The sequence below is a fragment of the Chryseobacterium sp. POE27 genome, from assembly GCF_039727685.1.
Lineage (GTDB): Bacteria > Bacteroidota > Bacteroidia > Flavobacteriales > Weeksellaceae > Chryseobacterium.
In genome coordinates this window covers 2,487,672-2,545,342 of sequence record NZ_CP152475.1, presented here as the reverse complement: position 1 = coordinate 2,545,342, position 57,671 = coordinate 2,487,672, and the positions used below count along the sequence as shown (strand labels likewise).

49 protein-coding genes, 6 pseudogenes and 2 riboswitches (2 of these 57 cut by a window edge) are annotated in these 57,671 nt (G+C 37.8%); of the genes and pseudogenes, 34 read left to right on the top strand and 21 right to left on the bottom strand.

Features of this window, described 5'->3' with window-relative positions:
- The 3 genes from ccoN to AAHI02_RS12020 form a co-directional block, all read right to left on the bottom strand.
- Nucleotides 1-1,390, bottom strand: the 5' portion of a protein-coding gene (gene ccoN, locus AAHI02_RS12030) for a cytochrome-c oxidase, cbb3-type subunit I (RefSeq protein ID WP_346983450.1). 869 nt of this gene lie to the left of the window's left edge; the window shows 1,390 of its 2,259 coding nt (coding positions 1-1,390); its start codon is at nucleotides 1,388-1,390; the stop codon falls past the left edge of the window.
- A 5-nt stretch (nucleotides 1,391-1,395) separates the two neighbouring features.
- A complete protein-coding gene (ccoS, locus tag AAHI02_RS12025; RefSeq protein WP_346983449.1) occupies nucleotides 1,396-1,617 on the bottom strand; it encodes a cbb3-type cytochrome oxidase assembly protein CcoS in 222 nt (73 codons plus the stop codon).
- Nucleotides 1,618-1,726: 109 nt separating this feature from the next.
- A complete protein-coding gene (locus AAHI02_RS12020) occupies nucleotides 1,727-4,102 on the bottom strand; it encodes a heavy metal translocating P-type ATPase metal-binding domain-containing protein (protein WP_346983448.1) in 2,376 nt (791 codons plus the stop codon).
- 89 nt (nucleotides 4,103-4,191) lie between these two features.
- On the opposite strand from AAHI02_RS12020, the gene AAHI02_RS12015 reads away from it, so the two are divergent.
- The 15 genes and pseudogenes from AAHI02_RS12015 to AAHI02_RS11945 all read left to right on the top strand — a co-directional run bounded on the left by AAHI02_RS12015 (nucleotide 4,192) and on the right by AAHI02_RS11945 (nucleotide 17,981).
- Complete coding sequence (locus AAHI02_RS12015) at nucleotides 4,192-4,905, top strand: Crp/Fnr family transcriptional regulator (protein WP_042720418.1); 714 nt, start codon at nucleotides 4,192-4,194, stop codon at nucleotides 4,903-4,905.
- Between the two features lie 61 nt (nucleotides 4,906-4,966).
- Nucleotides 4,967-5,783 (top strand): annotated as a pseudogene (gene panB, locus AAHI02_RS12010) (3-methyl-2-oxobutanoate hydroxymethyltransferase).
- Nucleotides 5,784-5,800: 17 nt separating this feature from the next.
- Nucleotides 5,801-6,124, top strand: a complete 324-nt coding sequence (locus AAHI02_RS12005; RefSeq protein ID WP_346983447.1) for a hypothetical protein — start codon at nucleotides 5,801-5,803, stop codon at nucleotides 6,122-6,124.
- Nucleotides 6,125-6,805 carry an RNA pseudouridine synthase gene (locus AAHI02_RS12000; RefSeq protein WP_346986615.1) on the top strand — a complete coding sequence of 227 codons (681 nt, stop codon included), beginning with the start codon at nucleotides 6,125-6,127 and terminating at the stop codon, nucleotides 6,803-6,805.
- Nucleotides 6,806-6,816: 11 nt separating this feature from the next.
- Entirely contained in the window at nucleotides 6,817-7,656 is an 840-nt protein-coding gene (locus tag AAHI02_RS11995; protein WP_346983446.1) for a hypothetical protein, read from the top strand.
- 79 nt (nucleotides 7,657-7,735) lie between these two features.
- Nucleotides 7,736-7,837, top strand: a riboswitch (TPP riboswitch).
- Between the two features lie 57 nt (nucleotides 7,838-7,894).
- Nucleotides 7,895-8,101: a sulfur carrier protein ThiS gene (thiS, locus tag AAHI02_RS11990; RefSeq protein WP_346983445.1), complete on the top strand. Its 207-nt coding sequence runs from the start codon at nucleotides 7,895-7,897 to the stop codon at nucleotides 8,099-8,101.
- A 23-nt stretch (nucleotides 8,102-8,124) separates the two neighbouring features.
- Nucleotides 8,125-9,936 (top strand): phosphomethylpyrimidine synthase ThiC, encoded by a 1,812-nt coding sequence (thiC, locus tag AAHI02_RS11985; RefSeq protein WP_346983444.1) that lies wholly within the window; start codon nucleotides 8,125-8,127, stop codon nucleotides 9,934-9,936.
- On the top strand, nucleotides 9,933-10,517 hold the full coding sequence (locus AAHI02_RS11980) for a thiamine phosphate synthase (RefSeq protein WP_346983443.1): 585 nt from the start codon (nucleotides 9,933-9,935) through the stop codon (nucleotides 10,515-10,517). Before thiC ends, AAHI02_RS11980 begins: the two co-directional genes overlap by 4 nt.
- A complete protein-coding gene (locus AAHI02_RS11975) occupies nucleotides 10,493-11,236 on the top strand; it encodes a hydroxymethylpyrimidine/phosphomethylpyrimidine kinase (RefSeq protein ID WP_346983442.1) in 744 nt (247 codons plus the stop codon). Before AAHI02_RS11980 ends, AAHI02_RS11975 begins: the two co-directional genes overlap by 25 nt.
- A gap of 37 nt (nucleotides 11,237-11,273) precedes the next feature.
- A complete protein-coding gene (gene thiE / locus AAHI02_RS11970) occupies nucleotides 11,274-11,888 on the top strand; it encodes a thiamine phosphate synthase (protein ID WP_346983441.1) in 615 nt (204 codons plus the stop codon).
- A complete protein-coding gene (locus AAHI02_RS11965; protein ID WP_346983440.1) occupies nucleotides 11,885-12,661 on the top strand; it encodes a thiazole synthase in 777 nt (258 codons plus the stop codon). Before thiE ends, AAHI02_RS11965 begins: the two co-directional genes overlap by 4 nt.
- A 96-nt stretch (nucleotides 12,662-12,757) precedes the next feature.
- Nucleotides 12,758-13,876 (top strand): 2-iminoacetate synthase ThiH, encoded by a 1,119-nt coding sequence (gene thiH / locus AAHI02_RS11960; protein WP_346983439.1) that lies wholly within the window; start codon nucleotides 12,758-12,760, stop codon nucleotides 13,874-13,876.
- 144 nt (nucleotides 13,877-14,020) lie between these two features.
- Nucleotides 14,021-14,731: a HesA/MoeB/ThiF family protein gene (locus AAHI02_RS11955; RefSeq protein WP_346983438.1), complete on the top strand. Its 711-nt coding sequence runs from the start codon at nucleotides 14,021-14,023 to the stop codon at nucleotides 14,729-14,731.
- Nucleotides 14,732-15,220: 489 nt separating this feature from the next.
- A complete protein-coding gene (locus AAHI02_RS11950; RefSeq protein WP_346983437.1) occupies nucleotides 15,221-17,119 on the top strand; it encodes a hypothetical protein in 1,899 nt (632 codons plus the stop codon).
- Between the two features lie 157 nt (nucleotides 17,120-17,276).
- Nucleotides 17,277-17,981, top strand: coding sequence for a DNA-binding domain-containing protein (locus AAHI02_RS11945; protein ID WP_346986614.1), 705 nt, complete (start codon nucleotides 17,277-17,279; stop codon nucleotides 17,979-17,981).
- Nucleotides 17,982-18,569: 588 nt separating this feature from the next.
- Here the strand turns inward: AAHI02_RS11945 and AAHI02_RS11940 are convergent.
- The 3 genes and pseudogenes from AAHI02_RS11940 to AAHI02_RS11930 all read right to left on the bottom strand — a co-directional run bounded on the left by AAHI02_RS11940 (nucleotide 18,570) and on the right by AAHI02_RS11930 (nucleotide 22,572).
- A pseudogene (locus AAHI02_RS11940) lies at nucleotides 18,570-20,805 on the bottom strand (outer membrane beta-barrel protein).
- Between the two features lie 57 nt (nucleotides 20,806-20,862).
- Nucleotides 20,863-21,678, bottom strand: coding sequence for a DUF5694 domain-containing protein (locus AAHI02_RS11935; RefSeq protein WP_346983436.1), 816 nt, complete (start codon nucleotides 21,676-21,678; stop codon nucleotides 20,863-20,865).
- A 54-nt stretch (nucleotides 21,679-21,732) separates the two neighbouring features.
- Nucleotides 21,733-22,572, bottom strand: a complete 840-nt coding sequence (locus AAHI02_RS11930) for a DUF5694 domain-containing protein (RefSeq protein WP_346983435.1) — start codon at nucleotides 22,570-22,572, stop codon at nucleotides 21,733-21,735.
- 189 nt (nucleotides 22,573-22,761) lie between these two features.
- Here AAHI02_RS11930 and AAHI02_RS11925 point away from each other — a divergent pair, with 189 nt between their 5' ends.
- Nucleotides 22,762-23,778, top strand: coding sequence for a histidine kinase (locus AAHI02_RS11925; protein WP_346983434.1), 1,017 nt, complete (start codon nucleotides 22,762-22,764; stop codon nucleotides 23,776-23,778).
- Entirely contained in the window at nucleotides 23,765-24,448 is a 684-nt protein-coding gene (locus tag AAHI02_RS11920) for a LytTR family DNA-binding domain-containing protein (protein ID WP_346983433.1), read from the top strand. Before AAHI02_RS11925 ends, AAHI02_RS11920 begins: the two co-directional genes overlap by 14 nt.
- A gap of 52 nt (nucleotides 24,449-24,500) precedes the next feature.
- On the opposite strand, the gene AAHI02_RS11915 is transcribed toward AAHI02_RS11920, so the two are convergent.
- The gene (locus AAHI02_RS11915; RefSeq protein ID WP_346983432.1) at nucleotides 24,501-26,768 is read right to left on the bottom strand and encodes an aconitate hydratase; all 2,268 of its coding nucleotides are present in this window, start codon (nucleotides 26,766-26,768) and stop codon (nucleotides 24,501-24,503) included.
- A gap of 102 nt (nucleotides 26,769-26,870) precedes the next feature.
- Here AAHI02_RS11915 and AAHI02_RS11910 point away from each other — a divergent pair, with 102 nt between their 5' ends.
- From AAHI02_RS11910 to AAHI02_RS11870, 9 genes are all read left to right on the top strand, one after another.
- A complete protein-coding gene (locus AAHI02_RS11910; RefSeq protein ID WP_346983431.1) occupies nucleotides 26,871-27,668 on the top strand; it encodes a WG repeat-containing protein in 798 nt (265 codons plus the stop codon).
- A 95-nt stretch (nucleotides 27,669-27,763) separates the two neighbouring features.
- Nucleotides 27,764-27,854: riboswitch (TPP riboswitch) on the top strand.
- 111 nt (nucleotides 27,855-27,965) lie between these two features.
- The gene (locus AAHI02_RS11905) at nucleotides 27,966-30,071 is read left to right on the top strand and encodes a TonB-dependent receptor plug domain-containing protein (protein ID WP_346983430.1); all 2,106 of its coding nucleotides are present in this window, start codon (nucleotides 27,966-27,968) and stop codon (nucleotides 30,069-30,071) included.
- 310 nt (nucleotides 30,072-30,381) lie between these two features.
- Nucleotides 30,382-31,152, top strand: coding sequence for a hypothetical protein (locus tag AAHI02_RS11900; RefSeq protein WP_346983429.1), 771 nt, complete (start codon nucleotides 30,382-30,384; stop codon nucleotides 31,150-31,152).
- A gap of 27 nt (nucleotides 31,153-31,179) precedes the next feature.
- Nucleotides 31,180-31,665: an acyl-CoA thioesterase gene (locus AAHI02_RS11895; protein WP_346983428.1), complete on the top strand. Its 486-nt coding sequence runs from the start codon at nucleotides 31,180-31,182 to the stop codon at nucleotides 31,663-31,665.
- 87 nt (nucleotides 31,666-31,752) lie between these two features.
- Nucleotides 31,753-32,121, top strand: coding sequence for a GxxExxY protein (locus tag AAHI02_RS11890; RefSeq protein WP_346983427.1), 369 nt, complete (start codon nucleotides 31,753-31,755; stop codon nucleotides 32,119-32,121).
- A gap of 79 nt (nucleotides 32,122-32,200) precedes the next feature.
- On the top strand, nucleotides 32,201-33,130 hold the full coding sequence (locus tag AAHI02_RS11885; RefSeq protein WP_346983426.1) for a 2-hydroxyacid dehydrogenase: 930 nt from the start codon (nucleotides 32,201-32,203) through the stop codon (nucleotides 33,128-33,130).
- 141 nt (nucleotides 33,131-33,271) lie between these two features.
- Entirely contained in the window at nucleotides 33,272-34,528 is a 1,257-nt protein-coding gene (locus AAHI02_RS11880) for a serine hydrolase domain-containing protein (RefSeq protein WP_346983425.1), read from the top strand.
- Nucleotides 34,529-34,553: 25 nt separating this feature from the next.
- Complete coding sequence (locus AAHI02_RS11875; protein ID WP_346983424.1) at nucleotides 34,554-36,299, top strand: Ig-like domain-containing protein; 1,746 nt, start codon at nucleotides 34,554-34,556, stop codon at nucleotides 36,297-36,299.
- 2 nt (nucleotides 36,300-36,301) lie between these two features.
- The gene (locus tag AAHI02_RS11870; protein WP_346983423.1) at nucleotides 36,302-36,760 is read left to right on the top strand and encodes a heme-binding domain-containing protein; all 459 of its coding nucleotides are present in this window, start codon (nucleotides 36,302-36,304) and stop codon (nucleotides 36,758-36,760) included.
- A gap of 87 nt (nucleotides 36,761-36,847) precedes the next feature.
- Here AAHI02_RS11870 and AAHI02_RS11865 read toward each other — a convergent pair whose 3' ends face one another.
- The 6 genes and pseudogenes from AAHI02_RS11865 to AAHI02_RS11840 form a co-directional block, all read right to left on the bottom strand.
- Nucleotides 36,848-37,168, bottom strand: a complete 321-nt coding sequence (locus AAHI02_RS11865; RefSeq protein WP_346986613.1) for an NUDIX domain-containing protein — start codon at nucleotides 37,166-37,168, stop codon at nucleotides 36,848-36,850.
- Nucleotide 37,169: 1 nt separating this feature from the next.
- Nucleotides 37,170-37,364 (bottom strand): hypothetical protein, encoded by a 195-nt coding sequence (locus tag AAHI02_RS11860; protein ID WP_346983422.1) that lies wholly within the window; start codon nucleotides 37,362-37,364, stop codon nucleotides 37,170-37,172.
- Nucleotides 37,364-38,275, bottom strand: coding sequence for a site-specific tyrosine recombinase XerD (gene xerD / locus AAHI02_RS11855; protein WP_346983421.1), 912 nt, complete (start codon nucleotides 38,273-38,275; stop codon nucleotides 37,364-37,366). Before xerD ends, AAHI02_RS11860 begins: the two co-directional genes overlap by 1 nt.
- 6 nt (nucleotides 38,276-38,281) lie before the next feature.
- Entirely contained in the window at nucleotides 38,282-38,704 is a 423-nt protein-coding gene (locus tag AAHI02_RS11850) for a dCMP deaminase family protein (protein WP_042720726.1), read from the bottom strand.
- Between the two features lie 53 nt (nucleotides 38,705-38,757).
- On the bottom strand, nucleotides 38,758-39,525 hold the full coding sequence (locus tag AAHI02_RS11845) for an enoyl-CoA hydratase-related protein (RefSeq protein ID WP_346983420.1): 768 nt from the start codon (nucleotides 39,523-39,525) through the stop codon (nucleotides 38,758-38,760).
- Nucleotides 39,526-39,630: 105 nt separating this feature from the next.
- Nucleotides 39,631-41,119: pseudogene (locus tag AAHI02_RS11840) on the bottom strand (catalase).
- Between the two features lie 132 nt (nucleotides 41,120-41,251).
- Here AAHI02_RS11840 and AAHI02_RS11835 point away from each other — a divergent pair.
- The 5 genes and pseudogenes from AAHI02_RS11835 to AAHI02_RS11815 all read left to right on the top strand — a co-directional run bounded on the left by AAHI02_RS11835 (nucleotide 41,252) and on the right by AAHI02_RS11815 (nucleotide 45,986).
- Nucleotides 41,252-42,202, top strand: coding sequence for a LysR substrate-binding domain-containing protein (locus AAHI02_RS11835; RefSeq protein ID WP_346983419.1), 951 nt, complete (start codon nucleotides 41,252-41,254; stop codon nucleotides 42,200-42,202).
- Nucleotides 42,203-42,438: 236 nt separating this feature from the next.
- Nucleotides 42,439-43,720: pseudogene (metK, locus tag AAHI02_RS11830) on the top strand (methionine adenosyltransferase).
- Between the two features lie 91 nt (nucleotides 43,721-43,811).
- On the top strand, nucleotides 43,812-44,303 hold the full coding sequence (locus tag AAHI02_RS11825) for a hypothetical protein (protein WP_346983418.1): 492 nt from the start codon (nucleotides 43,812-43,814) through the stop codon (nucleotides 44,301-44,303).
- A 195-nt stretch (nucleotides 44,304-44,498) separates the two neighbouring features.
- Nucleotides 44,499-45,089 carry a sigma-70 family RNA polymerase sigma factor gene (locus AAHI02_RS11820; protein ID WP_346983417.1) on the top strand — a complete coding sequence of 197 codons (591 nt, stop codon included), beginning with the start codon at nucleotides 44,499-44,501 and terminating at the stop codon, nucleotides 45,087-45,089.
- 201 nt (nucleotides 45,090-45,290) lie between these two features.
- A complete protein-coding gene (locus AAHI02_RS11815) occupies nucleotides 45,291-45,986 on the top strand; it encodes a YjjG family noncanonical pyrimidine nucleotidase (RefSeq protein WP_346983416.1) in 696 nt (231 codons plus the stop codon).
- Between the two features lie 55 nt (nucleotides 45,987-46,041).
- Here the strand turns inward: AAHI02_RS11815 and trpS are convergent, their stop codons facing one another.
- The 7 genes from trpS to ileS form a co-directional block, all read right to left on the bottom strand.
- Complete coding sequence (gene trpS, locus AAHI02_RS11810; RefSeq protein ID WP_346983415.1) at nucleotides 46,042-47,010, bottom strand: tryptophan--tRNA ligase; 969 nt, start codon at nucleotides 47,008-47,010, stop codon at nucleotides 46,042-46,044.
- A gap of 282 nt (nucleotides 47,011-47,292) precedes the next feature.
- Nucleotides 47,293-47,937, bottom strand: a complete 645-nt coding sequence (locus tag AAHI02_RS11805; protein WP_346983414.1) for an ElyC/SanA/YdcF family protein — start codon at nucleotides 47,935-47,937, stop codon at nucleotides 47,293-47,295.
- Between the two features lie 15 nt (nucleotides 47,938-47,952).
- On the bottom strand, nucleotides 47,953-48,591 hold the full coding sequence (locus tag AAHI02_RS11800) for a lipoprotein signal peptidase (RefSeq protein WP_346983413.1): 639 nt from the start codon (nucleotides 48,589-48,591) through the stop codon (nucleotides 47,953-47,955).
- Entirely contained in the window at nucleotides 48,591-48,782 is a 192-nt protein-coding gene (locus AAHI02_RS11795) for a DUF2683 family protein (RefSeq protein WP_042720737.1), read from the bottom strand. The genes AAHI02_RS11800 and AAHI02_RS11795 overlap by 1 nt, the downstream gene beginning before the upstream one ends.
- Nucleotides 48,783-48,798: 16 nt before the next feature.
- The gene (locus tag AAHI02_RS11790) at nucleotides 48,799-49,044 is read right to left on the bottom strand and encodes a DUF6576 domain-containing protein (RefSeq protein WP_346983412.1); all 246 of its coding nucleotides are present in this window, start codon (nucleotides 49,042-49,044) and stop codon (nucleotides 48,799-48,801) included.
- A gap of 82 nt (nucleotides 49,045-49,126) precedes the next feature.
- Nucleotides 49,127-49,507 (bottom strand): TraR/DksA C4-type zinc finger protein, encoded by a 381-nt coding sequence (locus tag AAHI02_RS11785; protein WP_027378898.1) that lies wholly within the window; start codon nucleotides 49,505-49,507, stop codon nucleotides 49,127-49,129.
- 60 nt (nucleotides 49,508-49,567) lie between these two features.
- Nucleotides 49,568-53,032, bottom strand: coding sequence for an isoleucine--tRNA ligase (gene ileS / locus AAHI02_RS11780; RefSeq protein WP_346983411.1), 3,465 nt, complete (start codon nucleotides 53,030-53,032; stop codon nucleotides 49,568-49,570).
- Nucleotides 53,033-53,425: 393 nt separating this feature from the next.
- Here ileS and AAHI02_RS11775 point away from each other — a divergent pair.
- Nucleotides 53,426-54,719 (top strand): annotated as a pseudogene (locus AAHI02_RS11775) (AMP-binding protein).
- A 38-nt stretch (nucleotides 54,720-54,757) separates the two neighbouring features.
- Nucleotides 54,758-55,366, top strand: a complete 609-nt coding sequence (locus AAHI02_RS11770) for a hypothetical protein (protein ID WP_346983410.1) — start codon at nucleotides 54,758-54,760, stop codon at nucleotides 55,364-55,366.
- A gap of 34 nt (nucleotides 55,367-55,400) precedes the next feature.
- On the opposite strand, the pseudogene AAHI02_RS11765 reads toward AAHI02_RS11770, so the two are convergent.
- Nucleotides 55,401-56,644: pseudogene (locus AAHI02_RS11765) on the bottom strand (NAD(P)/FAD-dependent oxidoreductase).
- Between the two features lie 99 nt (nucleotides 56,645-56,743).
- On the opposite strand from AAHI02_RS11765, the gene AAHI02_RS11760 reads away from it, so the two are divergent.
- Nucleotides 56,744-57,671, top strand: partial view of an aromatic amino acid ammonia-lyase gene (locus AAHI02_RS11760; protein WP_346983409.1) — the 5' portion only. It continues 605 nt past the right edge of the window; only the first 928 of its 1,533 coding nucleotides appear in the window; its start codon is at nucleotides 56,744-56,746; its stop codon lies off the right edge, out of view.

The window sequence follows — 57,671 nt, the reverse complement described above, 5'->3', positions numbered from 1 at the left end:
CTCCGAAGAATCTCATTTTAAAGTAAGGGATAATTGCCGTTACCGTATCCAGCCAGTTTTTCCAAACCAAGGTTCCGTCCGGGTTGAACTGTTTCCACATTAATCCTTGTGTGAAACCTGAAATATACATTGGAACTGCATAGAAAATAATTCCTAATGTCCCCAACCAGAAATGCCAGTTGGCAAGCTTCGTTGAGTATAATTTCGTTCTCCACATGATTGGGATCAGATAGTAAATAACACCGAATGCCATGAAACCATTCCATCCCAAAGCTCCTAAGTGTACGTGACCGATTACCCAGTCTGTAAAGTGACCGATTTTGTTAATATTTTTAGTTGCCAAAAGTGGTCCTTCAAATGTTGCCATACCATAACAAGTAACGGCTACAACGAAGAATTTTAATATCGGATTTTCTCTTACTTTATCCCAAGCCCCTCTTAGTGTCAAAAGACCATTCAACATACCTCCCCAAGATGGTGCGATAAGCATGATAGAGAAACCTGTTCCTACTGCCTGTGCCCAAGCAGGTAAAGCAGTATATTGAAGGTGGTGAGGACCAGCCCAGATATAAACGAAAATTAATGACCAGAAGTGAATAATAGACAGTTTATAAGAGAAAACCGGTCTGTCAGCAGCTTTTGGCAAGAAATAATACATCAATCCTAAAACCGGAGTTGTCAGTACGAATGCAACCGCATTGTGACCGTACCACCACTGAACGATAGCGTCTTTTACTCCCGCGTACGCTGAATAAGATTTCCAGCCTGTGAAAGATAAAGGAACCTCAAGGTTATTGAAAATATGAAGCATTGCTACAGCAATCCAGGTTCCGATGTAAAACCAGATCGCTACATATAAATGTCTTACTCTTCTTTTAGCAATGGTTAGGAACATATTTGCCCCGAAGATTACCCATGAAATGGTAATTAAAATATCAATTGGCCATTCGTGTTCTGCGTATTCTTTAGAAGTGTTAATTCCCATAAAGAATGTAACATAAGTCACTAAGATCATGATCTGCCATGTCCAGAAATGGATCCATGACAAGGTGTCACTGTACATTCTCGTTTTCAACAGTCGTTGTAGAGAGTAATATACTCCTACATATACGACATTCATTACGAATGCAAAAATAACGGTGCTTGTGTGCAGCATCCTGATTCTTCCGAATCCAAATGCGCCATGTGTGTTTATCAAGCCCTGTATACCACCACCTAAACTATTAATGGTTGTATCATCCGTTCCGAAAAAGAATTCCGGAAGCTCAGGGTAGAAAAGCATTAATGCAGCTGTAAGCCCAAACAAGAACCCTATGATCCCGAAAACTACGGTCGCATAAAGGAATGCCCGGACAATACTGTTGTCATAACTAAACTTTTGTGTTTCCATATCAACTATTCACTTTTTTCTTCAATTTTTTTACTTTCTCCTTTTTCATCGTCTTCTTTGTTGCCAGGTTCTTCTTTTTCCCTGATTTCATCAGAGTCAAAAAGAATTCTTACAGCCGGAGATTCGTCATCTTCAAACTGTCCTTTTCTGGCGTACACTATAAACACGACCAGGAAAACGGCAGCCAAAGAAACGCTGCACAGGATCATTAAATATAGAATATCCATTAGACAACAAAATTAACCTATTTTCGGGGTTCAAATTTAGTGAAAAATAATGACATTCGTCACGAAATACGGCGTTCCGCTAATTTAAAATCAGTCTAAATAAGGGCGTTTACGCGTGATTTTTGAAATATTTTCTTCCCAGGATCCAGGTCGAAAGTGTTGTGAATGAAACAACCGTGATAGAACTTGCCGGCATGATCAAAGCTGCGAAAAGGGGGTGCATGTGTCCTGTAACTGCGTAACTTAAACCTACAACATTGTAAAGAAAACTGATTATAAATGTCATTTTCACAATCGTCATGGAGCCTTTGCATACATTCAGGTATTTGTCAAGGTGTACCACTTTTTCGCCATTCATGATGACGTCAGAAGAAGGGGTGAAGCTGTTGGTGTCGTCCGCAATTGCTATACCTACGTTACTTTGCTTCAAGGCTCCGGCGTCATTTAATCCGTCTCCAAGCATGGCTACTTTAAAGTTTTGATCCTGAAGGTTTTTGATATAATTCAGTTTGTCTTCCGGATTTTGGTTAAATGCCATGCCTTTGTATGCGGGAATTAGTTCCTTAAGCTGATTTTCTTCTGAAGAATTGTCACCACTTAATATGAAAACGTTGTAGTCAGTAAGCTTTTTAAACAAATTTTTAAGATTTTCGCGGTATTCATTTTTAAATATAAATTTTCCTAAAAACTCATTGTTTTTGCTGATATAGACTGCAGTCTCAAGATTTTTGGATTCCTGATTGTTATATTTTGCAGAACCGATTTTATAGATATTTCCTCTTACGCTTGCCTCGTAACCTTTTCCGGAAATTTCCCCGAAATTTTCCACCGGAAAATATTCATCATTTACTTCAATAAACTCATAAAGAGACTTTGAAAGCGGGTGATTAGAGTTCTTTAATAAAGCTTTAATATTCAGTAAATCAAACTCTTTGATCTCTGATCCCTCGTATTTGATATTCGATTTTTTTCTGTGAGTAATCGTTCCTGTCTTATCGAAAACAATAGTGTCCAGTTTGGCAATTTTTTCTATGGTTAAAGTGTCTTTTACGTAGAATTTATTTCGTCCTAAAATCCTCATAATGTGACCGAAAGTGAAAGGTGCCGACAGAGCAAGCGCGCATGGACAAGCAATGATTAAGATAGCGGAAATGACCTGAAACATTTTATCTAAATCAATAAAATACCAGTAAATTCCTGAAATCAGAGCAATGCCTAAAATAATGAATGTGAAATATTTACTGACGTTGTTCGTTAAGGTGTCGAGTCCTGTCTCGTGTTTTTTAAAGGCTTCTTTATTCCAAAGCTGGGTTAAATAACTTTGGTCAACGTTCTTAATAACTTCCAGTTCAAGAGAAGATCCGATCTGTTTTCCGCCTGCAAAGATCTTATCACCGGGCTGTTTGCTGATTGTGGCGCTTTCACCGGTAATAAAGCTGTTGTCTATATTTCCTTCACCATTAATCAGAATGGCATCAACCGGAATGATTTCCTGGTTTCTCACTAAAATACGGTCACCTATTTTAATTTCCGAAAGGAGAATATTATCCTGTTTTCCTTCAAAATCAACCTTTGTAACCGCAATAGGATAAAAAGACTTGTAATCCCTGTCGTACGACAGGGCATTATAGGTTCTCTTCTGGAAAATTTTACCTAAAAGCATAAAGAACAGAAGTCCGCATAATGTATCGAAATAGCCGGGTCCGTAATCTGTAGCAACCTCATAAAGGCTGCGTCCGAAAAGGACAATGATCCCTAAAACGATAGGAACGTCAATATTTACGATCTTATTTTTTAAACCATACCACGCTGATTTGTAATAATCCGAAGCCGAATAAACGACAACAGGAATAGCGAGCAGACACATCAAAGCCCGGAAAAGTCCTTTGTAATGTTCCATCCAGTAATCTTCGCCGCCGATATATTCTGGGAAAGACAGGAACATTCCGTTTCCGAAAGCAAAAGCTGCGATTGCAAATTTCACCAATAAAGACTTGTCTAAATGTTCGACGTTTTTATCTGCTGTCTCAAGACTGATCACGGGTTTGTAGCCTAAATTGGTAAGAAAATTGGCTAATTCACTTAATTTTAAATCATTATGATTGAATGAGATCTGTAAAGTCTTTCTGGTAAAATTAACCTGGGAATAATTAATATTTTTGTTTAAAGTATGTAAACTTTCCAATAACCAAATGCATGAAGAGCAATGAATTACCGGAATTTTGAAAGTTACCAGGCTGGTGTTTCCTTCGGAGAAGTCTGTTACTTTCTCAAAAATTTCGGGAGTATCAAGATAATCAAATTGTGATAAGCTTTCGTCCGGACGGATTCCGGCCCGCTTGTTTAGTTCGTAAAAGTTACTTAAATTATTGGTGTTCAGTATTTCATAGACCGATTTGCATCCGTTGCAACAGAAAGTCTTCTCATCAAATAAAATTCTTTCTTTTTCGATACCTTGACCACAATGAAAACAGTTTTCGCTCACCTCCATAAATTATTGAACTACAAAATTATAACAATTTTTTTTGTTTATCGAGTTAAAAAGTTCTATTTTTGTGATAAATGTCATATAAAATGTCGCAGGAACAACAGATTGCAATCGAAGACAGGTTCGCCAGAGTTTTTAATGATAAATCATTTAAGGAAAGACTTTCCAGTTCTGATTTTGAAAAATACATCAATGCTAAAAAGAAACTGAGCTTCCAGAAGCATGATACGATTTTTGAAGACGGCGAAAGTCCAAAAGGAGTATTCGTTCTTGAAAAAGGAGCTGCAAAGCTTTCAAAATCCGGGGCGTTTGGGAAAGACCAGATCTTAAGATTTATCAAAGAAGGTGATATCATCGGTTACCGTTCTTTACTTTGCGGAGAAAATTTCCAGGCAAAGGCTGAAGCCATGACTGACATCGAGGCGACTTTTCTGCCGGCGGATGTATTCATGTATCTTCTTGAAGTAGATCCTCAATTATCTTTTGTCATGCTTCAGAAAATTTCTTATGAATTGGGAGAATCTTCCAATACCATTACTTTCCTTGCGCAGAAAACGGTAAGAGAAAGACTCGCGGAAATCCTGTTGCTTTTGGAACAGAAATTAGGGGTCGATCCGGAAGGGTTCATCAAAATCTCTTTAACGAGAGAAGAGATTGCCAACATCATCGGGACGGCAACGGAAAGCGCTATCCGTCTCATTTCCGAATTCAAGGGAGATAATCTCATTGAAGTAGACGGGAGAAATATCAAAATTCTCAACCACGACAAATTAATGAAACTAGGTCACGTAGTTTTATAAAATCATACAAACTTCAAGTCGGCCCAGCGCCGACTTTTTAACGTTTAAAATAGATACAATTATGTCTGTTCATTCTGAAATTAAGAAAGTTACCACTGAAACCTTGCGCAAAATGAAATTTGACAAGGAAAAAATAACGATGCTTACGGCATATGATTATACCACTGCGAAAATGGTGGATGCAGGAGGAATTGATGCGGTTTTGATCGGTGATTCTGCAGCTAATGTAATGGCGGGTTTTGAAACTACGCTGCCTATTACTTTAGACCAGATGATTTACCATTCTCAAAGTGTGGTCAGAGGAACCGACAGAGCTTTGGTCGTAGCCGATTTACCTTTCGGAACGTACCAGAGTAATCCTGAAAAAGCGCTGGAATCGGCAGTACGGATGATGAAAGAAGGAGGTGCTCATGCCGTGAAAATTGAAGGCGGAAAGGAAATTTCAAAATCTATTAAAAAAATCATCAACGCCGGAATTCCTGTGATGGGGCATTTGGGATTAACACCGCAGTCCATTTACAAATTCGGAACGTATAAAGTACGCGCAAAAGAAGAAGCTGAAGCAGAAAAGCTAATCGCAGATGCACAACTTTTAGAAGAACTGGGCTGTTTTGCTGTTGTTTTAGAGAAAATCCCGGCAGATCTGGCTAAAAAAAGTAACGGAATCTATTTCCATCCCAACTATTGGAATCGGAGCTGGCGCGCACTGTGACGGGCAGGTTTTGGTGTACCACGATATGGTGGGAATGAACAAAGGGTTCAGCCCCAAATTTTTAAGAAGATACCTTGATCTTTATACCGAGATCACCGGAGCTGTTGCTCAATATGTAAAAGATGTAAAAGGTCAGGATTTTCCTAACGAAAGCGAAAGTTATTAATATTCTTATACTCATTAATGAAAAACCAACAATCTATTCAGGGAATTTTATCAGTCGTTGCATTGCTTTGTCTTGCAGCAGGGTGGTTCAATTTCTTTTCCGAAGATATCAATCTGCTACTTTCAAGAAAAGTGTTTTATGTGTTGATCGGGATCAGTTTTTTCCTGCAGGCTCCTTTTTTAAATAATAAAAATTTTATGTACGCCATGTACGGTGCTGCTGCATTATGCATTGTGGGGGCATTGTTTCCTATAGAATGGAAGATTTCAGGAATAAAAACAATAGGCCTTTTGGCGGGTATTATCCTTTCATTTACAAACAGACCCACTTACCGTCAGTAGATCATGGAGGAGCAGATTGTTTATGAAGATAACCATCTTTTAGTGATTAATAAAAAAGTCGGGCAACTTGTTCAGGGTGATAAAACCGGTGACGAATCGTTACTGGATTCCATTAAAAACTTCATAAAAAAACGGGACAATAAACCGGGGAATGTTTTTCTTGGTTTGGTTCACCGCATCGACAGGCCAACTTCAGGGTTGGTAATTTATGCTAAAACTTCCAAAGCACTTACCCGGCTGACCCAAATGGTTAAAAACCGGGAGATCAAAAAGACGTACTGGGCCGTTGTGGCAAAAGAAATGATTCCTGAAACCCAAAGGCTGATTCATTATTTAAAGAAAAACGAAAAAAATAATAAAGCCATTGTTTTTCCAAAAGTGACTGACGGTGCCAAAGAAGCTATTCTTACCTATAATGTGATTAAAACTTTAGACAATTATCTGTTGCTGGAAATCGATCTGGAAACTGGAAGGCATCACCAGATCAGGGCTCAGTTGTCAAAAGCGGGTGTTCCGATTAAAGGTGATTTGAAATACAGTTCACCCCGATCAAATCCTGATGGAGGAATAAACCTTCATGCCAGAAAGCTGGAATTTATTCATCCTGTGACTAAAGAAAAAATTGAGATTATAGCTCCTGTACCGCAGAATGATGCGATATGGAGGGCTTGTGAAATTTAAAAACTAATATTATGAAAAAATTTGAATTAATTTTTTTTGCCATGCTATCATTAGCTGCTTCTTGCTCAAATAATGTTGATGATAATCAAATTGATACATCTGTGCAGACAGCAATTAGGCCGAATAAAATATCATGGGTGTATCCGAGTCTGTATTATCCTACTTCGTCAGACCCTAATTATTATTTTGAATATGATTCTCAAGGAAGATTAGTTAAAAGAATTGGTGTTGCATTAACGGCAGCTCCAAACTCAGGAGTTATGTATACGTATTCAAATGATTACTATACTGATGTTGTATACAATGGTAATATTGTTATTTTGAGAGATCATAGTTTTAATCCTTCTAATGGTGAGATTCAATTAAATGAAAGAAAGTTCGAACTTAATAATGAGGGACAAATTTTAAAAAGGTACATTTCTTCAATGTACGGACAGCAATATGATGAAAATCTAACATATCATTATGATAATGATGGAAAATTAATAGATATTTTAACTGAATTTCCAAATTTCACCTATAATCCTGCAGATCCGAATGATTTTATTTCAACAGAAATAGAGAGATTTACTTATGTAAATGGGAATTTAACGGAAGCAAAAAAAACAACTCAACGTAATCACGTTGATTTTCAAACTTATAAAATTGTAGAGTTTGGCAATTTTGATAATGTTCAGAATCCATTTTTAAAATTAGGAATTTTGGATGATTATTTTTATTTATCTCTTTCAAAAAATAATCCTCAAAGTAAAATAGTTAAAGAATACAAATACGGACAATGGTTTACGACATATACAGGATCATGGAATAACCAATATGATTCTAACGGAAACTTAAAACTTTTTCAATAATAAATATACAGACTGCCTTTACATTAGAGAGTCTTTTTATTTATAAATTTTGTCCATTCCGAAAAAATCTCTACCTTCGTTTCAACTTTAGGGGTGTCTGTTGACAAAAACAGGCTGAGATTTTACCCTTTGAACCTGATTTCTAGATCATACTAGCGTAGGGAAAAGTGAAATGACTTTGCTGTACATTCTATTGTACCATCATGGGCATTCCTAAAGTATATGTAAAAATTTAGGAATGGAACTCACAATCAACCACACATTAAGAACATTCGATATACTTCCAGAAACGCTGGAAGCATTATTGGCTATGGAAATTCCTCAAAAGCGAAAGGGTATTGCCGTAGCACTCAACAATCGTATTATTCCGCAGGCATTCTGGGCGGAAACATTACTCAACGACAAAGATTCAATCTTAATTATCACGGCCACTCAGGGCGGTTAATTCCACATAAAAACAAATATTGTATGGCTCACAACATCACACGTTCGCCGTTTCCGAACTCAAAAAAAATCTATGTCAAAGGGGAAATCCATCCCATCCGTGTAGCAATGCGCGAAATAGAACTCAGTCCGACGAAACTTTCCACCGGATCTTTAGAACATAATCCACCGGTCACTGTTTATGACACCTCAGGACCTTACACCGACGAAACTTCAGAAATCAATATTGAAAAAGGACTTCCGAGAATCAGAGAACAATGGATTTTAGACCGGAACGATGTAGAAATTCTTGAGGGAATCACTTCCGAATATGGAAAGTTACGTCTCACGGATTCAAAGCTTGATGAATTGCGCTTTTCTTACAACCACAACCCAAAAGTTGCTAAAGAGGGAAAAGAAGTTACCCAATTATACTACGCAAAACAAGGCATCATCACTCCCGAAATGGAATATATTGCTATCAGGGAAAACCAACGAATCGAGCAGTTGGATTCCGTTTTCAAAGAAATGGCTTTTCAGCATGAAGGAAACAGCTTTGGGGCAGGAACCCCGAAAAATAAAATTACTCCCGAATTTGTAAGAGACGAAATTGCGGCCGGAAGGGCAATCATTCCCAATAATATTAACCATCCGGAAAGTGAGCCGATGATCATTGGAAGAAATTTCTTGGTTAAAATCAATGCTAATATAGGAAACAGCGCAGTTTCATCAAGTATCGAAGAGGAAGTGGAAAAAGCAGTCTGGGCTTGCCGTTGGGGAGCGGATACAATCATGGACTTATCCACCGGAAAAAATATTCATGAAACCAGAGAGTGGATCATCAGGAACAGCCCGGTTCCGATTGGTACGGTTCCTATTTATCAGGCCTTGGAAAAAGTAAAAGGGGTTGCAGAAGATTTAACTTGGGAAATCTTTAAAGATACCTTGATTGAACAGGCAGAGCAGGGTGTTTCCTATTTCACGATTCACGCCGGTGTTTTGTTGCGATATATTCATCTTACCGCAAAAAGGGTGACGGGAATTGTTTCTCGGGGAGGTTCTATCATGGCAAAATGGTGTCTTTTTCATCACAAGGAAAACTTTTTGTACACGCATTTTGAGGAAATCTGCGAGATCATGAAAAAATATGACGTTGCTTTTTCTCTGGGTGACGGTCTTCGTCCGGGTTCGATTGCTGATGCCAATGATGAAGCCCAGTTTGCAGAGCTGGAAACACTGGGTGAGCTGACAAAAATCGCCTGGAAACACAATGTTCAGGTCATGATCGAAGGGCCAGGACACGTTCCGATGCACATGATTAAAGAAAATATGGACAAGCAATTAGAGGAATGCCACGAAGCACCATTTTACACGTTGGGACCTTTGACTACTGACATTGCGCCGGGTTACGACCATATCACTTCGGGAATCGGGGCGGCAATGATCGGATGGTTTGGTTGTGCGATGTTGTGTTATGTAACACCAAAAGAACATTTAGGACTTCCAAACAAAGAAGATGTAAAAGTAGGAGTGATCACTTATAAGCTGGCTGCTCATGCAGCTGATCTGGCGAAAGGGCATCCCGGAGCGCAGTACAGGGATAACGCTTTGAGCAAGGCAAGATTTGAATTCCGTTGGGAAGATCAGTTCAACCTTTCTCTGGATCCAGAAACGGCAAGATCTTACCATGATGAAACGCTTCCTGCTGACGGAGCGAAGATCGCTCATTTCTGTTCGATGTGCGGGCCGAAATTCTGTTCGATGAAAATTACGCAGGAAATCCGTGAATCTGCCGAAAAAGGAATGTTCGACAAATCTCAGGAATTCATTGAAAAAGGAAAGGAAATTTATATATGATTATCGTAATCACTCCTGAAGAATGTGTTCAGAACGAAACTGGTATTATTAATGAATTGTTTCAAGAAGGACTGGATTTACTTCATCTCAGAAAACCGTTTATCAATCGGGCAGAAATGGAAGACTTTATTCAGAAAATAGAACCCCAGTTTCATCATCAGTTGGTTCTGCACAGTCACTATAATCTGGCGAAAGAGTTTAATATTTCAAGATTTCATTTCAGGGAAGCGGACAGACAGAATGGATTGGCTGAAACTTTTATAGATAAACTCATTTCAACTTCGGTTCATGACATCGAAACTTTTAATGAATTAAATGAAGAATGGAATTATGCCTTTATCAGTCCTGTTTTTCCGAGTATTTCTAAAAAAAGGTATGGAGAAGATTCAACTGTTTTGAATGATATTAAAAACCGAAATAATCCGAGAGTAAAGCTTGTTGCACTGGGAGGAATTAATGAAAATAATATTCATGAAGTTTTCAAAAGTAAAGCAGAAGGAGCGGCTTTATTAGGCGCCATCTGGGAAAGTAATGAACCTTTAAAAGTTTTCAGAAAATGCGTACAGAACGTCCTTTCGTAATGAGTGTCGCGGGCTATGACCCAAGCGGGGGAGCAGGCTTGCTGGCAGATATTAAAACATTCGAACGGCTGAAAGTTCAGGGATTGGGAGTTTGTACAGCAATGACAATACAGACAGGATCTCAATGCATTAGTCTTGAATGGCAACCTTTGGAAACAATTCTTTTATCAATTGATATTTTGATGAAAAACTACCCAGTTAAAGTGGTGAAGATCGGCGTGGTAAAAGATGCTGAGTTTTTAAACGAAGTAATTTCAACTATTAAAGCCAATCATCAGGAGACAAAAATTATCTGGGATCCGGTTTTAAAAAGTACGTCCGAATTTTCTTTTTTTGATCTGAATACCATTCCACAACTAAAAAATGTTATACAACAAATTGATTTAATTACACCAAATTACCATGAATATAAAGTTTTGCAGGAAAATCATGTTTTTCAGGTTGGGGATGGTTCATGTTCAGTTTTAATTAAGGGAGGTCACCGGGAAAATCAGTTAGGAACAGATGTTTTAATAGATAATGGAAAAGAAATCGCTATTGAACCCAATGATACAAGTTCTGATTTTTATCCAAAACATGGTTCAGGTTGCGTCCTCTCTTCAGCCATTGCAGGTCATTTAGCAAAAGGAGAAAATATGGAACAGGCTTGCAGGAAAGGAAAATTATACATTGAAAAGTTTTTAACAAGCAATCCCACTTTATTAGGATTTCATTCTTAAAATCTTAGCGCTCTTCGTGTTAAATCAAAACAAGAAAATGGAAAAATTACAATACATCTCTCAAGGCTTTACCATAGAAGATCAGGAACTCTATATCCGGAAAGCACTTGATAACGGCATACAATGGATACAGGTTCGTTGGAAAAATGCTCCTGAAAACGAATTTATAAGGCTTTGCGAAACTTCAAAAGAACTTTGCTTAAAATATCGGGCGGTCTGTATTATTAACGATCATATTCAGATCGCAAAAGACATCGATGCAGACGGAGTTCATGTCGGTTTACAGGATATGTCGGTAGAAGCGGCAAGATTTATTTTGGGTGAACAAAAAATTATTGGAAGCACGGCCAATACATTTCAGGATGTGCTTCAGAGAATGGTAGAATCCTGCGATTATATTGGGCTGGGACCTTTAAGATTTACGCAGACCAAAGAAAAGTTGAGTCCTGTTTTAGGTTTCGGAGGCTATCAGAAAATTATACAGAAATTAGAAGAAAAATCATTGGAAATCCCTAAGATATTTGCTATCGGAGGTGTTGTTCTGGATGATATAAAATTATTACAGCAGATCGGAATTTATGGTGTGGCGGTTTCAGGGCAAATTACGGAGCGACCGTCCATAATCAGTCAATTTAAAACAGCATTACAATGAAAAATCAACAATTAACAATAGCAGACCGAACCTTCGAATCAAGATTGTTTTTAGGTACCGGAAAGTTCGGAAACCTTTTACAAATGACAAATTCCATCATTGCTTCGGGAAGTGAAATGGTAACCATGGCATTGAAAAGGATCGACGCACAATCTTCTGAAGATGATTTATTAAATGCCCTGAGGCCGGCAAAAGTTCATCTTTTACCTAATACTTCGGGAGCGAGAACGGCAAAGGAGGCCGTATTGGCAGCACAATTGGCCAGGGAAGCCCTGGAAACCAACTGGGTCAAGCTGGAAATTCATCCCGATCCGAAATATCTTCTCCCTGATCCGATTGAAACCTTATACGCGACCGAAGAATTAGCCAAATTAGGGTTTGTCGTAATGCCCTATATTCATGCTGATCCGGTATTGTGCAAACGTCTGGAAGATGCAGGAACGGCTGTAGTGATGCCGTTAGGTGCACCAATCGGAACTAATAAAGGACTGAAGACATTGGATTTTTTAGAAATCATCATCAGCCAGAGTAGAGTTCCCGTTGTGGTAGATGCCGGAATCGGCGCACCTTCCGATGCTGCAAAAGCAATGGAAATGGGAGCTGATGCGGTTTTGGTGAATACCGCTATCGCCGTAGCCAGGAATCCTGTGAATATGGCATTGGCCTTTAAAGAAGGAGTCGTTGCAGGAAGAAGAGCCTTCGAAGCAGGGTTAGGAGTGATTTCTCAACACGCAGAAGCATCAAGCCCGCTGACCTCTTTTTTGTTTGATTAACCGAAATCCTGTATTGAAGAGCCCTGAAGGGGCGACCTAATATAAGGATAGGATGAAATCCTATCCATAAGATAACATTTACACATTATTAATTGCATGAAGAGTTTTAAAGACCTTTTTGAACAATACCAATGGGATACAATAAAAGGAAGACTTGGACAAGTAACCTTGCCTGATGTTGAAAAAAGCCTTCAGAAAAAGAACCGAACAATAGAAGACTTCCTGAATTTTCTTTCGCCTGTTGCGGCCCATAAGTTAGAGGTAATGGCAAAAATGACGCAGCAGCTTACTCAGAAGCGATTCGGGAAAACCATTCAGCTGTATGCGCCGTTGTATCTCAGCAATGAATGCCAGAATATCTGTACGTATTGTGGGTTTAGTTTAGATAATTCCATTAAAAGAAAAACATTGACTGATACTGAATTAATGACCGAAGCTTCCGTTTTAAAATCAATGGGGGTAAATCATGTTTTGCTGGTCAGTGGGGAAGCGAATAAAACAGTGGGAATTGATTATTTTTTGAATGCTGTTCGGCTACTTAAACCTCATTTCGCCAATATTTCCATTGAAGTTCAGCCTTTGTCGGAAGAAGAATACCGACAGTTACATGAAGCCGGTGTGAATGCTGTTCTGGTTTATCAGGAAACCTATCATCAGGAAGTGTACAGGGAATATCATCCTAAAGGAAAAAAATCCAACTTCGGTTTTCGGCTGGAAACGCCTGACAGAATTGGTAAAGCGGGAATTCATAAGATCGGACTCGGTGTTTTACTGGGACTTGAAGACTGGAGGATTGACAGCTTTTTCAACGCGCTTCATATTGATTATCTTCAGAAACAATATTGGAAAAGCAGGTTTTCCGTTTCATTTCCCAGGCTGCGTCCGGCTGAAGGAATCATAGAACCGAATTTCATCATGGAAGACAAAGATTTGTTGCAATTAATCTGTGCTTACCGAATCTGGAATGAAGATCTTGAACTTTCCATTTCAACAAGAGAAAATGAAAAGTTCAGGAACAACATCATTTCCTTGGGAGCAACAGCAATGAGTGCTGCTTCAAAAACCAATCCCGGTGGCTATGCGGTAGATAAAGAATCCTTGGAACAGTTTGAAACCAGCGACGAAAGAAGTATGGATGAAATCAAAAACATCATTAAAAAAGCCGGATACGATCCCGTCATGAAAGATTGGGATAATATTTATAGTGGCATTTAAGATTAGGTTTGTGTGCAGATATAAAATAAAAAAGCGTTTGTCATTTGCTGAGTGTTAACGCCTTAGCGACCAAAAAATATATGGAATCATTAAACTAAAACCTTGTGACACTTGCGTTAAAATCCAAAACTAAAGCTAAATCAAATGAAAAAAGAAGACCCCTTCGCACGCTACAGCCGGCAGATCTTTATTGAAGAAATCGGATTGGAGGGTCAGCGGAAAATCATCAATGCCAAAGTACTCGTTATCGGGGCAGGAGGATTGGGCAGTCCTGTAATCCAATACCTGGCGGCGGCTGGCGTGGGAACTTTAGGGGTTGCAGACTTTGATGAGGTTGAGCTTCACAATCTGAACCGCCAGACCATACATACTGAAAGTTCCGTAGGACAGTCGAAAGTGAAAAGCGCGGAACGGTTTATTAATGAACTGAACCACCAGGTGAAATGTATAGGGATAAACAAAAAAATAGATCCTTCAAATGCAGAAGAAATCATTTCCGGGTTTGATATTATCGTCGACGGTTCAGACAACTTTACCACAAGATACCTGGTTAATGATACCTGCGTAGCCTTACAGAAACCACTTGTGTACGGAAGTATTTTGGGTTTTGAGGGGCAGATCGCTGTCTTCAATTATAAGGGCAGCAGAAATTTAAGAGATATCTTCCCGGAGCCACCGTCTGAAAATCATATTCCCGATTGTGACAGCCTGGGAGTTTTAGGGCCTTTGCCCGGAATGGTGGGAAGCATGATGGCTGATCTGGTTTTGAAAATAGTAACGGGTTTGCCTTTGCCTCTAAATAAAATTATATTAATTGATACTTTTAAGTGGCAGTTTCATGGTGTTGATTTTTAGATGATTATATTGGATTCATTGTAATGTAATGTATTTCTGAATTCTATTTACAAGTTTTATCAATTGGAAATAACAATAATTTGTTTAAATTTGTGCCGAAAATAGCCTTGACACAGGCAATTTTTTAACATAAATGATAAATGAAACACGCATGATGAAAAAATTTCGTCTTTATACTTTTTTTGCGCCTCTATGCAAGGTCGCTAAACTGGCATATAATAATCCTGCAAAACTCAATATATTTTCAGAAATACTTTTTGGATCATTCCATTTTCAAAATGTTTTTTCCGTGTTCATCAAGCGTTAGAAATAATTTCAGAGCTTCGGATATCATGTCAGATTACTTCAGCCGTCCTCCGCCATGATATTAACCGTTAATTCAGTTCTTTAAAGAATCGGATACATCGATTTAATAGGTTAAACAAGCTTATTTTTAGGTTTAAAGTTACTCATGATGAGTTAATCATAAACATTATGTAAATACAAACAATGAAAAAAATTATTACAATTGCTGTTTCATTATACAGCTTATCACTTTTTAGTCAAGTTGGGATTAATACCACTCAGCCAAAAGCGACTCTTGATGTAACCGCCAAGACCACCGATGGCAGCAGACCAGAAGGGTTTATTGCGCCTCGCCTTACCGGAGATCAAATTAAGGCAGGAGATGACCAATACGAAACTGCGCAGACAGGAACCATTGCATATGCTACTTCAGCTGCTACGATGCCTAGGACCACTAAAACGGCAGGTATCACGGCACCCGGATACTATTATTTTGACGGTGCCATATGGAAGAGCTTAAGTATGGGAGGTACCACAGCTTCTGTAGTGTCAGACTGTAATACAAATGGTTTTACGGGTAGCTATACCAATGGAACGGCTATGACGGCGTCAAACAAATTTTCTGTCACCGTTACCAACAACTCATTCACTACGGCAACTATTGCATTTCAAGCCTCTGATTTGGTACTAAGTGGTGTTTCAGGTATTACAGTTGCTTCCGCAGCCCCTACAAGCGCTACTTTAATTTCAGGTCAGTCTCAGTTGGTTGAATATACTCTGAGCGGTACACCAACCTCTTCCGGGACTTTATCGGGAACCTGGACAAAATTAGTGTTAAACTGTACAAAAACAGTTGCAGTAATTGAACCGCCTATTACCTCGCTTGATTGTGCGGGGGCAACTAAAAACGGGAATTTAACAGGAGGTCTTGCAGCAAACGGTGTATCTGTGGTAATCAGCTATGGCGGAGGCAATGGTTCTGCATACAGTGATCAGACAATTTCATCCACGGGCGTTACCGGATTAACGGCTACCTTGGTGGGCGGTAATTTTACCCTAGGAGGCTCTTTAACCTATAATATTACAGGAACTCCATCTGGCGGAGGGACAGCGGTTTTCCCTATCAGTATAGGAGGAAAGAGCTGTACGCTTAACTTCACAGTAAACAACACGCCTGCTGTTACCTGTGGCAGTACGACACAATCTCCTGCAGGCACATTAATAAACAATACTGCTTATACCGGTTCCTATACCATGTCCTATACCGGTGCACCGGTGGGCGTAAGTTATCCTGCACAAACATTTACCGTAAATGGGCTTACATTACAAAGGAGTGCTGGTATATTCACCTCTACAAGTGGTACAATCACATATACCCTTAGTGGTACATACACTGGTGTAAGTAACCAGATTGTTACTTTTAATCCGTCATTAGTTGCAGGCTCTACGTGTACTGTTGTATATGGTGATGCCATACGAGGCGCCCTTGAAGCAGCAGCATCAGCCGGAGGAACAGCATGCGAAAGCTGTGCTGCTTATGATACAGCATCGGTAAACGATTGGGTAAAAGTCAATGCGGCAGAATATGCTGCGGTTTACAATACGGCCAATATTCCCGGAGCTACTTTAGTTGGTCAGGCGAATGCACAAATGAATACATCATCATTAATTAATCAGGGAAGTAATTACACTTTTGCAAGCAATGACAATGATGCACGGGTACCTGCAAATAGTTATATGATCGGTTTTTCTGTGGTTATAGGTTCGAACCAAAATGGCAATAATAATAACGTAAAAGTATCAGCTTCACAAACAACAGGTTTTACCCAAATGGGGAATAAATTCACAATACAAGGCAGTGGTAGAGTGTATTTCGTTTGTAAGCGACCAACTACAACCACACCTAACACTTCGGGGAATGGTTATTTTGGCTCCTATTTGTCAGTTGGAGTATATAGTACTTTGGTAGGTTCTAATACTTATTATTTTAACTATCATTCTGGCGGGGATGAGAGCTCAGTTCCTTTCAGACAGAATAGCTATGGAGGTAATTATGGGGTTATACTTCAGCAAGGTATAGCAACAACCACAAAATCCTGGTAATCTTCTTTTCTTGGTTTTTACCATAGAATGCACCAACAATCCACAACAATTAAATAATGATCCTAATCCTAACAGGTTTTCAAAACCTGTTAGGATTTAATAACAACTATTTAAAAGTCAATAACAATGGCAACAATTCTTCACAAAATTAAAGCGTATCTGTACGATAACGTTTTTAACCAAAGACAATCCTAATGATTTCACGGCAAGAACCATCAGTGAGCGAAGCCTTAATGTAAAGCAGGTCTGCCAGTCAGCCGTGAGCCGCGGCGGTGCAGATATCTCTGCCTCTTCGATGGAACATGCAACAGAGCTATTTCTTAATGAAATGGCGTATCAACTGTGCGATGGGTATTCCATCAATACCGGTTACTTTACTGCCAATATCACCATCCGAGGAGTCTTCGACAGTCCTTCGGAGACTTTTAATAAAGATAAGCACAGTATTATCTTCCGGTTCAATCAGGGAGAGAAACTGAGAGCGGAGATTCCCAATATTGAAGTTGAAATTCTGGGTGTGGCAGAATCTTCTGCCGCAATTTTACAGGTAACGGATGTGAAGAGCGGTTCGGTCAATGATCTCCTGACTCCTGGCAGAAATCTTAAGATTGCCGGAAGCAAGATCAAAGTAGCGGGGAACGATCCTTTTATCGGGGTGTTCTTTGTCAATACCGCCTCTAATGTCAGAACAATGGTAGAGGAAAGCGATATGGTGACCAATAATCCTTCGGAGCTTATTGTCGTGATTCCCGCATTACTGGCAGGCACGTATCAGCTGGAAGTGGTGACGCAATATGCAGGCAGTATGACGCTCAAAGAGCCTCGCACCGCCGTTTTTGACCGTGAACTCACCGTCCAGTAAAACATGAGGATTGCAACGGTGCTTGCAAGGGGTATGCAAGGGTGCTAACAAGGCTCTTACACCGAGGCTTGCAAGGTGCTTGCACCGTACCATGCAATCGGATTGCAAAAAAGAAGAAGCTCTTTTCCGGCCGGCAAAAGAGCAGTTCATTATAAAGTCCGGCTAGTATCATTTTTTTGTGTGCGCTCCGGTTCGGGTAATAAAAACGATGGTTTGATATTCTCATCGTTTGAAAATCCCGGCCGGAGTTTTTTTTGTGGGAGAGTTTTTGGAGTCGGAGAATTGGAGTGTTTTAGAGTATATGAATATGGAATTTTCTATGGAACGACGAAAAATAGTCGAGTGGCGGCGACTGAGGCCCTCGAAGTCACCGCTTTACAAAAGAAGGAAAGGTGGCTTCGAGTCTCCTCAGCCACCATTGATACTGAGTGTAAGGATTGAGATTTTTAGAGTGGGAAGGTTTTAGAGTCGGAGAGTTGTAGAGTGGGAGTTAGTCTTGGTGGCTTCGGCGCCGCTCAGCCACCATTTGCTGTGCCACTGGTCTGGCTCCAAAAAATAAGGACTTCGATAACGAAGCCCTTATTTAGTTTATTGTCCCTGCTGCATCACGCCGCCGGTTTCTTCTTTTTTAGTCTGGTTCAGGATGTTGGCATCTTCTTTCGCCAGCTTGTTTTTCGTCGGAATCTTGTAGTTAATGGAAAGACCGAAGTTTCTTGTGTCATATTTACTTTTGATGTAAACCGATTCACCCGTTGGCGGGTTTGACCGTACCTGCATCACCTGTCCGTTGAAGATATCATTTGCAAAGACGGAAACCGTCAGACGGTTATCCATGAATTTCTTTGTCACCGTAAGGTCAAACGAATTGTTGAACGGTTTTTCTGCGGTGAAGTAGAAATATCCCGCTTTTGGGGTCAGATAACTGTAATTGGCTGTCAGCTTAATGTCTTTCGGCAAAATGATCTGCGTCATGATGTTGAAGATCCAAAAGCCTTTGTTGTTCAAATTGTCAATATCGTGTTTCTGGTATCCTGCATATAAGTACATGAAATTAATTTTATCAGGATTGAAATTAAACTTCATGATCTCGCTCAGCGGCTTGCTGAAGATCATAAACGGAACAGGCAATCCAACATTGAAATTATGAATTCTCATGTCTGAAATATTAATCTGCTCATTAAATAAGTTTCTGCCGTCTTTTCTGATAATCTGAGCCACCTGGTTTTTTGCTGAGCTCACACTGTAACCGATAAAGGCATAGTCGAAGGCTGAGATCTTCAGTTCATAATTGTCGAAAATAGTCGGCTGAAGATTCGGGTTACCGGTCACCTGGGTATTGGGTCCCTGGAAAGTCACGTTGTTCGGGTTCAGGGCAGAAATGCTCGGTAAGCTTATCTTTTTTATTATAGTTGGCCGCTACATACACCTGGTTCATCAGGTTGTACTGAACGCTTGCATTCGGGAATAATTTAAACTTATTGAAAGGAATAAGATTGGCTTCCGTAAGCGTATTATTTTTATCATAATATCTGGTAATCCCCGAAATGTCATAATTTTCAGCACGGGTTCCCAATATGAAATCAAACTTCTTCAGCTTTGCCTGCAATTCCAGGTAGGTTGAAGTGGTCTGCCTTGTATAATCAAGATTGGTAATTCCTTTGCTCTCCGTATCGAAGTTCTGGTGTTCATACAAGCCTCCCAAACTCACTTTTCCTCCATCGAGAAGATTAATCGGTTGAGAATAATCCACCTTGAAATTGGCGATTTTCATATCCGATGTATTATCCAAAACATTTCCCAAAGAGATTCGGGGTTCCGCAGAATTCAAATCTTCATAGGTTTTATCTCTGAAAATATTGTCCTGGGCAAATTTGCTGTCGGATTTGGTATACCCAAACTGGAAATCCAGCTTTTGAGCTTTGTCTGCAAAACGTTTTTGGTAAGTAACCACTGCTTCCTGTCTTGTTGTGAGCGTGTGGGCACCATCGAATGCATCAAATGTAAAGTTTCTAAACGTGTATTGTTGAGGGGTTGTATTGGGAATCGGATTTTTTTCCTCTCCCTTACCGTTGCTTGCAGTATAATTGTCGTTATTGTTATGGTAAATATCGTAGTTTAAGAGCAATCTGTCCTGACCGAGATCGAAAGTTAATCCTGATTTGGCAAAATAACCTCTTCCCAATCTGTCGGTATTGCTGGTTAAAAGCTCATCCTGTTGACCGTTCAGCATGCTTTCACGGTAGTTCTGACCAATATTTAATTGCCATCCGAAGATTTTATTTCTTGCATTTAAATTCAATGAGTTGGTCGTTCTGCTGCGGAATTTATCATAGTTGGTAAATGAATAGTTCCCGGAATACGTTGCTGTTAAATATTTATTGGCGTTTTTATTGGTAATGATATTCATAATCGCACCACCAGAAGTAGCGGGAAATTCTGCTCCCGGCTGGGTGATCACTTCGATTCGGTCTACGGAATTGGCCGGCATTCCCTCAAGGAAGGAATTAAGCTCATTAGATGTAATATTCAAAGGTCTTCCGTTGAGATATACATCCAACACCTTTCCCTGGTACATCATTCCGGCGATATCAGTAGATACAAGTCCCGGAAGTTTTTTAATGCCTTCTAAAACATTTCCGTTATTAAGCTGCGGCTGCTCTGAAAAGTCGAAAATCGTACGGTCGGCTTTCTGCTCAACGGCTTTTTTAGTTTTGGTGATGGTAACCTCTTCAATCTGTTTTTCTTTAACCTGGTTATTGGTCTTTTCCTGAGCGTAAGTAAGAACCGTACCCAGGAAAGATAAAGCAATAATTGTTTTTTTCATAATGTCCTGTCGTATCAGGTTAGACGCATGAAATTTATTTTTGTTACAGGATAGGGTTTATTTTATATACTTTAAAACAGATTCGGGTCTGTATTTTGGGCTTCTCTTCAGGAAATCCATGAAAAAAGCGGTATGGGTGCCTCCCATGAGCAGGAGGATGCGGTCATTTTTATTGATATTGATTTTATTGAAGTTCGAAAACATCACAAGGTTTCGGTGATACATTTTAGCGGCCTCATCAGCTCCTTCATGCTGATCTTTAGTTGAAACATAGGTGAGCATATCGGCATTAATATTTATAAGCATATCCAATACCTGCGGATGATTATTGAATTTAAATAACTCACGGAAGGCCATTTGATCTTCAGGATACTTTTTTTCGCTTTCTTCTACAAGTTCGCCGTATTTCTGATAGGTATTATCTTCCTGTTTGTTTTTAAGATTATAATAAAGACTATAGTTGTACGACTCTTTATAATCTATACCGAAGATTTTAGATGCATGCGAAAGTCTTCCGACTTCAAAAGCCAGTAATTCTATTTCTCCCGGATTTTCATACTTCTTTTCGGGGTTGTCCAGATATTCGAGATAGGCTTTACGAAGCTTTTCATTGTTTTCAGGCAATTCTTCCACAACGATAATGGTGGGCCTGAAAGCGGCAATCTCCGCAGCGATTTTATGGATCCGTCTTTTATTTTCCGCGTTGTGCTCATCAAATTCGGTAGTGTTTGCATCAGATGTCGTTCCCATGTGGAAGGTGGCGATGTTTAAGACAGGAACGGCGTCATCTAATTTATCTTTAAACTGAAACGTTTGGGCCTGCAAAGAAGCTGAAAAAGCAAGGAAGAGCATGGTGAAATGTATTGTTTTCATGGTAAATAATGGTTTAAATTCTTTGATTATACGGTAGGCTTTCCTCGTAACCTCTTATTTCAAAGAATTAAATTCTGTATAATCGAAATCCGGAGATGATGTGAATAACTGTCTCAAAACAGAGGCGTGGCCATTGCCAACAATGACCAGCAATCGGTCTTCCGGATTATGCGGAATATTCTGAACATTTCTGAATATTCTCAGGTTCCTGTTGTACCAGTACAATGCCAGCATATCGGCACCATCATATTTTCTCAGCTTAAAATCTCCACTCAGATAAGCCCCATATTCATGTTGATGATATTCTTTTCCGTTCATGAATTTGAACATATCCAGCATCGATTTGAAATTCTTGGGTTCTGTACTTTTAAAGAAAGCATCATATTGCTTTGAAGCAGGATCGTTGCTTTGAAAATCATATTCTGCACTCAGATCCTTAAAATACAATGAATCTGTTTTGCCAAATTTTTCCTGCAGGTCATCCAGCACCGAATTCGCATCAATGCTGTACAGCTCGTTTATTCCAAGATCTTTTGCAATGCGCATGGCAAGCTGATAACGCTCGTCTCTTTTGTCATTATACTTACCTTCTTTATAGTCTTTTAATTTCTGGTTGGCATTCCAGTTCGGAAATGCTTCGATGGCGATTTTTGTAGGTTTGAACTTTTTAATATAATCTACAAGCTCAGTGACTTCTTTTGCCGTTTTCGGAGACAGCACATCGACCTGATCTCCTTTTTCAGTTTTGTGGGCATCGAGATTCGGATAATCAAAATGGAAGGATCCTACGACGAGAACTTTTGTTTTGGCACCGGGAAAATATTCCGCAGGCTTTTTCTGGGCGGTAATGATTGTCGATAAGCAAAGCAAAAATGTGCATACTAATGTTTTCATAATTATTGATTAAAGTTTAATGAATGGTTACTTTGTACTGTTCTCTGCAAAATTATTGTTTGTCATTAATCAGAAATAGTGCATTTCGGCGAACCACGATAAAACAGCCACAAAATAGATTTATCGGTAAAAAAGAATAGTTTATCGAGAATGGGAGGTAGATTTTCACAGAAAATCTATTTTTGCGGTATGAAAAACAGCAAACTGCTTTATCTGCATATTTTCTTTTGGACGATCTATATTATTGGGGCGGTTCTGATTCCCTATTTTGTATTCCATTCCAACGCTACTATATTTAATATAACCTTTTTTATTACCAGTATCATCTGTTTTTACGTCAACTATTTTATTGTCGTTCCCAGGTTTTTTGACGCCGACAAAATTTATAAATCCTTTGTTGCTTTTTTCCTGAGTGTAAGTTCTTTTGTATTGGTCAGATATTTTGCAGAGGAATGGTTTCTGCCAACCTATTTCGGAATCAGGAATTATTCAGAAGATACAAGTTTCGGCTTTTATTTCTTCGATAATATTTTTTATAGCAGCACTACGATCTTTATCAGCACTACGTTCTGGTTCTTCAAATATTCCATCATTGCAGAAGAAGAGAAATCCCAGCTCGTTGAAGCCAAAAAAACCGCGGAATTACAGGCGCTGAAAACCCAGATCAATCCTCATTTCATCTTTAATTCTTTAAATAACATCTATTCTCTGGTCTACCAGAAATCTGATAATGCATTGCCTGCCATTGAAGAGCTGAGCCGGCTGCTGCGGTACAGCACAAAAGATCTTGGCGAAGACCGGATTGCTTTGGAAAAAGAGATTGGCTATATTGAAAGCCTTATGGCTTTGGAAAAACTCAGAATTAAAAATCCTGAACTGCTGGTCATGGAAAAGAAAATCCTTCATCCGAACCTCAGTATTTCACCGATGATCCTGGTTCCGTTTGTTGAGAATGCTTTTAAGCACGGAGATTTTAGGAATAAAGGTTTTGAAATGAGAATTTCTGATGAGAATAAGATATTACACTTTTATCTTTTAAACTATAAAAAAGAAAAGATGAAAGATCCGGTATCAGGAATTGGTATTGAAAATGTGAGAAAAAGACTGGAAATTTTATATCCTCAAAGATATACCCTGAATATTAAAGACCTGGAAAAAGAATTTGTGGTAGATTTGAAAATTAATTTAAGAGATGAAAACCATTAAATGTATTATTGTCGATGATGAGCCGTTGGCGATCTCTTTGCTGGAAAATTATATTCAGGAAATTCCTTTTCTTGAACTGGTATCTTCCAATGAAAATCCTATTGAAGCTTTGGAATATATTCAGAATAATGAGGCTGATCTTGTGTTTCTGGATATCCAGATGCCGGAACTTACGGGGATCAATTTCATGAAGATCCTTGGCGATAAGATGAAGTATATTTTAACGACGGCTTATTCTGAATATGCTTTGGAAGGCTATGAACACAATATTGTAGATTATCTCTTAAAACCGATCTCACTTGAACGTTTTCGCAAAAGTGCTGTAAAGGCTCAGGAACGTTTTTCATTGGGAAAGCAGGAGCAAAACCATTTCTTTGTAAAATCTTCGGGACGGCAGCACAGAATCATTTTTGACGATATCTTATATATTGAGAGCATCAGAGATTATGTGAATATAAAAACGGCTGATGAGGAATTTATCGTTTTGGATACCTTAAAGTCATTGGAACAGCAGCTCCCGGAAAGTTCTTTTGTCAGAATTCACAAATCTTTTATCGTTAATTTGAATCAGATTAAAAACATTGGAACTAAAAAAATCATTATCAATCCTGAATATGAAATTCCGATAGGAGAGAACTACAGAATGAATTTTCTGACCCGCATCAAATAAAAAAGCAACTTCAATTGAAGTTGCTTTTTCTATCATTAATTAAATCTAACAATTAATTTTCTTGTTGCTTAATCAGGTTTAGGGCAGAACCTGCTTTGAACCATTCGATCTGCTGATCGTTGTAGGTGTGGTTTGCCATAACAATGTCTTTAGATCCGTCTGCGTGTACGAATTCTAATGTAAGTTGTTTTCCAGGAGCAAATTGCTCAAGATCAAGGAAATTAACAGTGTCATCTTCCTGGATTTTATCATAATCGGCTTCATTGGCAAATGTCAATCCAAGCATCCCTTGTTTCTTAAGGTTAGTTTCGTGGATTCTTGCGAATGATTTTACCAATACTGCTTTTACTCCAAGATGTCTTGGTTCCATTGCAGCGTGCTCTCTTGAAGAACCTTCACCATAGTTTTGGTCTCCTACAACAATTGAAGGGATTCCCGCAGCCTTATAAGCTCTTTGTACAGCAGGAACTTCACCGTAAGAACCATCTAACTGGTTTTTCACTTTGTTGGTTTCCATGTTGTAAGCGTTTACCGCCCCGATCAGCATGTTGTTGGAAATATTGTCAAGGTGTCCTCTGTATTTCAACCATGGTCCCGCCATAGAAATGTGGTCAGTTGTACATTTTCCGAAAGCTTTGATCAAAACTTTAGCACCTTCAATGTTTTTACCGTCCCAAGCCGGGAACTCTTCTAATAATTGAAGTCTGTCTGAAGTAGGGCTTACATTTACGATAACGTGAGATCCGTCTTCAGATGGAGCCTGGTATCCGTTGTCATCCACAGCGAAACCTTTTGCCGGTAATTCAGAACCTTTTGGCTCGTCTAATCTGATCTGCTCACCCGCTTCGTTGGTTAAAGTATCTGTAATCGGGTTAAAGTCTAATCTTCCGGAAATTGCTACCGCAGCAACCATTTCAGGAGAGGCTACGAAAGCGTGGGTATTTGGGTTACCGTCTGCTCTTTTTGCAAAGTTTCTGTTGAAAGAGTGAATGATGGAGTTTTTCTCTCCTTTTTCAGCGCCTTCTCTGTCCCATTGTCCGATACATGGTCCACAAGCGTTGGTAAATATTCTTGCGTTCTCGAATTTTCTGAAAGAGTCTAAGAATCCGTCTCTCTCAGCGGTATATTTTACCTGCTCAGAACCTGGGTTGATTCCTAAGATTGCTTTAGGTTTTACGCCTTTGGCAACAGCATCTTCCACGATGGAAGCAGCTCTTGATAAATCTTCATAAGAAGAGTTGGTACAAGATCCTATCAATGCCCATTCAACTTCTAAAGGCCATCCGTTAGCTTCTGCTTTTGCTCTGAATTCAGAAACAGGAGTTGCCAAATCCGGAGTGAAAGGTCCGTTTAAGTGAGGGGTAAGTTCAGAAAGGTTTATTTCTATTAATTGGTCGAAATATTGTTCAGGGTTTGCATATACTTCAGCATCACCTGTCAAGTGTTCTGCAATCTGGTCTGCAGCATCCACAATATCCTGTCTTCCGGTAGAAGCAAGATATCTTCTCATAGAATCATCATATCCGAAAGTAGAAGTCGTAGCACCGATCTCAGCACCCATGTTACAGATTGTTCCTTTTCCTGTTGCGGAAAGAGATTCTGCGCCTTCACCGAAATATTCTACGATGCATCCTGTACCTCCTTTTACGGTAAGGATACCTGCTACTTTAAGGATAACGTCTTTTGCAGAAGTCCATCCTGACATTTTTCCGGTAAGTTTTACCCCGATAAGCTTAGGCATTTTAAGTTCCCATGCCATACCAGCCATTACGTCTACCGCATCAGCTCCCCCAACACCGATAGCGACCATTCCTAAACCTCCTGCGTTTACCGTATGAGAGTCAGTTCCGATCATCATACCTCCAGGGAAAGCATAATTTTCCAATACTACCTGGTGGATGATTCCTGCTCCCGGCTTCCAGAAGCCAATTCCGTATTTATCACAAACAGAACTCAGGAAGTTGAAAACCTCCGAGTTTTTATTGATACCTTCCTGTAAATCTTTATCAGCGCCTACTTTTGCCTGAATAAGGTGATCGGCGTGAGCTGTCGAAGGAACAGCGACCTTTGTTTTCCCGGCCTGCATAAACTGCAAAAGCGCCATCTGTGCTGTTGCATCCTGCATTGCTACTCTGTCCGGTGCGAAGTCTACGTAAGAATTTCCTCTTTCATGTGCCTGTGTGGCATTTCCTTCCCAAAGGTGAGTGTATAATATTTTTTCTGATAATGTAAGAGGTTTTCCCACCACCTGTCTTGCTGCTGAAATCCTTTCAGGGTAACGCTCATACACTTTTTTGATCATATCGATATCAAATGTCATATCTCAAAAACGTTTTAAAATTATCAAACAATTATAAATGTTCCCAAAAGTACGAATTTTTAATATTTTATAGGGGCTATATTATTTAGATTCTTTATAAATATGAATTTTATAATTTCTATTTTTCAACGTATTTTTGCAGGCAGTATGGGTGTAAAAAATATAATTCAGGTTCTAAGTTTGTTGATTTCGGTTACTGTATTTTCTCAAAAATCAGCTCCGAAAAAAACACCTGTAAAAAAGAAAGTGATCGTTGTTAAGGAAAATACTATTTTACCTGTTGTTAATGAGGACCTTCCTCTTTTAATTCCAAAAAAGAAAGACGGTAATTTCGGGTATGTCGACCAGAAAGGAAGATTTGTCATAAAGCCCGAATATCATATTGCGGTTTTCTTTTATGAAGACTGTAACCTGCTGAATTCTCCGGATGAAAAACTGAGGAAATTCGGAACCGCAGAGTATGCTACGGTAGAAAAGAATGAAATTTCTTACAGGGTAGATAAAAAAGGAAAAAAAGTGTACCGTTTCAAGCAGGAAGATCTTGGCAGATGTGTACACAAAGAATATACACAACAGCTTTATCAGGCTTATGTTTTAAACGGATTCTATGGAATTATTGAGAAAGCTACTTTTAAAGATCCGGCAGATTACAGGCAGTTTCAGATTTATCCTCAATATGATTATCTTTTTATTCTTGAAGGCGATGATGTGGCCAATCCGATGATCGTTGCCTCTAAAAACAATATGTTTGGAGTTATTGATGTTCACAACAGAATCATCATTCCTTTTGAGTATGACGACATCAAACGCAACTTCAGCTGGAAGCTTGGGAAAATGTTTGATGTTTCCAAAGACGGTAAAAATTATTATTATATTGATTCAAATAACAAGATATATTAGAGGGAAGTGTCCTGAAAGTTGGGGGTTAGTTTAAGAAAATAGTATAAATTGATGAGTTTGGTGAAAAACTCTGACAATATTTTCATACTTTTGCAGCAGATATAAAGGGGTGCTGTCACAAGCTGAGATTATACCCAATGAACCTGGAACGGGTAATGCTGTTTAGGGAATTTAAAAAATGTAACAATAGAACAGTGTAACAATATACCAATTCTTATTGTTAGACTGGTAAACTGGTGCATTTTTACATTAATTTTAATCCGCCCCTTTTATTCATTAAATGTTAAAATTTATAGAATGAAAGGATTATTTTTTTTAGGCCTTACCGTAGGCTCAGTTGCCTTTATCCAGGCACAGAATAGCGATTCCTTACAAATAAAGGAAATTGAAGCCGTTAATTTTACCAAAAGACTTCCTGTTGCCAAAGAGATTGTCAACGTTCAAAGAGATTTGGACAGTAAAAATCTTGGGCAGGATCTTCCGATTCTTCTTAAAAATCAGACTTCCATTATCTCAACTTCCGATGCGGGCAACGGAGTTGGTTATACCGGTTTCAGGATTCGTGGTGTTTCGGGAAGCGGAATCAATGTGATGATGAACGGAGTGCCATATAATGATTCTGAAAGTCAGGGTACTTTCTTTGTGAATGTTCCTGATCTTACGAGTTCTGCATCACAAATTGTCATTCAGCGGGGTGTAGGAACATCGAATAATGGAGCCGCGGCTTTCGGAGCAAGCATTAACGTGCTTTCAAAAGATCCGGAAGACAAGTTTTATGTAAAAACAGATGACAGCTACGGATCATTTAATACCTATAAATATTCAGCAGAAATAGGTTCCGGAAAATTCTGGGGAAACCGTCTTTCTGTGATGGGAAGATATGCGCATATCAATTCCGACGGATATATCGACAGGGCTTTTTCAAAACTGAATTCATATAACTTCACGGCTTTGTATGAGGAAGGGAATACCAGAATCCGTCTGATGGCTTTCGGAGGTAAGGAAAAAACCTACCAGGCATGGAACGGAATAGACCGAAAAACCTGGGAAACCGATCCCAAATTCAATTATTCCGGGGCGATTTACGATGCCAGCTGGGAAAATATTGTAGGCTTTTACGATAATGAGACAGACAACTATCGACAGAATCATTATCAGTTGCTTTGGCAGCAAAAGTTTAATGATAAATGGAACCTTGAAACCACTTTCCATTATACAAAAGGAAAAGGATATTACGAAAATTATAAGCAGGGTGATCCATTTGCCAGATATAATTTACCGGATTTTAATGGTGAAGAATATTCAGACTTTATCAGAAAGAAATGGCTGAATAACGATTTCTACGGAATGGTGTCAACCCTGTATGGAAAACTGGGAATTGTTGACCTGAACTTCGGTGCAGTGGCCAATCAATACTATGGAAGACATTTCGGAAATGTAACGGGAGTTTTCATTCCGCAGATCGATGAACATGAATATTACAGAAACCGATCGGTTAAAAATGAAGTGGCAGGTTTTGCAAAAGCATTGGTAAGAGTTTATGACTTCGAATTCTTCGGAGATCTTCAGCTGAGAAATGTTGATTATAATACGAAAATCATTACTTCTGGGGATGATGAAGGAGCTAATTTAGATAAAAACTGGCTGTTCTTCAATCCTAAATTTGGGGTCAACTATAAAATTGGCAATGGAAAAATCTTTGTTTCCTACGCCCATGCCCACCGTGAGCCGAATCGTGACGACCTTTTGGCAAACAATGATGTAAAAGCAGAAAAACTTCACGATTTTGAAGCCGGTCTTGAAAAACAATTCGGCCCCGTATCTTTTACGGCGAATGTATATTATATGTATTATGTTAATCAGCTTGTTCTGAATGGTGAGCTGAATAATGTAGGCGCTTTCATCAGGACCAATTCAGGGAAAAGTTTCCGTAGCGGGATTGAGCTGGCTGCTTTGGCTAAACTTTCCAAGCAATGGGAACTTACCGGAAATGTAAGTTTCAGCAACAACCGCAATTTAGACTTCAAAGTGGAAAATGAAAGTGGCGTTCAGGATCTGGGGAACACACAAATTTCTTTCTCTCCGGATATTATTGCTAATCTTGGAATCAGATTTAATCCTGATAAAAATTTCCAGTTTGCCCTCACCAATCAGTATGTCGGAAAACAGTATCTTGACAATTCCGAAGATCAGAATCTTCAGCTGAAAGATTATTTTCTGACTGATTTTAATGCTCAATACCAATTCAAAATTAAAAATAATGACATCGCGCTCAAGCTGCTGGTCAATAATATTTTCAACAAAAAATATGTGAACAACGGTGCTGTGTACGATGGATCTCCCTACTATTTTTCTCAGGCAGGTACGAATTTTATGTTCGGGATCAGCTGGAAAATTCAGTAATCAATCAGGCTATATTGAAATAATTATAGTAAAAAGTAAAGTTAGATTTTTAAGACTGCTCCGGCAGTCTTTTTTTATGAGGAGCTTTATCCCGCTATCCACTATATCTTTTGGGTTACGGCCTCCTGAACTACGTTCGTAAACCTTCAGTTTATGCTCCGGCTGCAACCCAAAAGGATGTCGTTTCTATCGGGGCTAAGATGGCAGTCGGCATTGGGCGGCAAAGGCTCTCGAAGTCAAATATCATTTACCAATGCATTGAAAATAAATCTCACAAAAAGTCATGAAAAAGTCATAAATTTGCCACCAAATGAATATTTCAGCTTACATTTTAGAATATTTGAAACAGTTCGGAACCGTTACCGTTCCTGATTTTGGGGTGTTTTCGTTAGAAAACTCCAAGGCAATTATCAATTCCGAAAATGGGAGCATTCTTCCTCCTGCAAGCAAGATTGTGTACACTCCGGATTACAGGGTGAAGTCTGATGATCTGGCGGCTTTTATCGCCGGTCATAAGCAGATGACTCTCGAAGCATCGGGAACAGATCTGCAGATCCAGACCGATTTCTGGAAGAAAAAACTGCAGGCCGATCAAATGCTGGAGATTCAGGGATTGGGCACCATATTTATTGAAGACGGCGAAACTCACTTTAAAGGAAACAGGCTTCAGTCGGATCATCCCGATTTCTATGGTCTGGAAGAAATTAAATTTTCAGATATCAGCAACAAAGAATCTAAAACTGCCGATGTTAAAAATTCTGAAAAAGATTACCGGTTTAATAAATCTATTCTTTGGATCTTTCTTATCATTATTCCTGTTTTGGGAATTCTGTATGTAGCTTATACACAACAGGAACTCCTTTTCGGTAAAAAATCTTTTGATAAAGCAAATGTTTCCGTGCAGACCACGACGCACAGGATTCCAAAAGATACTGCGAAAATAAACGCAATTACACCGCCGGTTGTCGCGGATTCCCTGAAAAAGGATACCGTGATGAACCAAAATAGTAAGCCCGCAGCGAAAAGTACGGCAAAGACTCCGGCACCTACAAATAACACTAAGAAGAAATGGCAAAAATAAAAAAAAGCGTCAGAATCCCTGACGGTGATGACCAATATCGTCCTTCCCAATGATACCAACCAACTAAGGAATCTATTCGGAGGCGAACTGTTGGCAAGGATGGATCGATGCGCATCCATCTCGGCAACAAGACACTGTGAGAGAAGAGTAGTAACCGCTTCAGTGAACCATGTTTCATTCGATCATCCGATTCCTGAAGGCGGAATCGTAGTGATGGAATCCAAAGTTTCAAGAGCATTCTCTACTTCAATGGAAATTTATGTAGATGTGTGGCTGGACGATCCTATCAATCACAAAAAAATACAGACCAATAAAGGGATTTACACTTTTGTGGCGGTGGATGAGTTCAATCGTCCGATCCCAATTCCCCATATGGAACCGGAAACAGATCTGGAAAAAGAAAGATATGCAGCAGCTTTAAGAAGAAAAGAACTTTCTCTGATTCTTTCCGGAAGAATGAAACCATCTGAATCGATTGAGCTTAAAAAGCTTTTCCAGGAACCGACTAATTAAAACACAAAAACACAAATCTTTACACAAATTTCCACAAATAATTAATCTTGTTATTAATGTGAAAATAGTGTATTTCGTAATTTAAATATGATGAAAAATGTTATTTCTGAAAATGAAATCTCGAAAATTGTATATGAATCTGGTTATTTGATACATAAAATCTTAGGTCCTGGATTGTTGGAAAATGCTTATGAAGAATGTATGTTTTATGAACTTCAGAAACAAGGTCTTTTTGTAGAAAAACAAAAACCAATGCCGTTAATTTATGAAGATGTTAAATTGAATGTAGGTTACAGATTAGATCTGTTTGTTGAGAATAAATTTATATTGGAAATAAAATCAGTAGAGTTGCTGAACGACGTACATTTAGCTCAGATTCTTACATATCTTCGATTGAGTAATTGCAGACTTGGAATGCTCATTAATTTTAATACTCATCAATTTAAGATGGCGTAAAAAGAGTAATCAACGGCAAATTGTAAATTAGTGCCCTTTGTGCAAAACTATTAGTGTCATTAGTGTTTATAATAAAAATATGAAAATATTACTTCTTGATAAAAATCACCCTCTGATTACCAAACAGCTTTTAGCTAAAAATTTTATTCTTGAAGAAGATTTTACGTCTTCATATGATGAGGTTTGTGAGAAAATTTATGATTATGAAGGTGTTATCATTCGAAGTAGAATTCCTTTAGACAAAAACTTTTTAAAAAAGGCAAAAAATCTGAAATTCATTGCAAGAGTAGGAGCGGGTATGGAAAATATTGATATTCCTGTAGCTGAAGAACTTGGAATTCAACTGATCAATTCTCCGGAAGGAAATAGGGATTCCGTAGCGGAACATGTTGTCGGAATGTTGCTGATTCTTATGAACCGTCTTTTTATTGCTTCTCAGGAAGTCAAAAATGGAATCTGGCTTCGTGAAGAAAACAGGGGCGATGAACTATTAGTTAAAACAGTAGGCCTTATCGGCTATGGAAATATGGGAAAAGCAACGGCAAAGAGACTTTCCGGTTTTGGATGTAAAGTGATTTTCCATGATATTCTTCCGAATCTTTCCGATGAATACGCTACACAGGTTTCTCTTGAAGAGCTCAAGGAAAAAGCGGAGATCCTAAGCCTTCATATTCCGTTGACTGACGAATCGTACTATCTTATCGACGGACCTTTTATATCAGACATGAAGAATGATTTCTATTTCGTGAATACTGCAAGAGGAAAAAATGTAGAAACAAAAAGTCTCGTAGAAGCGATAAAAGCAGGCAAAGTAAAAGGAGCCTGCCTTGATGTTCTGGAATATGAAAAATCTTCATTTGAGAAGCTGGAAGCAGAAAATGAAGATCTGCAGTTCCTCCTTGAATCCGAAAAAGTAATTGTAACGCCACACATCGCCGGGTGGACTATCCAAAGCAAGGAAAAGCTTGCGCAGATAATCGTTGATAAAATTGTAGCACAATTTGCTTAACAATAGCTTCATTAGCTTTTAGGATTTTGAAGTGCGTTTTCTGTGCTTTATTATTATGTTAAATAATTCATAATTCGGAGTCATTCTTTAATAGTTATTTTCAGTTTTATTAAATTGCCGCTCATTTTTGAAACTCGTAAGATGCGTACTTTTATACTTATTATCACTGTCTTTTTATCTTTAATTTCATGCAAAAACAAATCTGAAACTCAGGAAACTGCTGGTGAAAATACAACCAATCTTCCCAATTACGGAAATGTAGATTTAAGCAAAGTTTTTACAAAAGAAGATAGTCAGATTCCTGATAAATTGTCGCTTACAAGATATATCGATCAGTATTATAAAAGAGTGTGGGAAAGAGGAGATCTCAGCGGTGGAATTCTGGTAGCAAAAGGAGATGATATTCTTTATGAAAATTATCGAGGATTTGCGAGAGAAGGTAACCAGAATCCTATTAATAAAAACACTCCGCTACACGTAGCTTCTGTCTCAAAAACACTTACGGCAATGGCTATGCTTAAACTTGTGGAAGCGGGTAAAATACAGCTTTCAGATCATCTGACTAAGTTTTTCCCGGGATTTCCTTACCCGAATGTAACCGTTAAAACGTTACTTGACCAGAGAAGCGGTCTTCCGAAATATGAATACTTTATCACCAAAATACAGCCGGCCCCCGCTGAACTTTCCAAGCCTTTCATTACCAATCAGGATGTTTTAAATATGATTATTAAATATAAACCTGATCTGGCAAGAGAGACGGATACAGGTTTTATGTACTGCAATACAAATTTTGCTATGCTGGCGCTGTTGATTGAAAAAGTAACAAAAACACCTTTTCCACAGGCCATGAAAGAAATGGTGTTTAATCCGCTGAAGATGAAGAACACCTTTATTTTTCAGGAAAAAGATATTCCTACGGCTTCGCAGTCATTTTATTACGGTGGAAAAAGATTGTATCCTTTAGACCGACTAGATCTGATTTACGGAGATAAAAATGTTTACACGACACCAAGAGATCTTTATAATTTTTCCAAAGCTATGTTTTCGAAAGATTTTTTGAAACCGGAATTGATGGAACAGGTTTTCACACCTTACAGCAACGAAAAATTTGGGATGAATAATTACGGACTTGGCTTCAGGATGAAAATTTTTGATAACGGTGAAAAGCTTACCTATCACAATGGCTGGTGGCACGGAACAAACTCAGTTTTTGCACACCTGCTGAAATCAAAAGTAACGATTATTGCCATCGGAAACAGATATTCCGGTAAGGTTTATACCGCCCTTGCTCTTTCCGGATTGTTTGAAGATTTTCCGGCTCAAAAAGATAAACTACACAGTGTTATGAGTGATGATAAAGATACATTGAAAGGACATGGTGAAGTTTATGGAGAATAATGTTTATTTTTGCGTAAACATGTTCATGAAAAGACTTCTTTTATTATTGGTCATTGGCTTTCTCTTGCAATCTTGCGCAAGGGTAGGTTCGCCTGTAGGTGGTCCGAAAGATTCGCTGGCTCCCAAGTTTTTAGGCTCAAATATAGATACTACGCGAATCAATGTTCCCAGAGATATTAAGGAGCTGCGCATTGATTTCGACGAGTATGTCACGCTGAAAGACATCAATAAAAACCTCAGTATTTCTCCTCCTATTAAAAATATTACGAGAATCATTCCTTCAAATATTGCGAATAAATTTATTCTTATTCAGTGGAAAGATACTTTGCAGGCCAATACAACATATAATTTCAATTTCGGAAACGCTATTGCAGATAATAATGAGAATAATATTTTAAGGTATTTTAATTTTGCCTTCTCTACAGGCGAAAAATTGGATGACCTCTACATCAGCGGAGATGTAAGAGATGCACTTTCCATTAAAAAAGCAACTGAGAATAAATTTGTTGTAGGACTTTACCCGGTAAAGGATACGATTGATTATAAGCAAAAACCATATTATATCACAAAAGTTGATGACGATGGATATTACGAGCTGAATTATCTTGCTCCCGGAAAATACAGGGTCATTGCCTATGAAGATGAAAACGGAAATTCAGTCTACGATCCCGGAAAAGAAAAGGTAGGATTCCAAAAAGATCCTGTGATTGTGGAAAAATCTATTTCAGGGTTAAATTTAAAGCTTTATCCATCTAAAAAACCGGTAAAATATCTTGAAATGAAGGAGGCTCCCGGAGGTGTTTCAATGGCTTTCGAAGGCCGGCCGGATAGTGTAAAAGTGAAATCATTAAACGAAAAACTTACGGATTATAAGGTGACCCATAAGCCAAAATCAGATACGGTAAGAATTTGGTTTGATGCCGTAAAAAGCAATATCGGGCAAACCGGAGTCGAAAATCTGAAATTCGGATATAATGCCGGAACTAAAAAAGATACGCTTTATAATGCTTCTCTTTTTTACCGCTACAATGCGAAGAATACTATGGATATAAATAGTGATAACGGTGGCGGAATGCTCCCTCCGAAAGAAAATTTTAAAATAAGTTCAAACTATTATATCAATACAATCAATACGGATAAATGGATTTTCAGAATGGCAGGAGACAGTCTGAATACATTACCTTTTACTGCAAAAATTTCTGAAACGAATCCTTATCAGATCCTTGTAAGTGCTGACTTTGTTTCAGGAAAGAAATATCAGCTTACAGTTCCTAAAGAAACGGTTTCATCTTTTTATGCCAAAAATTATCAATCAAAACGTTTTGATTTTGAAGCTGATAAGATTGAAAATTATGGAAGTCTGACCTTTAAACTGGAAAATGTGCCGATTTCAAGTTATTGGATTCAGTTGGTAGATCCTTCAGATAAGGTTCTTTATCAGAAATATACAAAAGGCAGTGATGTTAAATTTGATATTCTCAAGCCTGGTGAATATATCGTGAGGATACTGGTTGATAATAATGAGAATAAATATTGGGATGAAGCAGATTTTGCAAATGATGTGTTTGCGGAAGATTCTTATATTTATTACAAAACAGCGATTGTAAGGCCTTTGTGGGACAGCAATGAAAGTTGGGATCTCAAAGACACGAGAGTGCTGGATACTTCAAAACTGAGTACTCCGAAAACAGAGAATGCCCAAACTCCCGCCAAAAACAGTACGGACATGGATTTGCGTTCTGATAAATCGTTACTGACACCAACACGGTAACAATGAAAACGTTTAAAAAAATACTATTTTGGTGTTTGGCAGGCTTTGTTCTGATTCAACTTATTCCGACCGATAAAGTGAATGAGCCTGTTGATCAAAAGGTAAATTTTGTCGATGTAAAAAAGACGCCGCAAAAAATTGCACAACTCATTAAAGGTGCTTGCTATGATTGCCACTCAAATGAAACAGTATATCCGAAATATGCCTATGTGGCTCCCATTTCCTGGTCTGTGAAAAGCCACGTCAATGAAGGAAGAGAACATCTTAATTTCTCCGTTTGGGATATATACAATAAAGAGCTGAAAGAAAGCATGCTGGATAAATCTATTCAGACAATTCAAAATAAAACAATGCCGATGCCCGGCTATATTGTCTATCATAAAGAAGCCAATTTATCCGATGCTGAAAGAGCATTGCTGATACAGTATTTTGATGAAATGCTGAAATCAAAAGCCTATTAATTATAATCCCACAGATTTACAAATTATCACAGAATTATTTCTAAACCTCTGAAAATTTGTATGTTCTGCGGGATATGTAAAGTAATATTATACAGTTTTCAGGTATTCTTTAAAAAACTTTTTCTGAGAATCAAAAGCAAGATCCTCCAGATTGAGTTCTTTTAAAGGAATCCAGGCTGCTTCCGAAATTTCCGAAACATCAAGATTTACTTCAAATTTTTCGGTGACATTATATTCGTAAAAGAGATCAATCGTATTATAATCAATTTCTTTGTATTGATAAACATTCGGAAGACTCGTCAGGTATTTTAGATTTGAAATATCAACATCAAGCTGCAGCTCTTCAAAAAGCTCTCTTTTGCAGGTTTCTTCAGCACTTTCCCGCGGATCGACAAATCCACCTGCCAGGTCAAGCTTCCCTTTTTTTAGGGTCTCTGTTTCTTTGTGTAAGGTAAATTTCGTTGTTGTATCGTATCACCACAGCCACGGCTCCGGCAACATTATTATATAAACGAAATTCACAGTTTGGGCAGCTCCATTTCTTTTCGCCGTCCCAGTTCAGAGATTCTTCACCACAGTTTGGGCAATATTTCAATATTTTCATTAGACTGTATTAATATTTCTCGGGTGAAAAGTCAGTATGACATCCCGGAGTTCTTCTGTTTTAAGGTGTGTGTAGATCTCCGTACTCGTAATGCTGGAATGTCCCAGCATTTCCTGAATAAAACGAAGATCTGCGCCATTTTGCAGCAGATGTGTTGCAAAAGAATGCCTGAAGGTATGAGGAGAGATTTTCTTACTCACCCCGGCTTTATCGGTCAGCTCTTTTATGATTAAAAATACGATCACTCTGGACATGGATGTTCCTCTGCTGTTCAGGAACAGAGTATCCTCATGCTTTTTATTCACCTTAATTTTAGACCTTACTTCAAGAATGTAGTTTCGCAACAATTTGGCGGTATAATCTGCTAAAGGGACAAAGCGTGTTTTATTTCCTTTTCCTAAGACTTTAATATAATGCTCTCTGAAGTTGATGTTGGAAATTTTCAGTTCTATAAGTTCCGAAACGCGGAGACCGCAGCCGTAAAGCACTTCAATAATACACTGATTTCGCTTTCCGAGATCAGAATTCAATTCAATGGCGCCGATGATTTTATTAATATCAAGGAGGCTTAATGTATCAGGAAGATAAAGGCCGAGTTTCGGACCTTCCAGTAATGAAGAGGGGTTGTCGGCGCGATATTCGTCTTCTACAAGATATTTGAAAAATGCTTTGATAGAAGATATCCATCTGGCCTGAGAACGCTCGCTGAATTTTTGTTTGGAGAGGTTAAAGATATATTCCTGCAGATTTTCGTATGTGATAGTGTCCGGACCTGTATTTTCCAGATCTTCTTCTGCATATTCCTTTAGTTTTTTGATATCCCGAATGTAGGCGTCGAGAGTGTTTTCTGAAAAATTTCTTTCGAAACGAAGAAAGATTTCAAAATCCTTAATTTTTTCATCCCAAGTCATGTTGTGTTATTTTTTTAGTTCACAGTCCGAAATTTGTTCTATTTCAATTCCATGGTTTCTTAAAAATGATATCCCGTCGTCATCCGAATACTCATTGATATACACAAGTCTGGTAATTCCCGCCTGCAGAATCAGTTTGCTGCATTCTTTGCACGGAGAGAGCGTTAAATACAGTGTGGCTCCTTTTGCAGATTGAGTGGAAGCTGCCAGTTTTAAAATGGCATTGGCTTCCGCATGGAGTACGTACCAGTGTGTTTTTCCTTCATTGTCCTCGCAGCAGTTTTCAAATCCTGAAGGAGTACCATTATAACCATCTGAAATAATCATCCTATCTTTTACGATAAGAGCTCCTACCTGCTTTCGTTTACAGTAGGAGAGTTTTGCCCATTCCTGAGCCATTTTTAGATAAGCTTTATCAAACTTATTCATACAGCAGCATTGATTGATTTTCGAAATAATTTGTATTAAGGGTAAAGTAAAGGTCAGAAGTTAGGTTTTCTCTTTTCTAAAAAAGCGGAAACTCCTTCTTTTTTATCGTCCAGGTCAAAAAGCTCTCCGAAATATCTGATCTCGGTTTCAAAACCTTTGTCTGTATCCGACAGGTTAACAGCATGAATTGCTTTGGATATTGCCATTGGGGAATTGCGGGCAATAGTACTTGCTAATTCTTGTGTCTTGGTTAATAATTCTTCAATAGGGTACACTTCATTCACCAGCCCGATTTCCTTTGCTCTCTGAGCGGGAATCATTTTGGCAGAGAAGATCATTTCGTTGGCCATACCTTTTCCTACAAGCTTCGGAAGTCTTTGGGTTCCTCCGTAACCGGGAATTAACCCTAACGTTACCTCAGGAAGCCCGAGTTTAGCATTCTCCGATGCGTATCTGATGTGGCATGCCATGGCAAGCTCCAGACCACCACCTAATGCAAAGCCATTTATGGCTGCAATTACCGGCTTGGTCATATTTTCTATTTTGTTGAATAATGAGTTTTGCCCGTTTCTGGCAAGTTCTTCTGCTTTTTCCTGTCCAAAATCACTGAATTCTTTAATGTCGGCTCCTGCAACGAAAGATTTTTCGCCGCTTCCTGTAAGAATGATTACTCTGCAGTTTGTGTCAGAGTTTAATTCTTCCAAAGCTGAACTTATTTCACTGATGGTTTTGGCATTTAATGCATTTAAACTTTCAGGACGGTTTATCGTAATAATAGAGATTTTATCCTCCTTATTTAATAATATATTTTCGTAACTCATTTTCCACTTTAAAATATTATTCTGTGCAAATTATAAATTTTTTGTAAAAAAAAGGAAAAAATATTGACTTTTTTTCCTTTTGATTCAAATTACTGTTTGAGATGCTTATTTGGAATGATTCATCATATTAGGATCAATAACCACGTTCAGCTGTGTGGCAACTTTCATGCCCAGTTCAATATTGGCCCTGAAAAAATGGCAGAGCTGTCGGTTGATGATTTCGTCTTTTTTTGGTCCTGTTATTCCTTTCATACTTCCCACAATATTGTTGACAAGATTTTGTCTGTCTTCCTGATTCATCGCTTTTGAATAAAGTAATCCCGGCTGGGTATAATGATCGTCATCATTTTCATTTCTGCCGTAGTTAGCGACATGAGCACTGTCCAGCTCATACTCATAGTTTTTATAAGATGCGTCTGGTTTAATATCATCAAAACTATTCGGATGATAATTCGGTTTGTCCTGATAATGGCTGGAATCTGCCATGAATCCGTCTCTCTGAAAATTATTTACAGCGAAAGGGCATCTGTTTACTTCCAGATGATGAGCATTAACGCCTACTCTGTATCGGTGGGCATCAGGATAAGAGAATAATCTTCCCTGAAGCATTTTATCAGGGGAAAAACTGATTCCGTTGATCAGATTGCTTGGCGAAAAAGTAGATTGCTCTACATGAGCAAAGTAGTTGACGGGAACTTCATTCAATTCCATTTCTCCAACTTCAATTAAAGGAGAATCACCCTGAAACCAGACTTTTGTGATATCGAAAGGATTCCATCTGAAATCTCTGGCCTGCTCTTCGGTCATTACCTGGATGTACATGGTCCATTTCGGGAAATTCCCTTCCTCAATGGCGTTGCATAGATCCTCCTGAGCAAAATCAGGATTTTCACCCGCCATTTTTACAGCTTCCGAATCAGTGAAATTCTTGATTCCCTGTTTTGTTTTTAAATGGAATTTTACCCATACTCTTTCATTTTTATCATTAATCATCGAAAACGTATGAGATCCGAAACCGTGCATATGACGGTATCCGTAAGGGGTTCCTCTGTCTGACATTAAGATAAGTACCTGGTGAAGAGATTCGGGATTAAGGCTCCAGAAATCCCACATCATGGTGGCACTTTTCAGATTGGTTTTGGGAACTCTTTTTTTGAGTATGGATAAAATCGGGAAATTTTTTGGCATCTTTAATAAAGAAAACTGGCGTGTTATTTCCCACCAGGTCCCAGTTCCCGTCTTCGGTATAAAATTTCAAAGCAAATCCTCTTGGGTCTCTCGCTGTATCAGCGCTCCCTTTTTCGCCTCCAACTGTAGAAAAACGTGCGAACATTCTGCACGAGTTTCCGACTTTTGAAAATAATTTTGCTTTTGTATATTGGCTGATATCGTTTGTTACTGTGAATTTTCCGTAAGCGCCGGTTCCTTTAGCATGAACAATTCTTTCAGGGATTCTTTCTCTTACAAAATGGGCAAGATTTTCCTGTAAAACAAAATCCTGCAATAATACCGGACCTCTCGGGCCTACTGTTTGCGAATCCTGATGCTCATAGTAAGGAGCGCCATTGCTTAACGTTAATTTTTTAGAATCCATATACTTATGATTTGTTTTGCTGATATTGATCTCGAATCAGTTTATAATGACGTATTAAATATCAAATTTACTCTAATTTTTAATTACAAATACCAAAAACATTTTATCTTTGTAATAGATAATATTAATCAGATGAACATTCAGCAATTGGAATATCTTATCGCTGTAGATAAGTATAAACATTTTGGCAAAGCGGCTCAGGCATGCTTTATTACTCAGCCTACGTTAAGTGCAATGATACAGAAATTTGAAGATGAACTGGATGTAAAGGTTTTCGACAGGACTACACATCCTATCCGTACAACGGATGTAGGTCTTCAGATCATCGATCAGGCCAAGGTGATTATAGAATCTGTCAATGAACTTAAAAATAAAGCCAATCTTCTAAATAATATTTTAGGAGGAACTATTAATATAGGAATTATTCCTACAGTATCTTCTTTCATTCTGCCGACTGAAATATTCAAATTTCTGGAAGATAATCCGAAAATTCAGATGAATGTGAAGGAAATGACAACGGATAATATCATTAAGGCTTTAAAAGCAGGAGAGCTTGATGCGGGAATTATTTCAACCCCTTACGACTCTGCAGATGAGTTTTATCAGGATTTTCTTTTTAATGAAGAACTGATGATTTACAGTTCTGATACGGAGGCAAACAAGAAAAATACGTATGTCGTTCCTGAAGATCTGAATGTAGAGAAAGTATGGTTGCTTGAGGAAGGAAACTGCCTGAGAAACCAGTTTGAAAATATCTGTCATTTAAAAGAAAATACACTGAAACCGAAGAATCTTGATTTCCTTGCTTCCAATATTCAGACGTTGGTTCACATGGTAGATAAAGTTGGCGGAATCAGTATTTTGCCGGAACTTGCATTAAGCCAGCTGTCGGAACAGCAGAAAGAAAATGTTTTCAGGTTCAAAAAACCTTTCCCATACAGAGAGATCAGCATTATTTATTATAAACCGACATTTAAGCAAAAAATCATTGATGAATTATCACATTCTATCAGAACTTCATTAGAGAAAAAACTTAATTACCACGAAAATCCAAAAGAATTCGTAAGCATAAAACCACAATAGTTTTTTATTATTAAAGATTTGATAAACCGTTAATTTCAAGAAAATTATAATTAGTAAACAAAAATTTGAGTATTAAAAAAATAGTACTTAAATTTGCCCACGTTTACGAACGAGGAAAAATTTGACCTGATTGCAACCTCTTTAAAAAAATGCTAAAACAGTTTTTCTTTTTAGCCTTTCCGACAATTATTCTTATTTTTTCTCGTGAATTTTAATCTTAAAACAAATAGAATAATATGTCTTATTTATTTACGTCTGAATCCGTTTCAGAAGGACATCCGGATAAAGTTGCCGATCAGATCTCTGATGCATTAATCGATCATTTTTTAGCGTATGATAAATCTTCAAAAGTGGCTTGTGAAACGCTTGTTACGACAGGACAGGTGGTGCTTGCAGGTGAGGTAAAATCTGACGCTTATCTTGATGTGCAGACTATTGCCAGAGAAGTGATTAACGGAATCGGATATACGAAAGGAGAATATATGTTTAATGGCGATTCTTGTGGTGTGATTTCGGCGATTCATGAGCAGTCTCCCGACATCAACCAAGGTGTTGACAGAGCGGTAGAAGACGGATCTTTCGAAGCTAAGGCTAATGCACAGGGAGCTGGTGACCAGGGAATGATGTTTGGTTATGCAACGAATGAGACGGCGAATTATATGCCTTTGGCACTTGATCTTGCCCATACTATTCTTAAAGAGCTTTCCGCAATCAGAAGAGAAGATGGTGAGATCAAATATCTTCGTCCGGATGCAAAAAGCCAGGTGACGATTGAATATTCTGATGACCATAAACCGGTAAGAATAGATTCTATCGTAGTTTCTACCCAGCATGATGATTTCGGATCTGAAGAAGAAATGCTGAACAAAATCAGGGAAGACATTAAAAATATTCTGATTCCAAGAGTTGTGGCTTTACAGTCTGATGAAATCAAAGCCTTGTTTAATGATCAGATTAAATATCACATCAATCCTACCGGAAAATTTGTAATTGGAGGTCCTCACGGTGATACGGGTCTTACAGGAAGAAAGATCATCGTTGATACTTACGGTGGAAAAGGGGCTCACGGTGGTGGTGCTTTCTCAGGAAAAGATCCGTCAAAAGTTGACAGAAGTGCTGCATATGCGACAAGACATATTGCTAAAAACTTAGTTGCTGCGGGTGTGGCAGATGAAGTCTTGGTACAGGTTTCTTATGCTATCGGTGTTGCCGAGCCTTGCGGATTATACATTAATACATACGGAACAGCTAAGGTTGGACTTCATGACGGAGACATTGCCAAAAAAAGTTTCTGAAATTTTTGACCTAAGACCTTACGCTATTGAGCAAAATCTGAAGTTGAGGAATCCAATTTATCAGGAAACAGCTTCTTACGGACACATGGGAAGAGAGCATTATGTAGCTGATAAAACGTTTAATAAAGGGCAAAAGAATGAACTTACCGTTACTGGCTTGGAGTTCTTTACCTGGGAAAAATTAGATAAAGTTGATGAAATTAAAGCCGCTTTTGGGATTTAATTTTTAAACTTATACCATCAAATGACTGCTTTATCTTTCAGGTAAGGCAGTTTTTTTTAATTTTACATATAAATAGAAAATAGAACAGAACATGAATAAAGCACAATTTGCTATAACGATCCTTGCCGTATTTTTTCTAAGCACTTTTTTCAAAGCGCAGCTAACAGTGCATAAAATGATAACCGTAGGATATACCTATCAAAACCAGAGTTTCGGTGAGGTAGGCGGAAAACTGCTTTTTCTTAAAAATGACGATGTAATCTATCGATTGGGAGCCTCTGCATTAATGGGTTCTGCCAATTCAAAGTTTGCTATTATGCCGAAAGTCTCTGCTGATGTTTTACTGAATTTTCAGAAGAATGTAGACTTTTATCATTCTTATTATTTCCTGATTGGGGCTGAAGGTACCAATAAATATGTTGCCCCAAAAATTGGCATTACCCTTTTCGGGATGCTTGATCTGACAGGAGGGTATGCTTTTCCGGTAGGAGACAGCGGAATCAACGGCAAAGAATTGAAAGGACTGAATATTAATTTTACACTAAATATCCCTACTGCATTCATTCACGACATGTTTAAATGATTTTTTTTAAATTTTTCTCTTAAAAATTTAATAATAGGTTAACAGTTATTAAAAAATTATTATATTTACATCATTAAAAATTGTATCCGCCTATTGATTGGACTTTACTCTGAAGAATTGTTTTGTATTTACAGCTGAAGCCAGGTAAAAAATCTGGAAAGTGTTTTATCAGCAAAAATAGTATTGAGAAGAGTTATGAAATCAAAATCGGATAGTTTACTAATTTCCCTTTATCAAAAAGGAGACGAAGAGGCGTTGTCTACCCTTATTCACCGCCATCAGAGAGAACTGTTTACATTCATTTTTTACAAAATTAATGATGAAGATCTGGCAAACGATGTTTTTCAGGATACTTTTATGAAAATTATCGTGATGCTAAAAGAAGGACGCTACAATGAAGAAGGAAAATTTATTCTGTGGGCAAAAAGGATCGCCCATAATCTTATCATAGACCATTTCAGAGCAAAAGCAAAAAATATTAAAGTTTCAGAAACAACTTTTGAGACGGATGAATATTCTATTTTTGATCTCCTGAAAGAGCCTTCCGAAAACATTGAAGATCAGCTGGTGACCAATCAGATCCAGGAAGATCTTTTACGAATGCTTCAATTTCTGCCTGAAAATCAGCAGGAAGTGATTAAATTAAGATTTTTTGACGGGTTAAGTTTTAAAGAAATCGCTGATCATACGGATATGAGCATCAATACCACATTGGGAAGAGTACGTTACGCGCTCATCAACCTGAGAAAAATCATGGATGAAAATAATATTGTCTTGACACGATAGATAATAATTTCGGAAAATTCTCGTTTTAAGGAAAAACATTTAATCGCCTATGAGAAAAAATGATTCCTTAAAAGTGAAAACTTTGAAACCAAAAAAGCAAACAATTGAGTTTCTACTCAACTTTTCGAAGAATCTTGAGGTTATAAAAACCAAGAGCAAGAATTATCCGATTTCCAAAAATTAAAATTAATTTTGTGCTGTATGAAAATTCAGCACATTTTTTTTGATCTCGACAATACGCTTTGGGATCACCGCAGAAATGCCTATCTGACGATCAAAGAACTCTTTGAAAAAGAAGAAATCACTTTAAAATATACGATCGGTTTTGAACAGTTTCATTCCGTTTATCATGGAATTAATGAGAAACTCTGGGAAGATATACGAGATGGAATTATCGATAAAGAATATTTAAGAAAGCATCGTTTTTATGATACCTTTAAACATTTCAACGTAGATGACGAAAAGTTATCGATGTATTTTGAAGAGCATTTCTTGGATAAAATTCTCAATCATAATGAATTGGTAGAAGGTGCAACGTATATTTTAGATTATCTTAAGGCTAAAAATTACATATTACATATTATTTCGAATGGTTTCCAAGAAGTCACGGAGCGGAAATGTATTTTATCCGGAGTCGATAAATATTTCCAGACCATTACCAGTGCAGATGCCGTCGGTGTCAGAAAACCACGTCCTGAAATTTTTGAATATTCACTAAGCCTTTCCGGTGCTCAAAAAGAAAACAGTATTCTGATCGGAGACGACTGGATCGCAGATGTTACAGGCGCACAGAATTTTGGGATGGAAGTAATTTTCTTTGATGCTTTAAAGGAAAACAGAAAGGAAGAAGGAATGAAAGTCATACAACATCTTCTTCAGATTAAAGAGTATTTATAAATAGTTTCGGCGGCACCGAAGGTGCCGCCGAAACTTTATTATTAAGCTTAAAATATTATAGACCTAAACTTCCTCGTACTCTTTTAATGGTCTCGGTTGCAATGACTCTTGTTTTTGCGGCTCCTTCCTGAAGTTTGGCTTCCAATTCCTCAGGATTGTTCATATAATAAGAGAACAGTTCTCTTTCCTTTTCAAATCGTGTCAGGATGAGATCTAAAAGCTCTTTTTTCGCGTGGCCATAACCGAAGTTTCCGGCTAGATATTTTGCTCTCAGTTCTTCAGTTTGTGCAGGTGTGGCAATTAATTGATAGATAGCAAATACTTTATCCGTTTCAGGATCTTTCGGTTCTTCAAGAGATTTAGAATCGGTTTCGATGCTCATTACCTGTTTTTTCAGTTCTTTTTCAGGTAAAAAAATATTGATGATATTTCCTCTCGATTTAGACATTTTGTGGCCATCGATTCCGGGAACGTACTTTGTGTTTTCCTGAAGTTCAGATTGAGGCAGCACAAACACTTCACCCATCTGGTTATTAAATCTTGAAGCTACATCTCTTGCAATTTCCAAATGCTGGAGCTGGTCTTTTCCTACCGGAACGATTTCTGCGTCATACAATAAAATATCAGCAGCCATTAAAATAGGATAGGTAAATAAACCTGCATTCACGTCCTGTAATCGATCCGCTTTATCTTTGAATGAATGTGCTAATGTCAGTCTTTGGTACGGAAAAAAACATGATAAATGCCAAGAAAGTTCACAGGTTTCAGGGATGTCACTCTGTCTGTAAAAGTATGTTTTTTCGGTATCCAGCCCACAAGCAAGCCAAGCCGCAGCAATCTCGTAGGTATTTTGTTTCAGCTCTTTCGCATCTTTAATCTGTGTGAGAGAATGAAGATTGGCGATAAATAAAAAAGATTCATTTCCTTCCTGCTTTGATAGCTCAATTGCAGGAATAATAGCACCCAAAAGGTTTCCCAAGTGCGGTGTTCCGGTGGCTTGAATGCCGGTAAGAATTCTTGACATTGTTAAAAATTTATTTAAAATTAATGAATTGCAAATTTATGGATTTCTCTCACAGATCGCGCAGATTTACACAGATGATTATATTTATCTTGTTTTAAAAATTAATTTAAACACAAAGATTTTATTTAAAGTTGCTATTTTTAGAAAAGAAGGCAAGTAAATTTGCTGCGCAAAGCTTGAAATACGACAGCTTCATCAAATCAATTTGTTGATTCGCCTTTGCTCACTTGAATTTTCATCATTCAATATAAACTCTGCGTTAAAAAAATCACCCTGGAGAAATCAAGGAATCAAAACTTTGTCTCCTCCAAATTTCGGTTCGATACCAAAAATAAGATCCCAATAGGCTTTTGCTTTAGCCAGATATTCTCGCATATTGGTTTTGAGTCCGGCGTATTTATTCACATCTTCAGCATTAAACCCGAAAGCTTCCATTCCGTATTTCCTGGCAAGGAATACGGCTCTTTCATTATGGAATTTCTGGGAAACAATTATTACTTTATTTTGCCCGAAAATTTCTTTCGCCCTTACCACAGAATCCAATGTTCTGAAACCCGCAAAATCCAGAAAGATTTTGTCCTTGGGAACCCCATGTTCCATTAAGGCGAACTGCATATCTTCGGGCTCGTTGTAGTCTTTACGGCTGTTGTCTCCGCTTACGATAATGTAATGTACTTTTCCGCTTTTATATAATTCTACAGCAGCGTTGATCCTGTTATAGAAATAGGCATTTGGAAAACCGTTATTGAGAGTCTTACTGGTTCCCAAAAGCAATGCTGTTTTAACTGCCGGTAGATCTGCCGTCTTGTAAGAAGTAAATGGATCACTGCTTGTCTTAATGCTGTAATTGGCCCAGGCAATAAAAATAATTCCTGCCACAAAGAGAAGCAGGAAAATTTTAAAAATATTTTTGACTATTTTTTTCATTGAATGAAAATTTCTTTAAAATTCCAAGCCGTTCGGGAAAGCTTTTTTTCTGAAAATCAGCAATAAAGCAGCTCCAACTGTAATGGCCGAGTCTGCCACATTGAAGATATATTTAAAAAACTCAATATGTTTTCCGCCGATTAAAGGCCAGCTTTCAGGAACGTTCCAGTCCACCAGGGGAAAATGCAGCATATCTACAACGCAGCCCTTCATAAATGAGGAATATCCCTGTCCGAATGGAACAAATTTAGAAACTCCTCCATAGCCAATCCATTGATTGACACTTTCATCATAAACCATTCCGCTGTCGAAAATCAAACCGTAGAACATTCCGTCGATAAGATTGCCGATTGCTCCTGCGAAGATCATAGCCATCGGAATAAGAAGATAATTGGATTCTCCTCTCTGTAACCATTTTTTAAATAAATAAATCATTCCTCCAATCAGGAAAACCCTTACGATAACCAGGAAATATTTACCGATAATACCTCCGAAATGAAGACCGTAGGCCATCCCCGGATTTTCTACAAAAGTAAGTCGGAAGCCCGGGAAAACAGAAACACTGTCATTCAGTTCAAAATGTGTTTTTATATAGATTTTTGATATCTGATCGATCAGTAAAATAAGAAAGGTTACAAATACTATCTTTTTCATTACAATCCTTTGGGTTTTGTAGATTTCCCTATTTTTTCGTTTTTCTTATCAACGATCTTTTTGATCGTTTTTTCGTTGTGATGCGTATTCTTGGTATGGAATTTCTCGAACTTAATGTTCATTTCTTTTAAAACGCTTTTCAATGCGTTCAGTTCCATTGCATTTTTAGTATGTACAATAATGGATTCCACTTTTTTTTAATTTAAATTATTTTTTGGACAGCTCATCAAGCTTTTTTCTTTCTTTGGGTGACAGATCATTGATTCCGTTTTTGCCCATTTTGCTTAAAAGCCGGTCTATTTCTTTTTCCCGTTCGCGTTTATCAGAATTGAACTGATCATCAATCGTGTAGTTGGTGTGTCTTTCGGAAAAGAATCTTTTCCTGATTCTCTCTTTATTAAAAAAAGCTACAGCGACAACAATAATGATAATTACAATTAACAATTCGCTCATGGATATATACTAAAAATTAGGTTTATAAAGTATTTGTCAAAAATACAATATAAACCCAAATTTATTCTGATAAACCTTTCGGTTATTTCTGCATATTTTTCGCTTCGATGCTTAGCGTAGCATGAGGAACAGCCAGAAGTCTTTCTTTCGGAATCAGCTTTCCGGTTACTCTGCAGACACCGTACGTTTTGTTTTCAATTCTTATAAGAGCATTCTTAAGATCACGGACGAATTTTTCCTGTCTTCCTGCCAAAATAGAATTCTGTTCTTTGCTTAATGTTTCAGCACCTTCTTCAAACGCCTTAAATGTTGGTGAAGTATCATCAGTGCCATTATTCTGGTCGTTAATGAAACTCTCTCTGATCAGCTTAAGATCGTTTTCCGCTTTTTCTATTTTTTCTTTAATGATTGCTTTAAATTCTTGTAAATCAGCATCACTGTATCTTACTCTTTCGTCTGACATAATCATTTTCTCTTTTTTAATAAAATTATGAAATGAAATTTGAAAAACAATAACTATATGTTAAATTTTTTCAACATTTATCTTAAAATTAACCTCATCTATTTCGATTTCGTTAAAATTTGAAAGTGAAGATACAATTTCTATTTTATTTGACAAGACTTCGGAAGAAATATATTCTTCATTTTTCTTGATGTCATTGATAAACGGAGAATTTTCTTCAATGAAGATATTTATCCTGTCAGTCAGATCAAAATCTTTATCTTTTCTAAGATTCTGAATTCTGTTGATAAATTCTCTTGCAATTCCTTCAGATTTTAACTCGTCTGTTAACGTCAAATCTAATGCCACAGTTGTTTTACCGTCAGAAGTTACCGTCCATCCAGGAATATCTTTTGTGGAAATTTCTACATCTTCAATCGTAATTTCATAGCCCTGAATTTCAATCTTTCCTTCTTTTTCTAATGATGAAATTTGCTCTGCCGAAAGATTATTGATTTCATTACCAACGACTTTCATATCTTTTCCAAGCCTTGAACCTAATGTTTTAAAGTTAGGTTTAATCTGTTTTATAATAAGATGAGATGCTTCTTCGGCATTGATCAATTGCAATTCCTTAACATTAACTTCCTGTTTAATTAATTCAGAAACTGCAGAAATCTGCTCTTCAGTTTTCGAGTCTAAAACCGGAATTAAGACTTTTTGCAGTGGCTGACGAACTTTTATGTTTTCTTTCTTTCTCAACGAGAATACCATACTGGTGATGTTTTGAGCCAGATGTGTTTTTTCAACAAGATTTTCGTCAATTAAACTTTCATCAGCAACAGGGAAATCTGTTAAGTGGATAGATTCTGCACTTTCTTTTCCGGTTACTTTATTTAAATCCTGATACAGCTGATCCATAAAGAACGGAGCAATCGGTGCAGATAATTTGGCAACCGTTTCAAGACAAGTGTATAAAGTCTGGTAAGCAGAGATTTTATCTTCCGAATAATCACCCTTCCAAAAACGTCTTCTGCATAATCTTACGTACCAGTTTGATAGATTATCATTCACAAAAGTATTGATGGCTCTTGCCACTCTTGTCGGTTCGTAATCTTCGTAGAATGCTTTAACTTCCTTAATTAATAAATTTAATTCAGACAAAATCCATCGGTCTATTTCCGGTCTGTTTTCTATTTCTTTTTCAGAATAATTGAATCCGTCAACATTCGCATACAAAGCAAAGAATGAGTAGGTGTTGTATAATGTCCCGAAGAATTTTCTTCTCACTTCATCAATTCCTTCGATATCGAATTTCAGGTTTTCCCAAGGATTTGCATTAGAAATCATGTACCAACGCGTTGCATCGGGACCATAAACAGCAAGTGTTTCAAACGGATCTACGGCATTTCCTAAACGTTTTGACATTTTCTGTCCGTTTTTATCCAGAACAAGTCCGTTACTCATTACATTTTTATAAGCCACCGAATCAAAAACCGCTGTTCCGATTGCATGAAGGGTGTAGAACCAACCTCTCGTCTGGTCAACGCCTTCCGCGATGAAGTCAGCAGGAAATGCTTTATTGGTATCAATTAATTCTTTATTTTCAAAAGGATAATGCAGCTGTGCATACGGCATGGCACCCGAATCAAACCAAACATCGATAAGATCACTTTCACGTTTCATCGGTCTTCCTGAATCTGAAACCAAAATTACCTTGTCAACTACATTTTTATGTAGGTCAACCAACGCATAATTCTGTTCAGACATATTCCCAATCACAAAGCCTTTGAACGGATTTTCTTTCATCAATCCTGCTTCAACAGATTTTTCGATTTCGTTATACAATTCTTCTACGGAACCAATGATCTTTTCTTCAATTTGTCCTGATGCAGCATCTGTTCTCCAGATCGGCAACGGAATGCCCCAATATCGTGAACGGGAAAGATTCCAGTCATTTACATTTTCAAGCCAGTTGGCAAAACGACCTTCTCCTGTTGCTTTCGGCTTCCAGTTGATTTCTTTGTTTAAATCGACCAGTCTGTCTTTCACGGCTGTCATTTTTACAAACCATGAATCCAGCGGATAATATAATAACGGCTCATCTGTTCTCCAACTGTGCGGATACGAGTGAACGTATTTTTCTACTTTAAATGCTTTATTTTCTTTTCTTAATTTTAAAGCAATTCTTTCGTCTACAGAAAGATAAGTCTTCAAATCTGAAATAATCGATTTGAGGTTTTCTTTTTGAATTTTAAATTCTGTCTCCTTTTCTGCATCGCTCAAGTATTCTCCTTTTACATATTCATTCGCAAAACCGTAAATTTCGTCGCTTACCTGCGATAAAAATCTTCCCTGTAAATCCACCAGTGGAACAGGATTTCCGTTTTTATCCAGCACAAGCATTGGCGGAACTTCAGGCGTTGCTTCTTTAGCCACTTTCGCATCATCAGCACCGAAAGTAGGTGCGGTATGAACGATACCTGTTCCGTCTTCCGTTGTTACGAAATTTCCTGAAATTACCCTGAAAGCATTTTCCGGATTTTGGTAAGGAAGAGCGTATGGTAAAAGCTGCTCATATTTAATTCCAACCAGATCAGCACCTTTAAATTCGGCTAAAATCTGATAAGGAATTACTTTACTTTCTGAAGTGTAATTTGCGAAATCTTCCTCTGTACCTTCACTGTATTTTTTTGCAAACTGTTTCCCAACCAAAGCTTTAGCCAAAACTACATTTACCGCTTCAAAAGTATATTGATTGAATGTTTTAACTAAAACATAATCGATTTTCGGACCTACCGTCAACGCTGTATTAGAAGGCAACGTCCAGGGAGTTGTCGTCCAGGCTAAGAAATGGATATCTCCAAAACCTTGTAAAAATGATGGTAATGTTTCCGGTAATGTCTTGAATTGTGCCACAACGGTAGTATCAGAAACATCGCGGTAAGCCCCCGGCTGGTTAACTTCGTGAGAAGAAAGTCCGGTTCCTGCTTTTGGAGAATAGGGCTGAATCGTGTAGCCTTTGTACAATAATCCTTTATCATACAATTGCTTCAACAGCCACCAAACCGTCTCCATATATTTTGATTTGTACGTGATGTACGGATCATCAAGATCAACCCAATATCCGATTTTCTCGGTAAGGTTGTTCCAAACGTCTGTATAACGCATTACCGCTTCACGGCAAGCTTTATTGTAATCTTCAATTGAAATTTTATTGCCAATATCTTCTTTAGTGATTCCTAATTCTTTTTCCACACCAAGCTCTACCGGAAGTCCGTGCGTGTCCCAACCCGCTTTACGGAAAACCTGCTTTCCGTTCTGGGTCTGATAACGACAGAAAATATCCTTTAATGCTCTGGCCATAACGTGGTGAATTCCCGGCATTCCGTTAGCTGAAGGCGGACCTTCATAAAAAACAAACTCAGGCTGCCCCTCACGAATCTCAACACTTTTATTGAAAGTTTTGTTCTGTTTCCAGAATTCCGCGATGTTATCGGCTACGTCAATAAGGTTGAGGTTTTTGTACTCTTTAAATTGGCTCATTGTAATATATCAATATCGTTGATTAATTAAGTTGGCAAATTTACTAAAATTTACCGGTTTATAATATATGTTTTATTTTGATATTTACAGTGAAAAAGTTCTGTTTCAGAAATATAAATGTTGGAATTGATTTTTGATGAATTGTAAATTATAAAGTTGAATTATTTTTCTCCCACAGATTTCACGGATTTTCACAGATGATTGATTTTAGCTGCTTTTGGAATCACCATTTTGAATTTGGTTTTAATAAAAACTTAAAATAATATCTCGCACATTACGCCGTTTTTTTTAAACATAATCATCCGTGAAAACCCGTGAAATCTGTGGGAAATAAAATCTTCACGAGAAAATTAATTTTAATTAAATAAATTTGTCCTTTAAAAATAACAACCATTGGAATTTTATCCATCCATCGAAAGATCAGACATTCAGGAAATAAAAAAGTTTCAGGAGCAAAAACTTCAGGAGCTTTTGGTTTATCTTGAAAGCAATTCTCCTTTTTATCAAAGATTATTCAAAGAAAATAACATCAGGATTACGGATATCCGGACGTTGGAAGATTTACAGAAAATCCCTACAACGACGAAGAATGATATCCAGCAGAATAACGATGATTTTTTTTGCATTACGCCAGATAAAATCGTTGACTATAGCACGACTTCAGGAACGTTGGGTGATCCTGTCACCTTCGGATTATCAGATAATGATCTCGAAAGATTAGCTTATAATGAAGCGATTTCTTTCGCCTGTGCAGGGATTGTAAAAGGAGATGTTGTACAGATGATCACTACGATCGACAAAAGATTCATGGCAGGACTTGCTTATTTTTTAGGATTGAGAAAAATGGGCGCCAGTGTGGTAAGAATGGGACCGGGAATTCCGGAACTGCAGTGGGATTCAATTTTCAGATACAAGCCGAAGTATTTGATTACCGTTCCGTCTTTTTTTACTAAAAATGATCGATTACGCCGAAAAACATGGAATAGATTATCAGAATTCAAGTGTCTATGGAGCCGTTTGTATCGGAGAAAGCATCAAAAATCAGGATTTTACAGATAATATTTTATCACAGAAAATTAAAGAAAAATGGAATATTAAGCTTTTCTCAACGTACGCTTCTACTGAAATGAGCACGGCATTTACAGAATGCGAACAACAGATCGGAGGACATCAGCATCCGGAATTAATTATCACTGAAATTCTTGATGATAATGGGAATCTTGTGAAAGAAGGAGAAAGCGGGGAATTAGCTATTACGACGCTGGGAGTTGAAGCGATTCCTTTATTAAGATTCAAAACAGGGGATATTGTAAAAGCACATTATGAGCCTTGTGCGTGCGGAAGAAAAACGATGAGACTAGGGCCTGTGATTGGAAGAAAGCAGCAAATGATCAAATATAAAGGAACTACGTTGTATCCGCCGGCGATGAACGATATCCTTAATGATTTCAACAATATTCTATGTTATCAGATCGTTATTCAGTCGAATGAAATTGGATTGGATGAAATTATCATTAAAATAAGCACAGACAGCGATTCGGAAACTTTTGTCAATGAGGTGAGAGATCATTTCAGGGCAAAATTAAGAGTAAGCCCGAAGATTGAAATTATTGAGTTTGATGTTTTGTCTAAAATTGTTTTCAATCCGAACAGCAGAAAACCGATAACATTTATAGATTTACGATAAATATTCATTCAAAATAAACTTAAATTAAATTATAAACTATGAAAAAATTATTCTTACTATTTTCGTTAACAATTGCTTTGGTAGTCAATGCACAGAGAATAGTAATTAAGTCTGGAAGTTTTAGCGCTTTGAAAGATCAGACGGAAGTAAATGTGGAATTTAAATTCGAGAACGTTCTGATGATGAAAGAAAATGTTACGGAGGAGCAGTATCTTGAAAACAGAAAAAGAGACGTTCTTGCAAATCCTAAGAGAGGTGAAGTGGGATGGCAAAAGTGGAATGCTGAATGGCAAAGATATAAAAATGAAGAATATATTAATTACTTCACGAAAGGCTTAAATAAATCGTATAAAAATATCAGCTTTAAAAAAGACAGCCCATCATCGAAATACACCATATTACTGGAAACCAATTGGGTTTTTCCGGGATGGCACGGTGGGATGATGGTTATGACTGCAGAAATTACGGGGAAAATAAAATTGATTGAAACCAATAATCCTGCAAACGTTTTAGCGGAAGCGGAGTTTAATAAATTCGATAGATTCGTAAATAATAAAGAGATTGTAATGGAATATGGCAGAGTTGCCGGTGCATATGAATCTCTCGGAAGATATCTGGGAAAAGAAATCAAAAATGCGGTAAAATAAAACAAAAAACGGTCTGAAAATCTCAGACCGTTTTTTATGCTTTTTGCTTTTCTGTTTTAATGAATTCTGCAAGATTTTTTATCGCGGTATCATGTATTCTCACGAATGTATTTTTTTATCCCAGACATATCCTGCCAAAACCGCACAGATTTTTCTTTTTACATCAGGGTTTTCCGGCTGGTGGAAAAATAATTCCTGAAGATTTCCGGTGTACCATTCTTTTACATAGGTGGTGAATACATCAACGCCATATAAAATATAATCGGAGTATTCTTTTTGCCAGTCGATTTTTTCGCCATTCAGCTGTCTTAAAGCTAATTTTGCCGCCAGCATTCCTGATTCCGTGGCAAAAGCCATTCCTGAAGAGAAAACCGGATCCAGGAATTCCGAAGCATTTCCAGTTAAGGCAAATCCGTCTCCGAATAATTTTTTTACCGAGCAGGAATAATCTTTTAAATGTTTAGGCTCAAATAAAAACTCTACATCACCAAAACGTTTTACATAATAATCAGAAAGGGAAATGGCTTTCCTCAACGCTTCTGCTGTATCACCATTTTCGGATAATTTATCAATAAATTCAGTCGGGCCAACAATTCCTACGCTCGTATTTCCATTGGAAAAAGGAATTACCCAAAGCCAGACTTCTGTTTCAATAATGTCAAAAGAGATCAATGTTCCTTCTGTGCCTTCTTCTCTGTTAATGTCTTGTACATGAGAGAAAATGGCAGAATGCGGAGAGAGTTTTGAAGGCTTTTCCAAATCTAAAAGTCTCGGTAAAACTCTTCCGTAGCCGCTGGAATCGATCACAAATTTGGCATGAATCGCTTTAGTTTCACCGTCTTTATTTTTTACTGTCGTCACAGAATCCGTTCCGTTGAATTCAATTCCGATAACTTCCGTTTCAAATTCAAGATCAATTCCTTTCCTGATCACTTCCTGGGCCAGGACGTTGTCAAAATCGGCTCGCGGAACCTGCCAGGTCCAGTCCCAGCCATCCCCGAATTTATTACTGAAATCAAAAATGCAGACTTCATCACCTCTTAAAAAACGTGCTCCCAATTTCTTTTCAAAACCCATTTTATCAAGCGCAGGAAAAAGTCCGGCCTCATCAAAATGATCCATTACACGCGGAATAAGGCTTTCCCCGACAACCAGCCTTGGAAATTTTGTTTTTTCTACAACTTTTACGTTGACGTTGTTCTTCTTTAAATATGAAGAAGATACGCAACCGGAAGGTCCGGCGCCAATTACAAGCACGTCAACAAATTCTTTGGTCATCTTTGATTTTTTATTTTAATAATAACTTCTATCTTTGCCGCAAAATTAATGACAATTAATTAATAAATTACAAAATTATCTTATTATTACTTTTAATTAATGAAAATAAATAACTTTTTAGAACTGAGCGACTTCAGAAAAATCATTGTTGAGAATGAAAAAATAGAACTGGATGAAACACTTCTTGCCAGAGTGGATGAAAGTTTTCAGTTTTTAAAAGAATTTTCAAAAAATAAAGTAATATATGGTGTGAATACCGGTTTTGGGCCGATGGCACAGTTCAAGATCAGCGATGAAGATACACATCAGCTTCAGTACAATCTGATAAGAAGTCATTCTTCAGGGATCGGAAATCCGCTTCCGGCAGACGAAGCAAAAGCCTGTATGCTGGCAAGGCTCAATACTTTATCTCTTGGGAAATCGGGCGTTCATCAATCTGTTGTAAATTTACTTAAAGAGTTAATAAACAGGGATGTTACGCCGTTAATTTTTGAACACGGAGGGGTCGGGGCAAGCGGTGATCTGGTGCAATTGGCGCATCTTGCGTTGGTGTTGATCGGGGAAGGCGAAGTTTTCTATAAAGGCGAAAGAAAACCCACGAAAGAAGTTTTTGACATAGAAAATTTACAGCCGATTCAGGTAGAAATCCGTGAAGGGCTTGCTTTAATGAACGGAACATCTGTGATGTCAGGAATTGGTGTTGTTAATGCTCATAAAGCTAATCAGTTAACTGATATTTCCATTAAGTTGTCCTGCGCTATTAATGAAATTGTTCAGGCGTATGATGATCATTTATCTGAAGTTTTAAATGGAACAAAACTTCATGCAGGACAGCAGAAAATTGCAGAAAAAATGCGCGCTCATTTATCCGACAGTAAATTAATCAGGAAAAGAGCCGATCATTTATATACTCACTTTGAAGAACAGGAAAAGGTTTTCAAAGAAAAAGTTCAGGAATATTATTCTTTACGATGTGTTCCGCAGATCCTAGGTCCTGTTTTAGATACATTGGAGTACACAGAAAAAG

Bases quoted from the DNA above. Each gene is read 5' to 3' on its own strand.
- ccoS (WP_346983449.1), bottom strand. From the start codon at position 1,617: ATGGATATTCTATATTTAATGATCCTGTGCAGCGTTTCTTTGGCTGCC.
- AAHI02_RS12015 (WP_042720418.1), top strand. From the start codon at position 4,192: ATGTCGCAGGAACAACAGATTGCAATCGAAGACAGGTTCGCCAGAGTT.
- AAHI02_RS12005 (WP_346983447.1), top strand. From the start codon at position 5,801: ATGAAAAACCAACAATCTATTCAGGGAATTTTATCAGTCGTTGCATTG.
- AAHI02_RS11995 (WP_346983446.1), top strand. From the start codon at position 6,817: ATGAAAAAATTTGAATTAATTTTTTTTGCCATGCTATCATTAGCTGCT.
- thiS (WP_346983445.1), top strand. From the start codon at position 7,895: ATGGAACTCACAATCAACCACACATTAAGAACATTCGATATACTTCCA.
- thiC (WP_346983444.1), top strand. From the start codon at position 8,125: ATGGCTCACAACATCACACGTTCGCCGTTTCCGAACTCAAAAAAAATC.
- AAHI02_RS11980 (WP_346983443.1), top strand. From the start codon at position 9,933: ATGATTATCGTAATCACTCCTGAAGAATGTGTTCAGAACGAAACTGGT.
- AAHI02_RS11975 (WP_346983442.1), top strand. From the start codon at position 10,493: ATGCGTACAGAACGTCCTTTCGTAATGAGTGTCGCGGGCTATGACCCA.
- thiE (WP_346983441.1), top strand. From the start codon at position 11,274: ATGGAAAAATTACAATACATCTCTCAAGGCTTTACCATAGAAGATCAG.
- AAHI02_RS11965 (WP_346983440.1), top strand. From the start codon at position 11,885: ATGAAAAATCAACAATTAACAATAGCAGACCGAACCTTCGAATCAAGA.
- thiH (WP_346983439.1), top strand. From the start codon at position 12,758: ATGAAGAGTTTTAAAGACCTTTTTGAACAATACCAATGGGATACAATA.
- AAHI02_RS11955 (WP_346983438.1), top strand. From the start codon at position 14,021: ATGAAAAAAGAAGACCCCTTCGCACGCTACAGCCGGCAGATCTTTATT.
- AAHI02_RS11950 (WP_346983437.1), top strand. From the start codon at position 15,221: ATGAAAAAAATTATTACAATTGCTGTTTCATTATACAGCTTATCACTT.
- AAHI02_RS11935 (WP_346983436.1), bottom strand. From the start codon at position 21,678: ATGAAAACAATACATTTCACCATGCTCTTCCTTGCTTTTTCAGCTTCT.
- AAHI02_RS11930 (WP_346983435.1), bottom strand. From the start codon at position 22,572: ATGAAAACATTAGTATGCACATTTTTGCTTTGCTTATCGACAATCATT.
- AAHI02_RS11925 (WP_346983434.1), top strand. From the start codon at position 22,762: ATGAAAAACAGCAAACTGCTTTATCTGCATATTTTCTTTTGGACGATC.
- AAHI02_RS11920 (WP_346983433.1), top strand. From the start codon at position 23,765: ATGAAAACCATTAAATGTATTATTGTCGATGATGAGCCGTTGGCGATC.
- AAHI02_RS11915 (WP_346983432.1), bottom strand. From the start codon at position 26,768: ATGACATTTGATATCGATATGATCAAAAAAGTGTATGAGCGTTACCCT.
- AAHI02_RS11910 (WP_346983431.1), top strand. From the start codon at position 26,871: ATGAATTTTATAATTTCTATTTTTCAACGTATTTTTGCAGGCAGTATG.
- AAHI02_RS11905 (WP_346983430.1), top strand. From the start codon at position 27,966: ATGAAAGGATTATTTTTTTTAGGCCTTACCGTAGGCTCAGTTGCCTTT.
- AAHI02_RS11900 (WP_346983429.1), top strand. From the start codon at position 30,382: ATGAATATTTCAGCTTACATTTTAGAATATTTGAAACAGTTCGGAACC.
- AAHI02_RS11895 (WP_346983428.1), top strand. From the start codon at position 31,180: ATGACCAATATCGTCCTTCCCAATGATACCAACCAACTAAGGAATCTA.
- AAHI02_RS11890 (WP_346983427.1), top strand. From the start codon at position 31,753: ATGATGAAAAATGTTATTTCTGAAAATGAAATCTCGAAAATTGTATAT.
- AAHI02_RS11885 (WP_346983426.1), top strand. From the start codon at position 32,201: ATGAAAATATTACTTCTTGATAAAAATCACCCTCTGATTACCAAACAG.
- AAHI02_RS11880 (WP_346983425.1), top strand. From the start codon at position 33,272: ATGCGTACTTTTATACTTATTATCACTGTCTTTTTATCTTTAATTTCA.
- AAHI02_RS11875 (WP_346983424.1), top strand. From the start codon at position 34,554: ATGAAAAGACTTCTTTTATTATTGGTCATTGGCTTTCTCTTGCAATCT.
- AAHI02_RS11870 (WP_346983423.1), top strand. From the start codon at position 36,302: ATGAAAACGTTTAAAAAAATACTATTTTGGTGTTTGGCAGGCTTTGTT.
- AAHI02_RS11860 (WP_346983422.1), bottom strand. From the start codon at position 37,364: ATGAAAATATTGAAATATTGCCCAAACTGTGGTGAAGAATCTCTGAAC.
- xerD (WP_346983421.1), bottom strand. From the start codon at position 38,275: ATGACTTGGGATGAAAAAATTAAGGATTTTGAAATCTTTCTTCGTTTC.
- AAHI02_RS11850 (WP_042720726.1), bottom strand. From the start codon at position 38,704: ATGAATAAGTTTGATAAAGCTTATCTAAAAATGGCTCAGGAATGGGCA.
- AAHI02_RS11845 (WP_346983420.1), bottom strand. From the start codon at position 39,525: ATGAGTTACGAAAATATATTATTAAATAAGGAGGATAAAATCTCTATT.
- AAHI02_RS11835 (WP_346983419.1), top strand. From the start codon at position 41,252: ATGAACATTCAGCAATTGGAATATCTTATCGCTGTAGATAAGTATAAA.
- AAHI02_RS11825 (WP_346983418.1), top strand. From the start codon at position 43,812: ATGAATAAAGCACAATTTGCTATAACGATCCTTGCCGTATTTTTTCTA.
- AAHI02_RS11820 (WP_346983417.1), top strand. From the start codon at position 44,499: ATGAAATCAAAATCGGATAGTTTACTAATTTCCCTTTATCAAAAAGGA.
- AAHI02_RS11815 (WP_346983416.1), top strand. From the start codon at position 45,291: ATGAAAATTCAGCACATTTTTTTTGATCTCGACAATACGCTTTGGGAT.
- trpS (WP_346983415.1), bottom strand. From the start codon at position 47,010: ATGTCAAGAATTCTTACCGGCATTCAAGCCACCGGAACACCGCACTTG.
- AAHI02_RS11805 (WP_346983414.1), bottom strand. From the start codon at position 47,937: ATGAAAAAAATAGTCAAAAATATTTTTAAAATTTTCCTGCTTCTCTTT.
- AAHI02_RS11800 (WP_346983413.1), bottom strand. From the start codon at position 48,591: ATGAAAAAGATAGTATTTGTAACCTTTCTTATTTTACTGATCGATCAG.
- AAHI02_RS11790 (WP_346983412.1), bottom strand. From the start codon at position 49,044: ATGAGCGAATTGTTAATTGTAATTATCATTATTGTTGTCGCTGTAGCT.
- AAHI02_RS11785 (WP_027378898.1), bottom strand. From the start codon at position 49,507: ATGTCAGACGAAAGAGTAAGATACAGTGATGCTGATTTACAAGAATTT.
- ileS (WP_346983411.1), bottom strand. From the start codon at position 53,032: ATGAGCCAATTTAAAGAGTACAAAAACCTCAACCTTATTGACGTAGCC.
- AAHI02_RS11770 (WP_346983410.1), top strand. From the start codon at position 54,758: ATGAAAAAATTATTCTTACTATTTTCGTTAACAATTGCTTTGGTAGTC.